This is a genomic window from Stenotrophomonas maltophilia, from assembly GCF_004920835.1.
Taxonomy (GTDB): Bacteria; Pseudomonadota; Gammaproteobacteria; order Xanthomonadales; family Xanthomonadaceae; genus Stenotrophomonas; species Stenotrophomonas maltophilia_AQ.
This window is the reverse complement of the sequence record NZ_QFHO01000015.1, coordinates 56,010-101,507: the sequence shown is the minus strand read 5'-3', so window position 1 is coordinate 101,507 and position 45,498 is coordinate 56,010. Positions and strand designations below refer to the sequence as shown.

Sequence of the window (45,498 nt, the reverse complement as noted above, 5' to 3'; positions counted from 1 at the left end):
GCGGATCAGGGAGAAACCGGCGCGGAGATCCTTGCTACAGAGCGATCGAGAAGACCTAGAGCCGAACGGTCGCCCGCGCCGGGCTCTCGGCACCTAAGGTGCCAGAGTCGCAAGAGATAAGAGCCGAGCCATGCTCGGCTTCGGCATTTGTAGAGTCGAGCCATGCTCGACTGCGGTGAAGCAGCCGAGCATGGGCTCGGCTCTACAACACGATGCGGCTCAGCCAGCCAGAATGCCCTGCCTGCGCATCCGCGGCGCCAGCGCCGCATGCATCACTGCCAAGTGCATCACCACGGCCAGTTCCGGCGCGTAGCGGTCATCGCCCGCCCGCCATTTGCGGGCCAGTTCAGCCGCATCAGCCGGCAACAGCGCCAGTAGTTGGGCGTCATCCAGCGCATCAGCCGCGACCTGCAGCTGCCGGGCCATCTGCCGCGACTGCCACACGTGCACACCAATACTGAGGCTGGCCAGCGACATCAGGACCATGGCCAGCCCGTGCTCAAACCACTGCGACAGCACCTCCGGCCCCCACAGCAGGGCAGCCAGCACCGCCAGCGCCGGCAGGCGCCAGCCCAGCCAATGGAACCGGCCCCGCTGCGACCAATGCACCACCACCGCGCTGGCCACCAACGCGGCAGCGGCGGTAGCCGGCAACTCAGTCAGCCAGGTGGCCGCCAGCAGCACCGCAAGCACCGCCCAGACCCAGCCGGGTGGCAGCGCACGCCGCTGGTAGTCGGCGCCGACCGGCCCGATCAGCTGCCGCAGGCTGCGTTGTTGGCTTGCATCGGTCACCCACCGTCTCCGTGTCTGTCCTGGCTTGGATGGTCGTTGCCAGTGTGTCGCAAATTCGTGCCCACGAAGTTAGCAATCCGCTATGACAGGCGCTCTACAACAAGTTGCGGATTGACAAGACGCGCGGGTGGCGGCCGTGCTTAGCCTGCTGACAGATCCTTGCTGAGGAACACCCTGCACGCACCGGGCGGATCGCACGGCACTTCACCGAATACGGTCCAGCCATGCTTCACATAGAAGTCCGGCGCCTGGAAGCTGATGGTGTACAGCACACCGGAGCGGCAACCCCGCCGCCGCGCCTCGTCTTCCGCAGCCTTCAGCACACGCGAGCCCAGCCCAGTGCCGCGATACGCCGGTGGTAGATGGAACAGATCGACAAACCACAGGCCCAGCGACGTTCGCCCTGTAAGGCCCCCTAACACCTTGCCGCTGGCCGGATCGGTAACCAGTACCGCCAGCGCGCGTCGATCGGCATACCCCGCAGCATCCAGATTGAACTGGTCCAGGCCACTGCCAATCAGGTCCAGCGCCTCGTTGCCGGGTTCATCCGTTACAGCGATTTCAAGCGGCATCGGCTCCGTCCATAGGCTGCATATCCAGGATTCTGATGCTATCAACCCTGCGCGAGCCTGGCGCAGCGCCCAACGCTATTTCGCCTTGGCGTCAGCACAGGCAGATGCCGCTGCATCCAAGAGCGGGCCGGCCTCCAGGCGTGGCGCAGGACCTGTTGCCGGGAACGCCACCGCGAGGGCCTTCGCTGCCCGGTCTGCATGCTGCTGGATGTACCAGGACGACTCCGGCGACAGCGTGTCACCGCGTACCTCCTGCTCGAACCGGTACTGGCCCCAATAGATCGCCAGCGGTTCCTCCAGCGCATTCAATGGGTTGCGCAGCGTCAGCGCAGCCGGGCACAACGTCACAAAGGCTTCGGCCAACGCCTTTCGTTGCGCCGGCGGCTGCCCGGCTGAAAGAAAGTGGCTGTACTCGTGCATCACGATCGGTGCCCAGTCTTCCTCGGCATCGAACGTCGAGAACAGAAAAATGTAACCGCCCCGCAGCTTGGCCTGGGTCTGCGTCGCATCCGGCCACCAGAGGAAACGCACCTGGAAGGTGGCTGGCGCATCCACCCTGAAGAACGCCTGCATCTGCGCCGCAAGCCCACCGACCGGGCGGGATGCCAGCTGCCGTGCGAGTTCGCGCTTCTTCGCGTTGAATGGCGCCTGCCCTGCCAGCAGCAGGCGGGCATGCGGGGCGAAGTGCGCGTAGTACCGCCACAGCAGCCTCTGGTCACGGCGGTCCTGGCCGATAATCGCGGCCCTGACGGCTGCATCGAACGATTCTGCCGCCAGGAAATGGCTGGCGAACGGATCGCCGTCGCGGGTATCTGCACCTGCGAACACCCGCTCGGCCGCCGCGGCCATTACCTCGTGATCACGCGCCAGGGGTGACGTGCGCTGGCGGAATGCGGCATAGGCAGCCAACAACGCGCGGTCCCGCTCGTCCAGGCCGAAGCGCCGCTGCCATTCATCCCGGTAGACCGAAGCGGTGTATCCCGGCAGCCAATCGGGCAGGTTGTCGAGCAGGTTGAACAGGTCCAGCGATGGGCTGTAAGCCACCTCCACCGTCGCCTGCGGGGATTCGGCCGCTACGACGGGCCATGCCTGCATTGCAAGAACGGCCGCGGCAAGCGCACCCGCCCATCCCAGTCGCATCTTGCCGGAGCTGACGGATACGACCATGGGAGGCCCGTGGAATGACGTCGGGAAATTCGAGCACGCCTCCCCGGGGATGGCAACGTGCCAAGCGGCGGGGGCGCGAGGAAATCCCCGCGCGTGACTGTTCAGGAAGATTGCCGTACCATTTGCCCCGTTAGGCAGGTTCCTGGGCGACATCTGGTCAACTTGGAACCTGAAAGCCTTGCAAGACTTGAAGAAACCGGGGGTGCATTGGTTTCGACGGGGGTTGTGAAGTCGCCTGGCGCATGCCGAGGGGGTAGCTTTCCTCGTAAATCCAGCTGCAAAACTCTAGTTGCCAACGACGACAACTACGCTCCGGTCGCTCTCGCAGCCTAAAAACTGCGGTGCGTGACCTTCTGCCGACTTAGGCGGAGCCTCGAAACTGCTTGTGTCCATGCTCGCAGCGTAGAGTCATTATCATGGAATCGCGCTGGGCGGCTGCCTGTCAGTCCGGCACTAGAACAAAACAGGCTGGTTCCCGGGTGCGCTTTGCACACCGTGCTGCTCGGGGATGAGATCCAACGGTGAGCTAAGCATGTAGTGCTGGGGATGGAGTGCCTTCGGACGGCGGTTCAATTCCGCCCACCTCCACCAACGAACGGTTCGTCACGAACCGGAGAAGCCCGGAAATTCCACCAACGTGGGTTTCCGGGCTTTTTATTGCCCGCTGTAGATCTGGACAATCCATGGAACTGTGGCCAGGTCGTGCGGTACGCCGTCGCCATACGATCGGCGCGATCACCTGGCCGGCGACCATGATTAGCTACTCATCGCCCCTCGCATTGTGGAATCACTTGACGCCTTCGAACAGATCCGGCAATGAACGGAATGCCATGTGCCAATCCTGCTGGCGGCGTATCGACCAACCTGCTTGCAGCTTGTCCTGACGCGCGCCGGTACTGCGGCCAACCAAGATGTGAACCAAACGTGAACCCAGCTAAGGTGGGAATGGGGGGAGGCCTCGCCTCAATCCGTTCTTACACAAGAGCCTTGCCAGCACAATCGGCATCGTAGCCACATGAATGACTGTCGGTGCGGCTTGGCTCATGCTCGACGCGCTGCGCGGGCTCACGAGGATGACTGTCTCAACAACTTGGAAATGGAGGCTGTATGCGTGATCTAAATGAACTTGAAGTTGCAGAAATTTCGGGCGGTGTTCGCATCCAGATTGGCCCAAGCAACGGCACCCACGTCACCGGAACGCTCAATGATTTTGGCAATGCTGCGTATATGTACGGAAGGATCGCACCATTCAGTGGAATTGGCGCTGCCGGCCTGATCTATCACTACATCATGGCTCGCTGATTCAGGCAGCATAAGTAGGGGTCTAGGCGCCATTTCGGGCCTAGACCTTTGGAGCAAGGAAACATGCTTCAAAGATTTGCCCATCGAAGACCCCGCCCTATTGCGGAGAACAAGATATTCGCCGCAGCGATTGCGACGGTAGCCGTTGGGGCGACCCAGGGGGTTCTGGATTCATTCAACGTATTCGGATCAAAGGCGGTGACTGAGCTCCTCGCATTTCTCGCTTGCGTCTGGCTATTTCCAAATGAACCCGGAAGGAGATGGAATTTCTGGCTTCTACCTGTGTTGGTTGGCGCCGGCCTCATTTGTGGAGCACTTTGGATTGCTTTTGCAGAGCTTCCCCCAGGACATGCCAGCAACCCCATACCATTGAATGAAGTTCCATTCAAATTCTATTTGCTCGGCATCGTAACCAGCTGCGTCGTCGCTCCACTTTTTGAGGAAAAGGTCGTGAGACATCTCTTTCTGGATGGAGCCTCTCACTACTTCGGAAAAGTCGCGGGTGCCATTATCGTTAGCGCGCTGTTCGCTGCGGTCCACGTCGATGCAGTTGTGTCTTCTTTCATCTACTCGGTGATTCTCTGCATTGGTGCGATAGTTTTTGGCCTGAACACTTTCCAGCGATCCATAATTCATGGAGTTATCAATCTTTCCATCATGCATTGGGCGCTTCTCCATCCTCTTCTCTAGGACCGTTACCAAACATCCCCTAGGCCCCCACATGTTCCAGCGTGGACTTACAACCCGCCCTTCCTCAAGACGCACATGATGGCCATTGGGCACGCGCCTGAGTTTCCCATTATTTTCATGTCAGCCTTGTGGCCTTTTTGGGAGCGTTAGATCATTGACGTCGTGATTCAATCCGAGGCAGCGGAATGCGGACTCGCTTGCCTGGCCATGATTGCATCGCATCATGGCAACAACATCGGACTCCGGGTGCTTCGTCGTCGCCATACACTTTCCCTCAAGGGTGCCACTCTCGCCCAGATCATGGAAATCGCGGGAAGCCTGGGCTTTCGTTGCCGTCCCCTGCGCTTGGACCTGGAGCACCTGAGCCAACTTCAGTTGCCATGCATAGCGCACTGGGACCTCAACCACTTTGTTGTAATCAGCAAAGTTCATCGCAACGGCGTCACCCTTCTGGATCCCGCTTATGGCAAGCGTAGGCTTTCCCTGGAGGAGGTCTCCCGCCACTTCACCGGCATTGCTCTGGAGTTGCATCCAACTGCCGAGTTCCAGGCAACCACTCGCCCGCCAGCAGTCTCGCTTGCACAACTGACAGGCAGGATCGAGGGGCTTTGGCGGTCTCTTGGGCTACTGCTGCTCTTGTCCGTTGCACTTCAGGTATTCGTCCTGATAGCACCGTTCTTCATGCAGTGGACCGTGGATCAAGCGCTCGTCGCCTATGACAGAGACTTGCTGACCGTGCTGGGCACGGGGTTCGCTCTGGCGCTTTTGCTGCAAGTATGTATTGGGCAGATTCGAGGCAGGGCGGTCATCTATCTATCAAACCGACTCAACCTGCAATGGACTGGCAACGTCTTCCGCCACCTCCTGCATTTGCCCTTGGACTATTTCGAGAAGCGCCATCTAGGTGATGTCACGTCACGGATGGGAAGCATCCAGGCCATTCAGAGAACACTGACAACCAGCTTCGTAGAGGCACTCATCGATGGCCTCATGGCAGTTGTGACCCTGGGAATGATGCTGCTCTACAGCTGGAAGCTGGCGCTGGTCACGCTGCTCGCGGTTGTTCTGTATGCAATTGCACGTGCCTGTGCATTCCCTCCCCTGCGGCGAGGCACAGAGAAGCAGCTGATCGCCGGGGCACGACAGGAGAGCCATCTTCTTGAGTCAATTCGGGGAGTGCAGTCGATAAAAGTCGCTGGCCGCGAATCAGTTCGCCAAGCAGGCTACTTCAACCTCATGAACGAGACTGTCAATCAAGACGTTTGGCTCTCGAAGTTTGGGCTGAGCTTCAGTGGTGCCAATCAGTTGCTGTTTGGCCTGGAACGCATTGCAGTGATCTGGCTCGGGGCACTACTGGCCATGGACAACGTGTTCTCCGTCGGCATGCTCATTGCGTACCTCGCCTATAAGGACCAGTTCTCGCAGCGCGTCGGAGCGTTGATCGACAAGTGGGTGGAGTTCCGCATGCTTCGCCTTCACGGCGAGCGACTCTCCGACATTGTTCTCACCGAGCCAGAGCGCGACACTTCCAACGGAAACGCCCTGTTGCCAGACGGACTCCGCATTGAGGTCGAGGGACTTGGCTTCCGCTACGCCCCTGGGGAGCCATGGGTGCTGAAGAACTGCAGCTTTGTGGTGGACGCCGGTGAGTCCGTTGCAATCATCGGCCCTTCAGGCTGCGGGAAGACTACGCTGGTCAAGATACTTCTTGGGCTCCTACAGCCGACCGAGGGTCAGGTCCGCATTGGCGGCGTGCCCTTATCAAGGATAAGCAAAAGCGACTACCGCCGCATGATCGGAGCGGTGATGCAGGATGACCAGCTTTTCGCAGGAAGTGTCAGCGACAACATTTCCTTCGAAGAAGATGACCATGATGAAGGAAAAGTGCTTGAGGCGGCGCGGTTGGCTGCTGTGCATGACGACATCGCGGCCATGCCCATGGGCTACAACAGCCTGATCAGCGATATGGGAACGACTCTCTCTGGAGGCCAGAAACAACGGGTGATCCTCGCTCGCGCCCTGTATCGCAAACCTCAATTGCTCTTCCTGGACGAGGCAACCAGCCACCTTGATGTGGAGCGCGAAAGACTGGTGAATGAGTCCGTAAAACAGCTTGCACTGACTCGGGTGATCATCGCCCATCGGCCGGAAACCATCGCCAGCGCCGACCGCGTGCTGCTCATGCAGGCGGGGGCGGTAGCGCACGTACTGACCCAGAACACATCCAGCTCCCTGGCGCCGGAACGAGGTGATGCAGCGGAGCTGACTGCATGAGCGGCCTCTTCCGCAAGGAGGCGATTGATGCCCAGCGGCGAAGCTGGCTGGGCGGGATATCCCTCGTACAGCCATTCCGGTTCTGGCTTCTGGCGGTATTCGCAGCGATAGCGGCCATAGGCATCGTCAGCTTCTTCTGGATCGGCGAGTATTCGCGCAGATCGCGGGTTCCTGGTGAGCTTGTACCCGACCTCGGGCTTTCCACGGTCGTCGCTCCATCCGCTGGAGTGGTCGCAAGACTGGACGTCGAAGAAGGCGATCATGTGCAACGCCAGGATGGACTGCTGACGATCAACGTGCCTCGGGTAACGTCCTCAGGTCAGGACGCCGTATCAACATTGCTCGACGCACAACGCTCCCGCATAGCCAGTGTGGGTGCGATGAGCGAATTTCAGGATAGACAGCTGGCAGCTCAACAGGATGGCGCCAAGACCCAGCGCTCTGCGATGTTGCGTGAGCTTTCGCAGATCGACGCGGAGATTCATACCCGTGGCGAGCAGGTGAGAATCGGGCGCGAGACCCTCGCCCGCTATCGGAGCGTCGAGGATGAGCGCTACGTAAGCCTGATTCAGATCAACCAACAAGAGCAATCGATGCTTGAGGCGGTCAATGCGCAACAAGCCCTTCAACGCCAAGCAACCTCGATTCGGCGGAACCTGGCCGAACTGGAGCAGCGGCTTGCAGAAATTCCCCATCAAAGGCTATCCGCCAAGGCAGTGTCTGAGCGTGATCTTGCCGCGTTGAATCAGGAGTTCATTCGGATGGAGGCTGACGGAGAGCTGCTCCTTCGAGCCCCGGTAACTGGGCTGGTGGCAAATCGACTCGTTGAGGCTGGCCAGGCGGTGCAGCCCGGCCAACCCATTCTCAGCCTGCTTCCCAAGGGGTCCGAGCTTCGAGCACAGCTGCTGGTGCCCAGTTCAGCCATAGGTTTCGTTAAATCAGGCGACCGGGTTCTGCTGCGCTACCAGGCCTATCCCCATCAGAAATTTGGAGCTCACGAAGGAACGGTTATCCGCATCTCTCGCAGCGCTTTGACGGGGAACCAGAAGGACGGCGACACGAAGCAGCCTCTATATCGAGTCTTGGTCTCGTTGGATCAGCAGGGAGTGCTGGCATACGGGAAAATGGAGCCGCTTCGCCCTGGCATGCAGCTCGAGGCAGATATCATGGGGGAGCGTCGCAAACTTTATGAATGGCTGCTGGAACCGCTCTATTCCGTGTCCGGAAGGCTGAAGGGCTAGTACGCGATGGCTCGATTGGAACCGCAGCAATAGAAGGTTCGTCACGAACCGAAGAAGCCCGGAAATTCCACCAACGTGGGTTTCCGGGCTTTTTTATTGCCCGCCTCGCCTCGCTGCGAAATTCACCACCCAGGCGCAGTCGCGACCCGATGCCGTCAAGCAATGTCGGCATTGCACATCTTCTCTCGCTTTCGACATCACTAAACCACTTCAGAAATTTCCCACCCTCTCCTTGGGGGGGATGTGCCCGCGAAGCCGTTCGTCCTTGGTCGCCATCAAGAGGAGACCACGGGTCACCTGCACCCTGCACCCTGCACCCTGCACCCTGCACCCTGCACACCGAAGCCGAGCCCGAGGGGCACGGCCTGTTCGACACATCTTCCACAAAGGAACTGTATCCATGCGTACGTCGCTTCGGGTTTCCCTTGCCAGTGCCATCACCCTGGTCCTGGCCAGCGCCCCCGCCTTCGCCCAACCCACCGAACGGGTATGGACGCGAGGCATGGCCAGCAACGAGCAGTACAGCAGTTTCATCGTCAAGTACCGGGACGGCAGCAGCAAGCGCGTCTCCGCCGACACCGCCCAGGACGCGCTGAAGAAGCGCCTCGGCGTCCAGCAGCGCAGCAAGCGTTCGATCGGCAGCGCACCGACTTCGGCTGCGTCCGTAACCCATCAACGCCGCATGGGCGGCGGCGCCGACGTGGTCACCACGGACAAGCCACTGGACCGTCCGGAGGCCGAGATCCTGATGCAGCGCATCGCCGACGATCCGGACGTCGAGTATGTGCAGCCGAACTACATGATGAGTGCATTCGCCACGCCGAACGACCCGCGCTATGGGGAGCAATGGCACTACAGCAACCCGACCAGTGGCGCTCGCCTGCCCGGCGCGTGGGATCGCTCCACCGGCCAGGGTGTGGTGGTTGCGGTGGTTGATTCAGGCTACCTCAACAACAACGACCTGCAAGCGAACCTGCTGCCGGGTTACGACATGATCTCGTCAACCCGTCCGTTCAGTGATTGGCAGTGCATCATCGGGGGAATGAATCCCGGCTGTGGTGGCTCCGACGATGGTGACGGACGCGACGCCGATGCATTCGATGCCTCAGGCATTGCACACGGCACCCACGTCGCCGGAACGGTCGCTGCGGTGACCAACAACCAGATCGGCGTGGCCGGCGTGGCCTACAACGCGAAAGTCGTACCGGTGCGCGTACTGGGAAACCAGGGCAATGGTGGTTCCGCTGACATCATCGACGGCATGCTCTGGAGTGCCGGTATCAACGTGCCCAATGTCCCCGCCAATGCCAACCCGGCCGAAGTCATCAATCTCAGCCTGGGCGGCCGCCGCGCCTGCTCGCCGGCCGAGCAGGATGCAATCGACGACATCACGGCCCAGGGTACGATCGTGGTGGTCGCCGCCGGCAACAGCAATCTTGATGTGTCCGAGTTCGCCCCCGCGAACTGCAAGGGTGTGATCGCGGTTGCTGCCAACGATCAGGGCGGTCGTCGTGCGTTCTACTCCAACTATGGCGCAGGCATCCACATCACCGCACCGGGTGGCGAGACCTGGTCGTGCCGTGCGTCGGTGGGCGAGTTCCTGCCGCTGGCCACGCCGCCGAGCCAGGCCAACTGCGCACCCACCCGCCAGCATCCGGCGCAGGGCATCCTGTCCACCGTGGGTAACAACGCCTTCGACTTCATGTCCGGCACCTCGATGGCGGCGCCCCACGTCGCTGGCATCGTCGCGCTGATGCAGGCGGTGGCGCCGGTGCCCAAGACCACCGACCAGGTCAAGGACATCCTGCGTCGAACCGCGCACCCGATCGCGGCGGCGAACTGCCCCGGCGGTTGCGGACCGGGCATTGTCGACGCCGCAGAAGCGGTGAAGGCCGCCAGCAACTGATGGCATGGCGCAGCGGCCTTCCGAGGCCGCTGCGCTGCTTGCCGGTGATCCGATCCGGTACGTTCGTCACGCCGGAATGGCGGCGCATGATCGAGACTCTGTGACCCTATCGGAACGTACCCTGCTCCGAGACGAACAGAAGGATCTGCAATGAAAACCGCACCCACCGTATTCGCCCTTGCCCTGGCTGCCCTTGTCGCAGGTCCGGCCGCCCATGCGGCCATCGCGCCACCCGGTACCGCCACGCTGGAAGCCCTGCTCGCCTGCAAGGCCGGCTCGAACTTCAGCGCGGCCGAGGCGATCGACGCGCTGCAGGCAGCCGGCCTGGCAAAGAAGCCGGGCGGTACGTTCGAGCCTGAGAGCTCGCCGGTTGCCCTGTTCGGCGGCACCATCAGCAGTGCCGATGTGAACGTGGCGGCGGGTGAGAAAAGCATCTTCGTGTACTTGAACGGTGTCGATTCGCAGCGCCTGGCCAAGTCATGGTCGGTAACCACGGTCAACGAGCACGCCAACACCGAAGCCCCCTCCTACGTGAAAGCCATCGACAAACGCCACACCCTGCACGTGATCGCCGGCGACGACTACGAAGGTTATTCGGCGGCGGTGAAGTGCCAGATCACTCCGTAACGGCGCAGGTCTACAGCCAGCGCCGCACGCGTTGGCGGAAGCCTGCATAGGCCTCGGGAAAGCGGGCCGACAGTGCCCGCTCTTCCGGCACGATCTGCAAGCGGGTGATGTAGATCACGAACAGCGGCACGGCCAGCAGCGCGGTCAGGTTCTGCAGGTACAGCATCGCACCGGCCAGGACGGTCGCCTGGCCCAGATACATCGGATTGCGCGTGTAGCGATACACCCCGTGCGTGACCAGCGTGCTCGACGCCGAGGGACGCAGCGGGTTCACCGTGGTACGCGCACGCTGGAAAGCCAGCTTCGGCAGCAGGTTCAGCACCAGGCCGATGGCCATCACCCCGCCCGCCAGCAGTGCCGGCATCGGCAATGACAACACTGTGCCCGGCCACAGGCGGCTGGCCAGGTAACCGGCAGCGGCACACAGCAGCATCACCAGCGGTGGTGGAACACGGGTTTCAAGCCACCGCATCGCAGTCCCTGCATCACCCCATTCACCCCAGTGTCACACGGAAATGCCTGAATCGCCCGGGCGGCGATGCTTGGGCCAGACAAACCGACCGCTCGGTATCTTCCGCTTTGACAGGTCTGTCGTTAGAGTGTCGCCACCGCGCAGGAGGATCGTATGGCAACCACGGGCTTGGGCTTCATCGGCCGCACGACCCTCATCATCACCGTGCTGCTCACCCTTGGTGGCTGCGCGACGCTGCGCCAGTTCGGGCCGTCGGTGCAGGTGGCCTCGGTCACGCCCGGCCAGTACATCGCACTCAAGCGCGGCGACATCCTCACCACCGGCAAGCTCAGCTCGGCAACGACGGAAACCCTGCGCGTGGCCGGCCTCGACGAAGGCGTCTGCGCCAAGCCTGGCCTGCCCTGCATCGAAGCGATGGAAGCCACCATCGTGGTGCGCGAGGAGGACAAGCGCTCGAGCCTTGCCGAGTTGTGGCTGCAGTACGCCATGACCCTGCCCGCACCGAAACGCGAGTACTCCGCCTCGGGCCGGGCCAAGACCACCATCACCGAACTGGACGCCGACTTCCAGCCGCGCCTGGATGCCTGGATGCAGGTCGCGCGGCAGGCTTACGGGTATCTGTTCTTCACCGAGCGCACCGCCAACCAGCGTGGCTTCGAAGATCGCCAGACCCAGGTGCGTGACTATTACAACCTGGCCGTGCAGGAAGCTTCGGTGCAGCTGTACAACGCCTATGCCACCGGCCGCGTGCACAACGAAGCCAGCCATTTCCAGCTCGGCCGCTGGACTTTCGTACTCGCCCCATCGGGCGAAGCTTCACCACTGGACACGCGTACCCCCACCGAGCTGGTGCCCGCTGCCTCGCTCTCGTTCACCGGCACGCTGCGCAGCGTGCACCGCCGCGATGGCTTCGGCGCGGAGCTGGTAGCTGTGATGAATGATCCAGCCAATGCCAGCGCCACGCCAACTACGGCCTCAACGGCCTCTACGGCGTCTACGACCGCGACGGCAGCGACGCAGCGCAGTTGGAGCGAGATGCCCTCGCCATCGATGACAGTGTTGCTGCGCTTCTCCGGAAAGAACCTGTGGGAAGTGCTGCACGACGACGAGCCGGAACTGGAGATTCACGATCCTTACCAGGTCACCGAAGTCACCCTGCACGGACAGGAAGTGCCGCTGGCCGCGAACTTCACCGCTGGCTACGCACTGTGGCTGGCGCGCTCCAACTTCAGCCACCAGTCGCTGCGCTCGCTGTTCGGTGGCAAGGGCGGCATCGATACGCCGCACCTGTACATGATGCAGCCGTACGATCCGAACCGTCGCGTGCTGCTGATGATCCACGGCCTGGCCAGCAGCCCGGAAGCCTGGGTCAACGTCGCCAACGAGCTGATGCGCGACGAAGAAATCCGCCAGGATTTCCAGATCTGGCAGTTCTACTACCCGACCAACATGCCGATCGCGATGAGCCACGATGCGATGCGTCATACGCTGGCCGAGGTCTTCCAGCACTTCGACCCCAGCGGCAAGGCGCAGGCCTCGCATGACATGGTGCTGGTCGGGCACAGCATGGGCGGCGTGATTGCGCGGCTGATGATCTCCTCTTCAGGCGACCACCTGGTCGATACCCTGCTGGCCACCGCACAGATGACGCCGGCGCAGCAGGAACTGCTGCGCACCAAGGGCGCGCCGGTGCTGACCTTCCTGCCGGAACCGGAAGTATCGCGCGTGGTGTTCATCGCCACGCCGCACCGCGGCACCGATGTGGCGAGCACCCGCCTGGGCCGCTGGATCGGCCGCCTGGTGCGCTTGCCGCTGACCGTACTGGAAGACGTGGCCACCATCGCCAACGACGGCAAGATCGATCGCAACGACGGCAAGCACGGCTACCAGATGAACAGCATCCAGAACCTGGACAAGGACGATCCCTTCGTACGCGCCGTGGCCGACCTGCCAATGGCGCCGAAGGTGCACTACCACTCGATCATCGCCCGCGCCAAGGCCGACGGCCCGCTGGAGAAGACTGACGATGGGCTGGTGCCGTACTGGAGCTCGCACCTGCCACATGCGGTTTCGGAAAGGGTGATCGTGTCCGGGCACAGCGTGCAGGAGGCAACCCCGGCAATCGTCGAACTGCGGCGGATCCTGCACGAGGACATGCAGGGGCATGACCGCCCGGGCAACTGATCCGCCCGTCCCTCTCCTCAGGAAGCCAAGGCGCGGCGCGAGAACGTACCCTGCAGCGCTGCTGGGATCGCGAAGCCCTCCATGCGCACCTCCGGGCGGTAATCCGCGCCGGGGGTGAATCGATATTCGCGTGCGAGCAGCGCGCACAGGAGTACCAGCTGCGCATTTCCCACCGCCGATCCCACGCAGGAACGCGATGGGAAGCCATAAGGCACATAGATGCCGGCCGTCCGCTTGCGACGCTCGGGCAACCAGCGGTCTGGATCGAACAACAGCGGATCGTCCCAGTACTTCGACGACCGGTGCTGGATGAACGAGCTCAGCTCGAACACCGTGCCTTCCTTGATGGCCTGCCCATCCACCTGCAGATCGCAGGCCGCCACGCGTCGATTGTTGAAGGGCGTGGAGTACAGACGCATCACTTCCTTCAGGAACCGCATCGTGCAGGGAATGCGGGCGATGGGCAATGCATGGATCTCCGCGTCCGACAGCGGCGCGAACTCCTCTTCAATGCGTTGCCGCCAATGCGGATGCATCTGCATGGCCAGCAGCAGGCAGGCAGCCATCATGCCCGGCACCCCGGAGATGGCAATCAACTGCACCGTAACCAGATAGGTCACCTTGTCCAGCCCGATGCGCTCACGCAGCGTCAGCAGTGACTGCGCGTAGTCCAGCGAAGAGCGCCCGCTACGGACGCGGCGCTTCAACTCTGCATGGATCGTCCGCGACTCGCCACGGCCGATGAGGAAATTGCGCAGCAGGTGGCGCCGGTGGATGACCTGCTCGACCTGGGTGGTGTAGCGCAGATGCAGGGCACGTTCGATGGCAGCGGTACCGCGTGTATCAAGCCCGTCGATCACCAGAGGAACGAGCGGATGCGCCATCACTTTCCACACCGCCGGCGTCGCATCCAATTCATGCCCGCACAGCGCATCCAGTGCCTGCCGCATGCGCGACTGCAGCGTCTTGAGGGTATCCACGCCAGTGAGCTCGGCACTGCAGGCGGCGATCAGGCTGCGTACTTCGGTCCAGCGCACGCGCTCGTGCCGGCGGAACAGATCGGCCAGCGATTCAACCACGAACAGGTGCTCGGAATTCTCCTTGTCAACCTTCCCGGCCAGCTCCGGGCAGAACACCCCGATGCCGCCGGTTTCCAGATGCAGTACCGGTCCTTCGCGCTCCACGCGCGCGGCCAACCGCTCGGCAGCAACGGTGCTGCCTTCATTCGACATCCCTTGCATGCAGTGCGCCTCCGGCAGGAAGGGACTCGAAAGACGAGTCCCTTCGTCTTGCTACCGCTCAAACGCGGGGTTGCCCCGCAGGATCAGAACTCGACCCAGAGCGGCCAGGTATTCCACACACTGCTCTTCTCGTTCGGATGGATATTCAGAGTGACGCGCAATGCTCGGGCGAATCTTTTCATTTTCATTCCTTTGCTTGCTGTGTGGTTATGCCGGGATTATCCCGGCACCGGCTAGATAGCACGACATAATGCTGCTGTCCAACCAGGCCATGTGCCGCGGTGCAACATCAGGACCGTGGCAGATTGGGGGAATTCCCTCATCGCACGTGCGCAGCGGCCCTTCTATGCTGGCCCCACTTTCCCCGCAGGAGGTCCGCATGAACACGCAAGAGCCCAGCCGCCAGCCCAGTCCCGATCCGGCCGAGCGTGACGCCTTCTTCCCTTCCCCGTACTCGCTGTCGCAGTTCACTTCGGCGAAGAGTGACCTGTCCGGCGCCGACTACCCGGATGCGCGCCGCGATGGCCGCTGGAAGGTGCTGATGATCGCCGCCGACGAGCGCTATCTGCCCACCGCCAACGGCCATCTTTTTTCCACCGGCAACCACCCTGTGGAAACCCTGCTGCCGATGTACCACCTGGACAAGGCCGGCTTCGAGATCGACGTGGCGACGCTGTCCGGCAATGCCACCAAGTTCGAATGGTGGGCATTCCCGCGCGAGGACAAGGAGATCGGCGGACTGTATGAGCGCTATGAAGAGCACTTCCGCCAGCCGCTGCAGCTGCACGACGTGGTGGCCGGCCTCGATGCCGATTCGGACTACGCAGCAGTGTTCATCCCCGGTGGCCATGGCGCGTTGATCGGCCTGCCGGAAAGCCGCGCGGTGAAGGCCACCCTGCAGTGGGCAATGGCCCAGCAACGCCACATCATCACCCTCTGCCACGGCCCTGCTGCATTGCTGGCTGCCGGCGTCGACGAAGCCGATGGCGGCTCACTGTTCCGTGGCTATCGCATCTGCGCTTTCCCCGATGCAATGGACCGGCAGACACCCGACATCGGCTACATGCCGGGGCAGCTGCAGTGGTTCTTCGGTGAACGGCTTGCGCAGCAGGGCGTGCAGATCGTCAACGAAGGCATCGACGGCAGCGTGCTGCAGGACCGCCTGCTGCTGACCGGCGACAGCCCACTTGCCGGCAACGCGCTGGGCAAGCTGGCCGCACGCACCCTGCTCGACACACTGGCCGGGCGCTGACCCCGATGGCCGAGCTGGTGCAGGCACTGCTTGGCCTTGAAAACGCCCACTCGCTGGCTGCGGTGGGCGCGTTACTGCGCGGCGTCGCCGCGCCACTTGGCTACGATCGTGTGCTGGTATTCGCCACCGGCACCGGGCTGGAGCGCGACGCGCAGCGCGTGTACTGGATAGAGGGCGACTGGCTCGGCGATGGCAACGATACCGACCTTGCCCGCTACCTGCACACCTGTCCGGTCAATCGCCACGTACTGGACAGCGATGCACCGTTCTTCTGGAGCAAGCGCCAGGGCGTGCGCGGCGAACGCTACCAGGTGGTAAAGCAGCCACGTGGTGAAGGCCTGCACGGTCTGCAGGTGCCGGTGTTCGGCACCACCGGCCTGGAGGGCGCGATCAGCTTTGCCGGTACGTCAATCGATGCGTCGGCCAGCGCGCGCCTGCAGCTGGAGGCTGCTGCAACTGCAGCATTCCGAGCCGCGCGCCAACTGGCCGAATCGCCTGCCGAGCTTTCGGGAAGCGCGCTGAGCAACCGCGAGCGCGAAGTGCTGCGCTGGGTTGCCGCCGGCCGCCGGCAGGCTGAGATCGCGGCTACGCTTGGGCTTTCCACGCGCACGGTGGAGAACCACCTGCGCCACGCGCGCCAACGCCTGGGTGTGGCGACCACCGCGCAGGCAGTGCGTGCCGCCAGCCGTCGCGGCGAGATCGAAGACTGATCGCAGCGAGGCACTTCCGGCGGTCTGGTTCGCGTGTTACACACGCCATGCGCATGTGCGCGATTGCAGAAAGCAAGGATGATGCTTATGAAACTGCAACTGGCCGCGATGGCCGCGTTGTTGGTGGCAACTGCAACCCTGGCTCCGGTGGCGGACGCCAACACAGGGGTCCCGAAAGAGAATGTTTCCTGTGTGCCAGTGAATGTGGACCGCAACCGCGTTCACCACCACTGCACGGAAACCTACACCGATGAATTCGGCAATGTCTACACAGCCGAGTACTGGATCGACGAGTACGGCAACCCCTACCTGCGCGACTGATCCGCGCGGGGACTGCGCCGGGCCGCGAGCCGGGCCGGCGCGTACGCAGCAGTCCTCGCGTAACAGAACTGCGGGCGCGGCGGCTGCACGACACAGCGCGAACGCGCGATTTCAGACACAAGGATGATGCCCATGAAACTGGACTTGGCCGCAATGGCCGCATTGGTTGTGGCAGTCGCTGGAATGATGTCTGCAGGTACCGCACGCGCGGGGGTTACCTCCCCGCCCGGCAGCGTGACCCGCTGCGAACCGTTTGAAGTGGAGCGTTACCGCATCCACCAGCACTGCATCGTGACCATGCCCGATGCCGGCGGCGATATCTTCCTCACTGAGTACTGGATCGACGAATACGGCAATCCGTACCTGATGTAAGCCCCCACCAACAAGGAGCGTGAGGATGAGACTGCAGAAAGGTTTGTCGGCATGTTCGTTTGCCGCCGTGCTTGCCGTGTCGATGCTGGCCCCGGTCGCCACCACGACGGCCGCCGAAGTCGTCGAGGTCCAGGAAGAATGCGTGCCCTTCCGCGTCGCTGGAAACGTGTTCCACCAACGCTGCACGACGTACGTGCTCTACGACGATGGCTCCCGCGAAGTGGCCGGGCATTACAACCGTGACGAAAACGGGATGATGTACGACCCCTGATCGCGCTCACGCGATCCGCCGGGCGGCGCTTTCATCGCCCGCCCGGCACCGGCCAGCCGCCCATCCCGGCATACCGCTGCCCCCGCGTTCCATGGCATGCTCCGTGAAACCGTTTTCATGGAATGGAGGGATTCCACGATGTTGTCGCGCTTCCATCGCCCTGCGCTGTGCGCACTGTTGGCGCTTGCTCTGCCTGCCGTTGCCTGGGCCGCTGCGCCGGCGCCACTGAAGGTGATGTCGTTCAATGTCCGCACCCCGGCTGATACCGAACCGGGCAAGCGCTGGCCGGACCGTCGCGATGCCATGGTCAAGGTCATCCTCGATGCACACCCGGCCGTGATCGGCACTCAGGAACTGGTGAAGGAGCAGGCCGACTACCTGTCCGAGCACCTGCCCGGTTACCGCTGGTTCGGCGAAGGCCGCCGCGGTGGAAGCGGTGACGAACACATGGGCGTGTTCTACGACAGCACGGTGCTGGCCATCGAGGAGTCCGGCAACTTCTGGCTGTCCGATACGCCCGACGTGCCCGGCAGCATCAGCTGGGGCAACCTGTATCCGCGCATGGTCACCTGGGCCCTGTTCCGGCGTCTGGATGATGGCCGTCGTTTCTACTTCATGGATACCCACCTGCCCTACCGCGACGAAGACGAACCACGCCGGGTGAAGGGTGCCGAACTGATCGGCAAGCGCCTGGCGTTGCTGCCGGCCGACCTGCCGGTGGTGCTGACCGGAGACTTCAACAGCGAACCGGGCGGCGACACCTACAAGGCGTTTACCCGCGTGCTGCAGGACACCCGTCCCCAGGTGAAGGCGCCGCAGGGCCCGCGCCTGACCTTCCACGACTTCACCGGCAAGGCCACCTCCCAGCTGGATTGGGTGCTGGTGCGTGGTTTCCATGCGCGCAGCTTCCTCACCGATGACCGGCGCGTCGATGGCGTGCTGCCGTCCGATCATTTCCCGCTGGTGGTCGAGCTGGACTGGCCGGCACACTGAAACCCATGCCGCAGCCGCGGCTACGGTGGCGGCTGCCGTGACAACAGGCGATACAACGCCTGATGCTGGTTGCGCGCCTGGCAGATGCGCGCGCCGATCGCCAGGAACACGGAGATGCCGATCAGGCCCAGCCCCAGCATCTGATCCGGCAGGCGCACGAAGCCGATCGCAGCCGCCATCGTAGCCAACACCATCAGCACTACGACCGCTACCGACAGCCCTGCGCCAGGCGGTCCCGGATCACCAAACAGCATGCGCTGGGTATCGCGTTTGTCATCGCTCATCGCCTTCCCTCCTTGAATCTGCCCCACTAGTTACACCGCGGGCCCCGGTTCTGGCAGAGTCAGAAACGTCATGACTGTGACAACGTCCACAGCACGCGACGCGCTACCCTTCCTCCATTCCCGAACTGTGGAGAAGGGCATGGCACACCAGAGCCGCCTGGCCGGATTCATCATCGACTGCGAGGGCATTCCCCCCGACGAAGGCGCACGCTTCTGGGCCGCCGCGCTTGGCCTGAAGGCGCAACCCGCCTATGCCGAAGGCGGCGCCGAGTACGCCGACCTGCAGGGCGCACCCGCGGGCCTGAACGTGGAAGTGCAACGTGTCGATCACCCTTCACGGGTGCACCTGGACATCGAGAGCGACGACATCGACGCCGAGGCCGACCGCCTGGAGAAGCTTGGCGCGCGCCGGATTGGCTTCGTCAAACGCTGGTGGGTCATGGAAGCGCCCACCGGGCATCGCTTCTGCATCGTGCACATGCGCGAGCGTGAGGTATCGGCCAATCACTGGCCCTGAAAGCAGAAGGGGACGGAAGCCACTGCGTCCGTCCCCTCCGGTTTACTGCACCTGCGCCACGCTGGGTTGCTGCGGCGATTGCCCCCAGCCGCCCAGCGCCTTGTACACACCCACTACGCTGACATTGACCTCGGCTTCGGCCGCGGCCAATGCATCATCAGCGGACAGCTGGGTGCGCTGTGCATCGAGCAGGGTCAGGAAGTCTTCCGAACCTTCGCGGTAGCGGATCTGCGCCAGCGACTCGGCGCGCCGTGCCGCCTGCGCCTGCTCGACCACGATGGCCAGGCGCGCCTGCTGCTTGGAATAGCGGGTCAGCGCGTTCTCGGTGTCTTCCAGTGCCAGCAGCACGGCCTGTTCGTACTGCGCGGCCACACCTTCGGCCTCGGCCTTGCTGGCACGCAGGCGTGCACGCACAGTGCCGAAGTCGAACGCCGCCCAGCTCAACGACGGGGTCAGCGACCAGGCCTTGTTGTTGCCGTTGACCAGACCGCTGGCGTCACCCCCAAGGAAACCGACGAAGCCGGACAGCGACAGCCGCGGGAACAGATCGGCAGTGGCCACGCCCACACGTGCGGTCGCCGCCGCCAGGCGACGCTCGGCCACGCGCACGTCGGCACGCTGGCGCAGCAGCTCGCGGGTATCACCCAGCGGCAACGCCTTGGCATAGGCCGGCACTTCGTGCGGTGCCAGCATCGCGGTCAGCGTCTCCGGACGCTGGCCCAGCAGCACCGCCAGTCGGTTGCGCGACTGCGTCTCGGCCACTTCCAGCAGCGGAATATCGGCCTCGATCGCCTTCAGCCGTGCACGGCTGCTCTGCACGTCCAGCTCGCTGCCGGCGCCCAGTTCCCAGCGCGCCTCGGTCAGCTTCTGCGTTTCGCGCAGATTGACGAGAGTGTGCTGGGCCACGGCGATGCGCTTCTGCGTGCCGCGCAGCTCGAAGTAGTTGCGTGCCACTTCGGCGGCGACCAGCACCTGCGCGTCGGCCAGGTTGGCCTGCTCGGCATCGAGGTCGGCACGCGCGGCTTCTGCAGCACGGCGCTTGCGGCCGAACAGATCCAGCTCCCAGCCCGCATCGAAGCCGAGCTGGTAGCTTTCACTGAACACCCGCTGCCCACCCAGCTGCGGATCGGGTTGCTTGCGGCGATCATAGCTGCCGCCTGCGGTGACATGCGGCGCCTGGTCGAAGCGACTCTCGACGAACACCGCACGGGCCTGGCTGACGCGGGCCACGGCCACACGCAGGTCCAGGTTGTCCGACAGTGCGCCATGCACCAGCTCTTCCAGCACCGGATCATCGAACTGCGCCCACCAGCTGGCGACTGGCGAGGTGGTGCTGAATACCGGCTGCTGCGCACCCTGCAGGACCACCGGTTCCTGCACCGGCGCCTTGTAGTTCGGGCCGACGCTGACACAGCCTGCCAGCACCAGGCTGGAGACGGCCATCGCCAACGTGCGGATCACCATGGCAGCACCTCACCCAGGTAAGTGAAGCTGCCGTTCGGACCTTCATGGCCGATCAGTGCCATCTGCACGCTGGAGCGCGCGCCTTCGCTGATCTCGATCTCGCCGTGGCCGCCGTTCATATCGGTTTTCACGTAACCCGGATGCACAGTGTTGACCTTGATCTGGGTGCTGCGCAGTTCATGGGCCAGCGCCAGCGTCCAGCTGTTCACCGCCGCCTTGGACGCGTTGTACGCCGGAATCTTGAAATCGTAGATGCCCGAAGTCGGATCAGCGTGCAGGGTCTGCGAACCGAGCATGCTGGATACGTTGACGATGCGCCCGGACTTGGCCTGCCTGACCAGCGGCAGGAAGGCCTGGGTCACCGCCACCAGCGCGTACACGTTGGTGTCGAAGGTGCGCTTCCAGGTATCCAGCGACTGTTCGGACGGCGCCTGCGCCGGGTTCTCGATCATGATGCCGGCGTTGTTGACCAGGATATCCAGGCGCCCGTGGCGTTGGCGTACCTGCTCGACCGCTTCGGCGATGCTGGCCGCGTCGGTCACGTCCAGCTGGATGGCCTCCACCGGCAGGCCCTCGGCCTGCAGCTTCAGTGCCTGCTCGACGGCGGTCTCGCGCTTGCGGCCGGCCAGCAGCGTGTGCACGCCGGCCTGGGCCAGCTGGCGCACGGTCTCGGCGCCGATGCCGCGGGTAGCGCCGGTGACCAGCGCGATCTTGTTCTGATGGGAGTTCATGGATTCATGCCTTGTGAGGGGAAAGCCGCCGCCGGCCAGTGACCGGAGGCGACGGGGTTCCATGTCAGTGATGGATGGTCGGCTCGCCGTGCTGCACCAGCTTGCCACCACCATTGCGGGTGACGAACTTGCGCAGGGCTACGTAGAACACCGGCGTCAGGAACAGGCCGAACAGGGTCACGCCCAGCATGCCGGCGAACACGGTGATACCGGTCACCGAGCGCACTTCGGCACCCGCACCATGCGACAGCACCAGCGGCACCGTGCCAGCGATGAACGCGATGGAGGTCATCACGATCGGGCGCAGACGCAGACGGCACGCTTCCAGTGCCGATTCAACGATGCCCTTGCCGCCCATCTCCAGCTCTCTGGCGAATTCGACGATCAGGATCGCGTTCTTGCACGCCAGGCCCATCAACACCACCAGGCCGACCTGCACGAACACGTTGTTGTCACCGCCGGTCAGCCACACGCCGAACAGCGCGGACAACAGGGTCATCGGCACGATCAGGATCACCGCCAGCGGCAGCGACCAGCTCTCGTACAGCGCGGCCAGCACCAGGAAGGCCAGCATGATCGCCACCGGGAACACGATGAAGGCAGCCTTGCCCTGGGTCGCCTGCTGGTAGCTCAGGTCGGTCCATTCGGTGGTCATGCCCACCGGCAGCACCTTGCCGGCGATCTCGGTCAGCTTGTTCATGGCCTCGGCCGAAGACAGCAGGCGCGGGTCGGCTTCACCGGCCAGGTCAGCCGCCGGGTACCCGTTGAAGCGCAGCACCGGGTCCGGGCCGAAGGTCTGCTTGATGGTGACCATCGAACCGATCGGCACCATCTCGCCACGGTCGTTGCGGGTACGCAGCTTGCCGATGTCTTCGACGCTCTCGCGGAACGGGCCGTCGGCCTGGGCGATCACCTGCCAGGTACGACCGAACTGGTTGAAGTCATTGACGTAGGCCGAACCGAGATAGGTCTGCAGCGTGTCGAACAGCTCGGTGAGCTGCACGCCCTGCGCCTTGGCCTTGACGCGATCCACTTCAGCATCCAGCTGCGGCACATTGGCCTGGTAGCTGCTGATCGGGAAGGCCATGCCCGGGGTCTGCGCGACGGTACCCTGCATCGCCTGCACGGCGTTCTGCAGCGCACCGTAGCCCAGGTTGCCACGGTCCTCGATGAACATCTGGTAGCCGTTGCCGTTGCCCAGGCCAAGGATCGGCGGCGGCATCATCGCGAACGCGAAGCCCTCCTGCAGGCCGGCGATCTTCTGGTTGATCTCGGCGTTGATCTGCGCGGCGGTACGGCCATGACGCTCGGCGAACGGCTTGAGCGGAATGAATGCCACACCGGTGTTCGGGGTGTTGGTGAACTGCAGTGCGTTCAGGCCCGGGAACGAAATGGTGTGGGCCACGCCATCGGTTTCCTGGGCGATCTTGGCAACCTTGCGCAGCATTTCATCGGTACGCGCGATCGACGAGCCTTCCGGCAGCTTCACGCCCGCGATCAGGTACAGCTTGTCCTGGGTCGGGATGAAGCCCGGCGGCACCAGCTTGAAGATCACGCCGGTACCGACCAGCAGGATCGCGTAGACCACGAACACCGCACCGCGACGGCCGAGGATCTTCGACACGCCACGCTCGTACTTCTCCGAGCTGGACTTGAAGAAGCGGTTGAACGGACGGAACACCCAGCCGAACAGGCGGTCGATGATCCGGGTCGGAGCGTCCTTGGCCGCGTCATGCGGCTTCAACAGGCGCGCGGCCAGGGCCGGCGACAGGGTCAGCGAATTGATCGCCGAGATCACCGTGGAAATGGCGATGGTGACCGCGAACTGCTTGTAGAACTGGCCGGTGACACCGGACAGGAACGCCATCGGCACGAACACGGCACACAACACCAGCGCGATCGCCACGATCGGGCCGGACACCTCACGCATGGCCTGGTGTGCCGCCGCAGTGGGCGACAGGCCTTCCTCGATGTTGCGCTCGACGTTCTCCACCACCACGATCGCATCGTCGACCACGATGCCGATCGCCAGCACCAGGCCGAACAGGCTCAGCGTGTTGATCGAGAAGCCCAGTAGGTACAGCGCGGCGAAGGTACCCACCACCGACACCGGCACCGCGATCAACGGGATGATCGAAGCACGCCAGGTCTGCAGGAACAGGATCACCACCAGCACCACCAGGGCGATGGCTTCCAGCAGCGTGGAGACCACGGCCTTGATCGAGTCGCGCACGAAGATGGTGGTGTCATACACCGCTTCGTACTTCACGTCGGCCGGCATGGTCTTCTGCATCTCGTCCATCGTCGAGATGACCTGGTCACGGATCTCCAGTGCATTGGCACCCGGCGACTGGAAGATACCGATACCCACCGCGTTCTTGCCGTCCAGCTGCGAGCGCAGGGTGTAGTCACCGGCGCCCAGTTCCAGGCGGGCCACGTCGGCCAGGCGAACGATCTCGCCATCCACACCGCTCTTGAGCACGATGTCGCCAAATTCCTTCTCGGACTTGAGGCGGCCCTGGGCATTGATCAGGGTCAGGAACTGGCTGTTCGGCAGCGGTTCGGCGCCCAGCTGGCCGGCCGAGACCTGCACGTTCTGCTCGCGCATGGCGCGCACCACGTCACTGGCGGTCAGGCCGCGCGAGGCGACCTTGTCCGGGTCCAGCCAGGCACGCATGGCGTAGTCGCCACCACCGAAGATCTGCGCGTCACCCACGCCCGGAATACGCGCCAGCGCATCCTTGACGTGCAGGCGGGCGTAGTTGCGCAGGTACAGGGTGTCGTACTTGCCTTGCGGCGAGGTCAGGTGCACCACCATCAGGAAGGTCGGCGACTGCTTCTGCGTGGTCACGCCCTGCCGGCGCACGTCCTCGGGCAGGCGCGCCTGCGCCTGCGCCACGCGGTTCTGCACCTTCACCGCGGCCGCGTCCGGGTCGGTGCCCGGGCGGAAGGTGACGGTCATCTGCAGCACGCCGTCGGAACCGGCAACCGACTTCAGGTACATCATGCCTTCGACGCCGTTGATTGCTTCTTCAAGCGGCGTGGCAACGGTCTCGGCAATCACCTTGGGGTTGGCGCCCGGATACACCGTGCGCACCACCACCGACGGCGGGACCACTTCCGGGTACTCGCTGATCGGCAGGATGGGAATCGTGATCAGGCCTGCGGCGAAGATCACGATCGACAGCACCGCCGCGAAGATCGGCCTGTCGATGAAGAAACGGGAAAAGTCCATGGAGGAATTCCTGGAAAAGGCGTTCGGCGGGCAACAGCCACCCTGCCCCTCGCCGATATGACGAAGGCAAGGAAGGCTGCCGCTGGCGCCGGCAGCTAAGCGGGGACGCGGTTCAGTGGTTCAGTGCAGCGGTGGCATCGCGACCCGGTGCCGGCGGCGCAGCCTGCGGCTGCATCGCCACGGCCTTGGCCTGCACCGGCATGCCTGGCATGAAGACCTTCTGCACGCCGTCGATGATCACCTTGTCGCCGGCGGCCAGGCCGTGTTCGACAATGCGCAGGCCGTCGGCGGTGCGGCCGAGCTGGATGTCACGGCGCTGGGCCTTGCCATCCTTGTCGACCACGTACACGTACTTGCGATCCTGGTCGGTCAGCACCGCCTTGTCGTCGATCAGCAGGGCCTGGAACTGGCCGCTGCCGAGCAGCTGCACGCGAGCGAACAGGCCCGGGGTGAACTGGCGGTCGGCATTGTCCAGCAGTGCACGGACACGGATGGTGCCGGTGCTGCGGGCCACCTGGTTGTCGAGGAAGTCGACCTTGCCCGAATGCGGGTAGCCCTCTTCGCCGGACAGGCCGACCTTCACCGGCAGATCGCTGTCACGCTCGCTCGGGCGTTCGCCCTTGCGTGCCATCTGTGCGTAGCGCAGGAAGGTGCTTTCGTCGGCATCGAAGTAGACGAACACGGTATCCAGCGACACCAGGGTGGTCAGCACGCTGGCGCTGTCGCCCGCAGTGACCAGGTTGCCAGCGGTGACCATCGCGCGGCCGGCACGGCCGTCGATCGGGGCCCGCACCTTGGTGAACTCCAGGTTGAGGCGGGCGGCATCCACCGCCGCCTGCGCCGCCTGCACTGCCGCACCGGACTGGTCGGCCGCAGCACGACGCTGCTCGGCCGTCTCGGTGGAAATGGCCTGCTGCTCGGACAGCCGCTTGGCACGCTCCGATTCGCTGCGGGCCAACGTCGCCTGGGTGCGGGCGCGGGCCAGTTCGGCAGCAGCGCGATCGTACTCGGCCTGGTAGCTGCGCGCGTCGATGGTGAAGAGCACTTCGCCCTTCTTCACTTCCTGGCCTTCGACGTAGTTGACCTTGTCGATGTAGCCGGACACGCGCGGGCGAAGTTCAACGCTCTGCACCGCCTCGACGCGGCCGCTGAACTCGTCCCACTGGCTGACCTGCTTGACCAGGACCGGCGCGGCACTGACCTGCGGCGGCGGCGGTGCGCCCGCTTCTTCGGCGTGGCCGCCGCTGCAGGCCGCAAGCACGGCTGCGGCGAGGATCGACACGCCGACCATCGCGATGCGATGGCCGAAACGATGTGGGGTGGTATTGGGGGAAGTCATGGCATGCATCCGTACGGAGGGGTGGTACAGCTAGATGAGAACGTGTTGCAAAAACGGGCGGCGCATCCTGCGACCTCAACCAAGGTCGAGGTCAAGCAACGCCGGCGGTATCGCGCCACAAAGGTGGAATTTCCAGGTGCAGCAGGCCACGCGGCAGCTCGGCATCACTGCTGTCACAACGGACGACGGCGCGGTTGTCGCGGCATCCATCCAGCAGCGAGACCACGCGACGGCCGACCAGCAGCGAGCTCGGCCACTCGATGCAGGCATTGGCCGCGTTGGCCGGGGTACACACCGGGCTGCAGACTTCCAGCATCTGCGCGCGCACGCCGATCGCCTGCGCTTCCTGGTGCACCACCTGCGCGTACATGCGCATCGCGGCAGCCGTGATCGAGCTTTCGCCGTAACCGGCCCACGGCTTGACGGCGGCCGGGCTGCCGATCATCACGTAGCGACGTGCGTGCACGTTGTCCTGCAGCAACGGCAGCAGGTGGCGCACCGCGTGCACGTGCGGCATCAGGTCAGCCTGCAGCGCGCCGAGCAGTTCATTGCCATTGCGATCGACCACGCGACCGCGCCGGTAGGGACCGCCCAAGGCCGCGATCACAGCGGCCAGCGGCCGTGGGCGCTGCGCGACCCGCTCGGCCAGCGCACGCGCCGAACCATCGTCGCTGAGCGAGCCGAGCAGCGTTTCCAGGCCTGGCTCATCGGCGAACTGCTCATGCAGCGCCGCCAGCCGACCCGGATCGCGGCCGACCACCAGCACCGGGCTGCCGGCTTCCAGCAATGCGCCAACCACGCCCTGCCCCACGGCACCGGTGCCGCCGAGAACCAGAACTTCGGGCGTCAGCATCCCATTCACGGGACATTTCCTCCCAAATCCGGGATAGTCCCAATTCGGCGCAGTCGGTCGCCCTTGTGGGGAACCAGGCGGATGGCACCGCCACGCTGCTGACGCATGGGCGCGGTAAACTCACGGAAGTCCTTGTGCACCAAGGAACTCGGGCGGACTTCAACGGTCATTGCCAGGTCCAGGGTGCTCTGGCCGGCGTTCCGGAGACGGGCAAGAATGTTGCGCAGGCTCATGGCGGACGGGCTCCAAATAACGAATGGCGCCACGATAGACCTCAAACCTTTACTTGATTAGTCCTGATTAAGGGGAATAATCATCCCGCTCCCGGTCCAATCGTTCTGTCACGATTGTCCCATCCCCGACGTCCAGGATCCCAGACCATGTCCCACGATCTCAACGAGACGCTGATCTTCGTCAAAGTGGTCGAGCAAGGCAGTTTCATTGCCGCTGCCAAATCGCTCGGCCTGCCCAAGACCACGGTCAGCCGCAAGGTGCAGGAACTGGAGACGCGCCTGGGTGCGCGCCTGCTGCACCGGACCACGCGCCGCCTTGGCCTTACCGAAGCCGGCTCGATCTACCACGAGCACTGCCAGCGCATCGCGCGCGAACTGGAAGAAGCCGAAAGCGCGGTCAGCCAGCTGCAGTCCGGCCCACGCGGTTGGCTGCGCTTCACCGTGCCCTATTCGATCGGCATCACCTGGATTGCGCCGCTGCTGGGCCAGTTCCATGCGCAGTATCCAGAGATCCGCCTCGACATGCATATGGGCAATGAGAAGCTGGACCTGATTGCCGGCGAAGCCGATCTGGCTCTGCGCGTGGGTGCCCTGCCCGATTCCAACCTGGTGGCACGCAAGCTCGGCAGCCTGCGCACGCAGGTGTTCGCCAGCCCGGCCTACATCGAACGCTATGGTGAGCCGCTGCATCCGGAAGAGCTGCAGTTCCATCGTATCCTGGCGATGCGCAAGCCGTACCACACCGGCAACTCGCCGCGCTTCACTTGGCAGCTGGGCGAGAATGGCGGCGAGTTGCGTGACTTCCCGGTCACCCCATTGATGACCGCCAACGACATGTCCGCGCTCAATGGTGCGCTGGTGTGTGGCGAAGGCCTGCTGTTGACCGGCGATGTGATGGCCAAGCCGTTCGTCGAATCAGGCATGGTGCGCCGCGTTCTGGCTGGCTGGACCGGACCGGAGGTGGACTTCAATGCCGTGTTCGCCGGCGGCCGCCTGGTCTCGCCGAAGGTACGTGCATTCGTCGACTTCCTGGTCGAGAAGCTCAACTTCGACGCCAATTACATGCTGGCGCAGTGCCCGGGCGCGAAGCTGGCGCAGCAGCAGAAGGAAAAGGAAGACGCTGCGTTGGAAATCAGCGGCAAGCGGATCCTGGAAAAGGTCGCGGCTTCGGCGGCGTAGTCCACAACGATGCCGCGCGCCAATTTCCTGGTAGATGCCGACCTTGGTCGGCGCCATTGGAACAGCCGCGACCGGGAACGCTATCGGCTTGCCGAGCAAGCTCGGCACCCACAAAAATGCCGCCTGCAAGGGCGGCATTTTCGTTCCGGCCGATGGCCGGACCGGCTCAAGCAATAACGCGTAGCGTTACTGCTTGAGCGGAATCACGCGGATTTCGACGCGGCGGTTCTTGGCGCGGCCGGCATCGGTGCTGTTGTCGGCAATCGGGTACGACTTGCCAGCGCCCAGGGTTTCGATGCGCACGCTCTGCACACCCTGGCCAACCAGATACTGCGCGACCGAGTCGGCACGTTCCTTGGACAGACGGTTGTTCACTGCGTCGCTGCCGATGCTGTCGGTGTGGCCAACCACTTCGATCATGGTCTGGTTGTAGTCACGCAGGGTACCTGCAACACCGTTGAGCGAGCCGTAGAACTGCGGCTTCAGGGTCGCCTTGCCGAAGTCGAAGGTGATGCCGTCCGGCAGGTTCAGCATGATGTTGTCGCCCTGGCGCTGCACATCGATGCCGGTGTTGGCGGTGCGCTCGCGCAGTGCGCGTTCCTGGCGGTCCTGGTACTGGCCGACGGCCGCGCCGCTGAGCGCGCCGATGCCGGCGCCGATCAGCGCGTGCTGACGACGCTCCGTGGCGCTGTCACCGGTCAGCAGGCCGGCGGCCACGCCGATGGCGGTACCGATCAGCGCGTTGCGGCCGGTGCGGTTCTGCTGCTCGGTCGGGTTGCCGTACTGGTCACTCTGCACATAGGAGCCGCCAGTGGCGCAGGCCGACAGGACGGCCGCACTCATCAGGGCCAGTGCGACGTTGCGGGTGGTGTTGCGGATCATGGGGTTCTCCTTGGTTTCCGGTCGGGCCGGCGGCTTGCGGGCGCAAAGAGAATAAACAGCCCAATGCGATGCCGGAATGATGATCCCGCACGCCGACAGGGCCGCGTTCAGCTAACTGACTGGATCGACCAAGGAGCGCTTTACCCTGCCCCCGACTGACGGTAGGCGGCCAACGCTGCATCCCGGCCCGCGGCCAGATCCACCAGCGGCGTGCGCGGATAGTCCGGGGCATGTGCGGCCAGCAGCAACGGATGCTGCCAGGGCGCGAAGCGCGCTTTCACCGGCAATGCTGCCAGCTCGGGCACCCAGCGGCTGATGTAGCGGGCCTGCGGATCGAACTTCTCGGCCTGGGTGACTGGATTGAATACCCGGAAGTACGGCGCTGCGTCGGCACCGGTGCCGGCCACCCATTGCCAGCCCATCGTGTTGTTGGCCAGGTCCGCGTCGACCAGGGTGTCCCAGAACCAGCGCGCACCGTGCAGCCAGTGCGCACGCAGATGCTTGCACAGGTAACTGGCAACGATCATGCGCACCCGGTTGTGCATGTAGCCGGTATGCCACAGCTCGCGCAGGCCCGCATCGACGATCGGGACGCCAGTGTTGCCGCGCTGCCAGTCGTGCAGCTGCGCGGCACTGGGCGTGGACCACGGGAAACGGTCAAAGCGCGGGTTGAGGTTGTCTGTGGGCGTCTTCGGGAAGTGGTGCAGCAGGTGATAGGCAAAATCACGCCAGCCCAGCTGGCGCAGGTAACCATCGATATCGGCGTCGGTGCCCGCACTGCGCAGCCCTTCCAGCGCGTGGGCGATGCGCCACGGTGCGATCTCGCCGAAATGCAGGTGCGGCGACATTCGCGAGGTGCCCACGCGATCCGGCAGGTCACGCTGCTCGCGGTAACCGCGCAACGCGCCGTCCTCGAACACGGACAACGCCTCCAGCGCACCGGCTTCGCCCGGCTGCCAGTGCTCCCAGAAGCCGGTGTCCCAGTCCAGCGTGGGCGCGAGCCGCAACTCCTCCAGCCCGAGGCTGTCGACCGAATGTGCCGTCAGCGCCTTCGGTGCGGCCTGCAGCGCGGGCAGGCACCAGTGGCTGAGCACGTTGCGCCAGTACGGCGTGAATACTTTGTACGGCTGGCCCTGCTGGGTGGCGATATCCCACGGCTCGAACAGCAGGCTGCCATTGCAGCTCTGTGCGTCGATGCCCTGCTCGCGCAGCGTGCGCTTGATGGTGGCGTCGCGTGGCTGGGTGGCGGGTTCATACTTGCGGTTCCAGTACACCGCTTCGGCGCCAGTCTGCTGGATCAACGCCTGCAAGGCCGGCAGGCTGTCACCGGCGCACAGCACCAGTGAGGAACCGCGCGCGCGCAGGTCGGCGTCCAATGCGCCCAGTGAACGGTGGCGCCACGCATCCGAGGCCGCACCGGGTACCCACTCGCCTTCCTCGTGCGGCGCGTGGATGTAGACCGGTACCACCTCGTGACCGGCGTCCAGCGCGGCCTGCAGGGCAGGATTGTCCTGCAGCCGCAGATCACGGCGGAACCATAGCAACGCTACCGACACATGCACCGCCTTCGTTATGGAAGGCGGTCATGATAGCCAGCCGCGGTGAAGGCATTGCAGGCGAAGCGCGTCTGCTAGGCTGCCGGGCCGCTGCCCGCTGGACCCTGCCATGAATGATCTGCACACCTCATTTGCCCGCTTCGGGCTGCTGCATGCCCAGCGCGAAGGTGACTGGCAGGGCCCATTCCCGTTACCCCCAGTGCTGGCGCGCTTCTACGCGCAGGTCGGACCGCTGGGCGATGAGATCAGTGCCAAGGTGGGTGCAGCCGGTATCACCATCCCTGGCCTTGATGTCTGGATACCGCCGCTGCAGCGCCTGTGGAGCCACCAGGCCGGCTATCGCTGGCACGGCATCAGTGGCGAGCCCATCGACGATTGGCCATCGAACTGGCTGGTGATTGCCGACCGCGGCGCCGATCCCTTCATCCTCGACCTGGACGACGGCCGCGTGCTGTTCAGTCATCACGGTGCTGGCCTGCTGGATGCCGGCGAGATTGTTGCCGACGTCCCCACTCTGATGGCGGCTCTGGCGGCGGCCGGCACCGTGTATCTGGAGGCCGGCGACGACCTCTACGACGATGATGACGATGGGGGCATCCGTGCCGTGCACGAGGAAGCCGCGGTGCAGGCGGTTGCGCAGGTGCTTGGCAACCGCCTGGATGCCGAGTGCCTGCTGGAAACACTGCGAGGCTGAATCCACGCATGGCGTGGATCTACCTCTCGAAACGCTGCATCGCCTCGCTGATCAGCACACGCGCTTCGGCGGCATCGCCCCAGCCGTTGAGCTGCACCGGATTGCGGCCTGTCGGCAGGTCCTTGTAGACCCGGAAGAACGCCTCGATGCGCTGCCGCTCGACTTCCGGCAGATCCTTCAGGTCGCGGATGTTGGCGTAGGTCGGGTCGACCTTGTCGGTGGGCACGCCGATGATCTTCTCGTCATGCTCGCCGCCGTCGATCATCTTCAGGTAGCCGATCGGCCGGAAGCGCACGATCACGCCCGGATGCAGTGGTTCACGGGTCAACACCAGCGCATCCAGGGGATCGTTGTCACCGGCCAGCGTGCGCGGCATCGAGCCGTAGTTGGCCGGATAGGCCACCGGCATCGACTGGAAGCGGTCCACATGCACCAGACCGTCTTCCTTGATCTCGTATTTGGTGAAGCTGCCAGCGGGGATCTCCACCGCCAGGTTCACCTCCAGCGGGGCCTGCTTCGGCTGCGCGACCAGGAACGGATGCAGCACCGCGTCGGCAGCAGCAACCGCACCGGCCAGAATCAGCAGTGCACCGCCGATGGCGGCCATCGGGACGATACGACGTGTCGTCATGGCGTTTCCTCTCACTCCCAACAACGGTCTGCGCGACCTTTGGCAGTCTGCGCACGGGGGCATTCACGCGAAGTGATGCGGCCCTCGCGCTGCTCCAGCCGCTGCTTGCCGCCCTTGGCATCACGACGCAGTTCAAACGCGTCGTACAGGCGACCGGTCACCGTGCGCGCCTCGTAACGCAGTTGCTGCGGATCGATGCGCAGCACCTGGAACAGCTGGGTGTCTTCGGCCACCGGATCCATCGTTCTGCGTGCTTCGCCGGAAAGGCGGTACTGCTTGGGCCCGGCCACGGTCACCACGTACTGAGGCGTGGCGCCCTGCCCTTCACCGCGACGGCCGTAGGTGTGATCGTGGCCCTGCAGCACCAGGTCCACGTTGTGGCGGCGCACCACCGGCAACAGCACATCACGCAGCGCGGCGTTCTCGCGGCCTTCGCGCGGCGAATAGAACGGCTGGTGCAGCAGCACGATGGTCCATGGCTGCGGATTGCCGGTCAGCACCTTGTCCAGCCACTGCGCCTGCGCCTTGGCCGTGCCAAGGTCGAGTGCCGAAGTACCATCAACCACGGCCACGCGCACGCCCTGTGCATCGAACCAGTAGCTGGTCTGCTGCGCGGCGGTGGCGCCATTGCCCGGCAGCGCGAACGTCACCGGCCAATGCTTGCCCAGCACGCGGCGTTCCTGCGGGGTGTCCTCGAATTCCTCGAAGTACTCGTGGTTGCCTATCGCCGGCGCCACCAGTGTTTCCTGCGCCAGCCAGCCGACGGCAGCGAACCACTCGCCCCACTCGCTGTCATCCATGTTGTCGCCGCCGCTGACCAGGTCACCGGCGAACAGGCTCATGCGTGCCTCCGGTGCGGCCTTCTGCGCGGCACGGATCACGCGGCTGACATGGCTGACGTTCTTGTTCTGGGTATCGCCGAAGTACAGCAGCGTCAACGGCTGGTCGGCGGCGGCCAGCGTACGCAGCTGGTTCCAGGCGCTCCAGCTGCCATTGCCCTGCACGCGGTAGACGTACTGGGTATCCGGCTGCAGGCCGCTGATGTCCGCGCGATGATGATGCGACAGCCCGTTCTCGGTCTGCAGTGCGCGGGTCGTCGCACGCACCTGGCGGATCCCCTGGATGGCCGGTGAGTCACCGGCCACGGCAATCTCCAGCAGCGGCGCCTGCACGCTGCCATCAGTACGCCAGGCCACGGCAAAGCCATGGCCGGGATCGGCCGCGGGCGATGCCACGATGCGATCCGGCACCGTGGATGCTGCGTAGTAGCGGCTGCCTGCCGGCAGCTGGGTGTTCGGCTCGGCCGCCGCAGACGCCAGCGACGGCAATACCAGCAGCAGGCCAAGCACCAGCGAACGCATCACGCACTGGCCGCTCATGCGCCACACTCCAGCGGCAGCGCGAGCTGCTTGGCGATGCTCTCCCAGTCGAAGGCCACCACGCCCTGGTCGTCATGCACCGCATACAGCGCACCGTGCGGGAAGCGTGGGCTGGCCGGCTGCATCAACCAGATGCCATCGGTGTTGGCCACCGTATTGCCCTGGAACGCACCCACCGGCTTCAGCGTATGCCGGTCGAACAGATGGAACACGCTGCGCTGTTTGCCCTGTTCGGTGGTGATCCACCAGCCGTCCTTGCCACAGGTGCGCAGGGTCACGCCTTCAGCCTGCGCCTTGAACACATCGCGGCCGAAGGTGGTGCCGGTGAAACGCCCGGCCAGGGTGTAGACCTTGAACTCGCTGGCGTAGCTTTCATCCTCTTCAGCGATCAACAGGCGATCGTTCTCCGGATCGCCCCAGATCGATTCCACCACACGCAGTGCGCCAGCCTCGCTGGTATCCCCGATGTCCGCCACGCGCTTCGCTTCGACCCTGGCACCGTCGCGGGTCACGTGGTACTGGCGCACGCGTTTGTCCAGCTCGGCCAGCGGCGGCAGGATGTCACGGCCCTGCGCATCCTCGCCGTTGTCCCAGGAGTCGGTGACGTAGACGCTGTAGCCATCGGCACGGCGGTCGACCCACAACCCGTACGGCTTGCGCAGATCCTCGGCAGCGAATGTTGCCAGCGGGGTGAAGTCCGGCAGGCTCAGCACCTGCACGCGATGATTGTCGCGCTCCACGATCCACAGCAGGTCGTCGGTCACTGCAATGCCGTTTGGGCGATCGAACTGCCCTGGCCCGGTGCCGCTGCTGCCAACGTCACGCAGGTGCTGGCCGGTGCTGCCATCGTAGACCACCAGCTTGTCGGTGGCCTTGGCGGTGGCAATCAGCCACAGCTTGCCATCCGGCGCACGCCACGCCGCCGGCGAATCGATGTTGTCGGCCGGGGTCAGTGGAGTGACAAATGCCTCGGCGATGGTCGCCACCGCCCGCTGTGCCGCGGGCTTCGCTGCTGGGGCGGCCACGGCCGGATCATTGCCGGTGGCAGGCGTGCAGCCTGCCAGCAGAGCAGCCGCCAATGCCGCGGCAAGGACCGGGATGCGGCGCCCCATCACAGCGCCACCTTCAGGCCCAGCGCATAGGTACGGCCGTACTCTTCCATCTGCAGGGTGCGCGAGCGCGTCCCCTGGTACAGCTCCAGCGGCTTGTCCAGCAGGTTCTGCGCCTCGAAGTACATGCTCACACGCGGGGTGAACTTGTAGTCCAGCGAGAAATCGAGCTGGGTGTTGGGTGCAACGTAGATATCGAATGCGCGGCCCTTGCCGATGCTGTCCAGGTACTCGCTGCGGTACACCGCCGCCAGCCGCGTACTGACACCATACTTTTCATAGCCGATGTGGGCGCTGTAGACATGCTTGGAGGCGCGCGGCAGGGTGAAATCCTCCCCGGCGCGGTCCTTGATGCCGGCATCGAACCTGGTATCCAGCCAGGTACCGCTGGCGCCGACCAGCAGGCCGTCCAGGCCGGCTGGCAGGAAAGCCAGCTGCTGCTGCCAGTTGAATTCCGCACCGCGCACGGTGGCCTTGCGGCCATTGATCGGCTGGGTCACGTCGAAGCCGCCATAAGCGGGATCATTGGTCCGCACCGTTTGCACGATGTAGCCATCGATCGACTTGTGGAACAGGCCAAGTGAAACGATACCGGTGCTGCCGATGTACTTCTCCACCGACAGGTCGATGTTCTTCGACTCGTACGGATCCAGTTCCGGATTACCCAGGCGCACTTCCTCGTCGCCGCGGCTGTAGCCCACGCGTGGCGAGACATCGCCGAAGGAAGGACGCGATACGGTCTTGTTGGCCGAGGCGCGCAGTACCCAGTCATCGGCCGCGTCGTAGCGCAGGTGCAGGCCCGGCAGCACGTTGGTGTAGCTGCTGTTGGCCACGCGCGGGGTAACCGTGAAGCTGCGCCCGTTGGCGGCCACGTCCACCTGGTTGCCGGTTGCCTTGAACTGGGTGTTTTCCACGCGCACACCGCCGATGATGCGCAGTGCACCCACGTCCCAGGTGCCCATGGCATAGCTGGCGAAGATGTCTTCGCTGGCCACGTAGTCCTCTTCCAGCGATGTCATCGCGTTGCCACCGACATCCTGCGGGCGAGCGCTGTACTGGCCACCATTGGCCGCCCAGAAGGCACGCATCGCGGCCGAATCCATGCCGTCACCCAGGTTGCCGTGGCGGTGTTCCGGCGAGGAGGTTGTCCAGCTCGACAGCGCCACCTTCGGGCCGACGCGCAGCTCGCGCTCGTCCACATTCACGTCGCGGTCGCGCCAGCGGCCCAGCAGGCCGAACTTGATGCTGCTGCTGTCGCCGTCGAAGCGCACGTTGACCTGCGCGCTGTGTTCCTTGTCGTTGACCTGCTTGGGCGAGAGCACGAAGCGGTCGAACGCGTAGTTGCCATTGTCCAGCCACTGCGGGTTGTCGAAGCTGTAGCTGGGCAGGCGGCTGCGCTGGTCCAGGGTGCCATTGAAGGCCTTGCCATCAAGCTTGAAACGGGCCTCCATCTCGTCGTTCACCCGCTCTTCGGTGCGGGTGTAGCCGATCCGGTAATCGACCACGGCGTTGGTCAGCTTGTTCTCGCCACCGAGACTTGCCGCGAAGGTGTTTTCCTTCTTGGTGCGGTAGCGCATGCGCTTGTCGATGGAATCCTTCGGCATGCCATCCAGCCGATACTGGTCGGTGCCGGTCTTGACCATCTTCGCGTCGTCGAAGTTGAAGATCACGCGCTGGCGGGTCTCCGCATCGTCGAACTGGGTGTACAGCGTGCGCAGGTAGTATTTGCTGTCTTCATTCGGGCGCCAGTCGAGGTTGAGGTTGGCACCGATGCGCTTGCGCTCGATCTCGTACTTGCGATGCTGCAGGTTGATCGCGGTGACATCGCCGGGGACGGCGTTGTCCTCGCCGTCATACTCCACTTCGGTGTTGTCCGACTCGAACTTGCGCTTCTGGTAGTTCACGCCAAGCGCCACACCGAAGGTGTCGTTGAACACTTCGCTGTAGTTGAAGGCGGCCTTGGGACTGGTCTCGCCGGACAGCTGCTGGTGGCTGCCTTCGATCTTGCCACGCAGGCTGCGACCGTCGCGGTCGAAGGCCGAGGCCGACTCCACAAGCACGGCGCCGCCGATGGCATCACCCGGCATGTCCGGGGTCGGCGACTTCACTACGCGCAGGCGCTCGGTGGAATCGGATGGAATCACATCCAGCGGTGCGGCACGACTGGAATCTTCCGGCGTACCGACGGCAATGCCGTCCACGCTGACGCTGTTGAGGTTGGCGTCCAGGCCGCGGATGACCACGAAGCGCCCTTCGCCCTGGTCGCGGGTCACGCTGATGCCCGGCAGGCGCTGCAGCGATTCGGCGACATTCTTGTCCGGGTACTGGCCCAGTGCATCGGAGGACACGGCATCTTCGATCGCATCACTGCTGCGCTTCAGGTCAACGGCGCGGATCTGTGATTCGAGCTGGGCGCGCACTTCGATGCGGTCCAGATCGACCGCCTCAGCGGCCACGGCGCCGGTGGCGGCAACCGCCTGCTGCCCGGCCGCCTGCAGCGGAGCTGCGGCCCCCATCGCCAGGGTCAGGGTGATGGCAACGGCCAACGGAGTCTTGATATGCACTGGGAATCCCCATTCCTGTTAAGAATGGGTCTGCACGGTATGTCCGCAAGGTTGCATGGCCGTGACATGCGCCTGCACATTTCATGTAAGGCTGCTCCGGGCCAGGTTTGGGTTCGGCCCGCCGATCCGGCAAAATGGCGTCCTCTCTCCTTTTCCCCCTTCCCGACCATGAAGATCGTCGAAGTGCGCCACCCGCTGGTGCAGCACAAGATCGGCCTGATGCGCAACGCCGCGCTCAGCACCAAGGATTTCCGCGAACTGGCCAACGAGCTGGGCACGCTGCTGGCCTACGAGGCCACCGCCGACCTCGAGACCGAGCCGCACACCCTCCCCGGCTGGGCCGGCCCGGTCACCGTACAGCGCATTGCCGGGGCCAAGATCACCGTGGTGCCGATCCTGCGCGCCGGCCTGGGCATGCTCAGCGGCGTGCTGTCGCTGATCCCGGCCGCCCGCGTCAGCGTGGTCGGACTGCAGCGCGATGAGGAAACCCTGCAGCCGGTGCCCTACTTCGAGCGCCTGACCGGTCGCCTGGAAGAACGCGATGCGCTGATCCTGGATCCGATGCTGGCTACCGGCGGCACCCTGATCGCCACCATCGACATGCTCAAGCGTGCCGGTGCCCGCCGCATCAAGGGCATCTTCCTGGTCGCGGCGCCGGAAGGCATCGAGGCGGTCAAGGCCGTGCACCCGGACGTGGAGATCTACACCGCGGCCATCGATGCCCAGCTCAACGACAAGGGCTACATCCTGCCCGGCCTGGGCGATGCCGGTGATCGCATCTTCGGTACCCGCGTCGGCTGAATGCCAGCGGGGTCAGAGCCCTTTCGTGCCGAAAGGGTTCTGACCTAAACAGCGCGGCGCGTCGCGGCCGCGTTGCGATTCTTCACGTGCTCTTGGCGCCGGGAAGCGAATGCTCCGCGCACCCGCCACCCTTGGAGCTCTCGATGAAAGCCTCTTTCCTGCTGGCCGCCGTCCTGCTGGTCGGCCTCCCCTTGGCTGCCAATGCCACCACTCCGCAGCAGCAACGCATGGCCGACTGCTCGGCCAAGAACAAGGGGCTCAAGGGCGACGCCTACAAGACCGCGCAGAGCTCCTGCCTCAGCGGCCACGCTACCGACAGCAAGGCCGCGACCACACCGCAGGAACGCATGCGCAAGTGCAACGCCGATGCGGGCACGAAGAAGCTGGCCGGTGATGCACGCAAGACCTTCATGAGCAGCTGCCTGAAGGCGTCGTAGCGGCTGACTCCTGCTGTAGAGCCGAAGGCAGCGGCAGGAGCCGCTGCCAACGTCGCTCGCGACGACCCGCAGGGTGTCGGTCAGGACGACCGGCATAGCTCATGCTCGGCTCTACATTTACCCGAGGGCGCGCGCCTTCAGCTCGCCCTGCTCGTGCAGGGTCACGAAACGACCCTTGTCATCGCGGCCCAGCTGCGCCAGCGCCACCTGCGGGTCGTGGGTGAAGAACAGATGCACATTGCGCGCCAGCTTGTCTTCGAGGAACTGCCGTTTCTCGTCGATCAGCAACTCGGCATTGCGGTCGTAGCCCATGGTGATCGGCACGTGCACCCACGAGCGGCCCGGGATCAGATCGGCACAGAACACTACGCCGCCCTTCGGTGATTCATCGGCACGCGCGTGGCCGACAATTTCCGCCAGCATCAGCCCCGGCGTGTGGCCATCGCTGTAGCTGAAACGCACAGTGCGCCCCAACGCCTTCGAATATTCGCCGTCCACCACTTCCAGACGGCCACTGGCCTGCAGCAGGCCCGGCAGTTCCGGAATGAAGCTGGCACGGTCGCGCGGGTGCGGCTGCAGTGCACGCTGCCAGTGCTGCGCACCGACCACGTAGGTCGCGTTGGGGAACAGCAGCTCCGGCTCACGCCCTTCGCTCCAGGCCGCGAGCAGGCCCCCGGCGTGATCGAAGTGCAGGTGACTGAGCACCACCACGTCGATATCCTCGTGCTCGAAACCGGCTTCGCGCAGCGAATCGATCAGCACGTGCTGGCTTTCCTGCACGCCGTAGCGTTCGCGCATGCGTGGATCGAAGAAGGCACCAATACCGGTTTCAAACAGCACCGTCTTGCCTTCCAGAGGGCTGGCAAGCAGCGCACGGCAGGCCAGCTCGATGCGATTGAGCTCGTCCGGTGCCGCCCATTTTTCCCACAACGCGCGCGGCGCGTTACCAAACATCGCACCGCCATCAAGGCGCTGCGAGTTTCCACGAATCGACCAGAGTTTCATGCGCCAATTATCGGCGTCGGCTCGTTAAATAATCGCTAGATTCGAAACGGAAAACCCCGCCGGTTGGCGGGGTCTCCAGGCCCTCCGTACGCCGGGCATGGCCCGGCGCTGCCGGAGCATCAATGCGCCGGTACAACCTGGGCACTGCCCACCGGGTTGCGCGGGTCGCTGCCACCGAACAGTTTGTTCGCTTTGCGGTCCCATTCCACGGTCTGCAGGTTGCCCCAGACGTGGCTGGAACCGCGGCCGCCGGCGGCGACATTGCCTGGCAGGTCGATCTTGTGGCCCATCGCCTGCAGCTGCTTCACCGTGCCGGCGTCGAACGCATCGTTCTCGGCTTCGATCAGGTCCGGCAGCCACTGGTGGTGGTAGCGCGGCAGCGCGGCGACCTGCTGCGCGTCCAGGCCGGCGTCGTAGCCGAGGATGCCCAGCAGCACCATGGTGATGATGCGGCTGCCGCCCGGCGTGCCCAGTACCACCACCTTGTCGGCATTCTCCATGAAGGTCGGCGTCATCGAGCTGAGCATGCGCTTGCCCGGCTTCGGCGCATTGGCCTCATAGCCCATCACGCCGAACGCGTTGGGCGTACCCGGCTTGAGCGCGAAGTCGTCCATCTCGTTGTTCAGCAGCACGCCGGTGCCCTTCGGAATCAGGCCCGAGCCGTACAGCAGGTTGACGGTCTGGGTGGCGCCTACCCGGTTGCCGTCGCGGTCGATGATCGAGAAATGGGTGGTCTCGTCGTCCTCCAGCGGGGTCGGGTTGCCCGACAGCAGGTCGCTGGGCGTGGCCTTCTCCGGATGGATGGTGGCGCGCAGGCCCTGCGCGTAATCCTTGCTGGTCAGCACCTTCTGCGGGATCTGCACGAAGTCCGGATCGCCGAGGAAGAAGGTGCGGTCACGGTAGGCACGGCGCATCGCTTCCACCACCAGGTGGGTGCGGTGGGCCTCATCCATCGACTTCAGGTCCCAGCCTTCCAGGATCTGCAGCATCGACGCGAGCGCGATGCCGCCGGAAGACGGCGGCGACGCCGTGGTGATCTTCCAGTCGCGGTAGTTGAAGACGATCGGCTCGCGCAGCTTCACGCGGTAGCCCGACAGCTCCTCGGCGGTCCACTTGCCACCGGCCTGTTTCACGCCGGCCAGCAGCAGCTTGCCGGTCTGGCCCTTGTAGAAGCCATCGAAGCCGTCAGCGGCGAGGCGTTCCAGGGTCTGCGCCAGCTCCGGCTGCTGGAACAGGTCGCCGGTGGCGATCGGCTTGCCGTTGCGCAGGTAAACCTCGCGCGTGCCGGGGTAGCGTTCCATCACTTCACGGCGCGAGGCATAGCCCTTGGCCATGCGGTCGTACACCGGGAAGCCTTCGCGGGCGATGCGGATCGCCGGTTGCAGCGAGGCCGACAGCGGCAGCTTGCCGTGCTTGGCCGAGAGCTCGACCAGCGCCGCCGGCAGGCCGGGGATGCCAGCCGACCACGGCCCGTTGACCGAGCGGTCACGGTCGAGGTCGCCCTTCTTGTCCAGGTAGGCCTGCGGGGTCGCAGCGGCCGGCGCGGTCTCGCGCGCGTCCAGCATCACATCCTTGCCGGTGGCCGCATCATGCAGCAGGAAGAAGCCGCCGCCGCCCAGGCCCGAGCTGATCGGCTCGACCACCGCCAGCGTGGACGACACCGCCACTGCGGCGTCGAAGGCGTTGCCGCCCTGCGCCAGGATGTCGATGCCGGCCTGGGTGGCCAGTCGGTGGCCACTGGCGATGGCCGCACCATCGGGGCGCTCGGCCCGGACCGGGCTGTCGGCCCAGGCGATCGGGCTCAGCAGCAGGCCAAGCAGCAACAAGGGGCGGACGATCAGCGTCTTCATTCGGATGGGGGCTCCGCGTAGAGTTCGGGGTGATCGTGCTGCAGCTGGCGCAGCTTGGCCAGCAGCTGGTCTTCCGTTTCCACGATCTCCGGGTCCGGGTCGATGCACTCGACCGGGCAGACGACCACGCACTGTGGCTCGTCGAAATGACCCACGCATTCGGTGCAGCGCGCAGGGTCGATCACGTAGATGGTTTCACCCATCGCAATGGCCTGGTTCGGGCAGGCCGGCTCGCATACGTCGCAGTTGACGCAGAGCTCGTTGATTTTCAGCGACACGGCGATACTCCTCGCCCGCGCCCTGGGACAAAGGACCGGCCAACGCGGGCGCGCGGGCCGGTCAGGTCATCAGCAGCGCCCTTGCAGGACGCCGCCCGGGCCATGCCGGAGCATGGCCGCCATGGCTCGGTATTACTTGGCTTCGACGAAAATGTACTCGGCACCGGTCGGCTGGATGGCAGCCTGCACGCGGGCATTGTCGGCCGACTGGCCGATGAAGACGACGCGCACGCCCTTCATCGAATCCGGCGACACGTCCTTGAAGACAGCCTGGATCATGTCAGCCATCTTGCCCGAGGCCGACGAACCGAAGGCCAGCATGTTGCCCGGCTGCACGCCACGGGCCACGGCCTGGGTCGCGCTTTCGGTCTGGCGCTCGTACTTGGCCTGGAAGTCCGGATCCGATTCCGGGGAGAGGTAGTACAGGAACGGGCTGTTGGTGATGTTGCCCATGTTCTGGATCGCCACTTCCTGCAGGTACTTCTTCCAGCCTGCATCGTCGTCCTTGGCCGGAGCGACCAGGGCCTGCTTGGCCTCGTCGACCGGAGCGGCCTCTTCCTTCTTGCAGGCGGTGAAGGCCAGGGCCAACGAAGCGATCAGCATCGCGCGCATGGTGGTGTTCATGGGTTTCCTCCCGGAATGGTGCGTGGTGTTGTACGTAAAGGGGGTGCGGGTACAGCGGGGCCTTACGACTGCGCCGACTTCGCTTCGCGGACCTTGCGCAGGGCTTCCAGCACCGCGGCCGGCACGAAACCGGACACGTCGCCGCCCAGGCGCGCGATCTCGCGGACCAGCGATGACGAAATGAAGCTGTGCTGCTCGGCCGGGGTCAGGAACAGGGTCTCGACCTCCGGAATCAGGTGGCGGTTCATGCTCGCCATCTGGAATTCGTACTCGAAGTCGGACACCGCGCGCAGCCCGCGCAGCAGCACACCGCCCTGCACCGAACGTACAAAATGGGCCAGTAGCGTATCGAAGCCGATGACCTCGACGTTGCTATGGTGGCCCAGGGCGCCACGCGCCAGCTGCACGCGCTGTTCCAGCGGCAGGGCCGGCCCCTTCGAGGGGCTCTGCGCCACGCCCACCACGACCTTTTCAAACAGCGGCGCGGCCCGGCTCACCAGGTCGATATGACCATTGGTGATGGGGTCGAACGTGCCGGGATAGACGGCGATGCGGCGGTTGGCCACGGTCATGGGCGGTAGCAGATGTTCAGATGAGGTCAAAGTGTAGCAGTGGCGCGGCGGTACAGGGCAAAGCGCACCTCGCGGGTACTGCCCTCGCGGTGCAGCAGCCATTCCGGCGGCAGCGCCGGCATGTGGCCGGCCGGCGACTCCAGGTACAGCCAGGCATCGGTGGTCAGGTGCCGGGGCAGCTGGGCCAGTACGTCCTGCCACAGGCCATCGGCGAATGGCGGGTCGATGAAGACCAGGTCGGCCTGCTGTGCCGGCGCGGCCTGCAGCCAGCGCAGCGCATCGGCCTGGGCGACCGTGACGCTGTCGCCTGCCTGCAGTTTGGCCACGGCAGCGGACAGATTGCGCGCCAGTTGCGCATCGCGCTCGACCAGGGTGGCGTGCGCGGCACCGCGCGAGACGGCTTCCAGCCCCAGCGCGCCGCTGCCGGCGAACAGGTCCAGCACGCGTGCCCCGCCCAGCTTGGGCATCAGCCAGTTGAACAGGGTCTCACGCACGCGGTCGCTGCTGGGCCGCAGGCCCGGCAGGGTCGGCACCGGCAGGCGGGTATTGCGCCAGCGACCGCCGATGATGCGGACCTGGCCGTCATTGCCGCCACGGCCGCTCACTGGCGCCCCCGGCGGGAGGTATTCGAGAATTTCAGCATGGAGGGGATTGTAGTCGTCCGGGCGGCGCCTGGAACCCGCAGAGGCCGAAGCAACGGCCGAAGCAACAGCCAGAGCAACGACAAAAGCTGGTTTCCTGTGGGTAGGCGGGGTGGGTCAGGCTGTGGGGGAAGCCGTAAACCCGTCCATGGGGGCTTGGCCGCGGCATCCATGCCGCGGACACCCCCACAACCTGACCCACCCCGCCTTCGACAGTTTTCTGCGATCTGTCGGAACATCTCTTGGGGTCAGATCCGTTTTCCTGCGGAAAACGGATCTGACCCCATTTGATGTATCGATATCTGACAGATGTGTCGACCAAGGTCGACACCTACTAACAGCCGCGTGAACCTGTCAGAGGCGGGGCACTGTGGGTTCGCGGGGTGTGAGCCGCATGGATGCGGCGACCAAGGCTACATGGACGTACTTGCGCCGTCCCCGCGAACCCACAGTGCCCCGCCATCCCACGGAATGCCGCTCTGGCTCTGGCTCTGGCTCTGGCTTTGGCAGTTGCAGTTGCAGTTGCAGTTGCACTGAGCGGGTGCCGGGCGCAGCCCGGCCGACCAACCCCTTGATTTCGGGACAATCAGCCATACCCCTTGGCGAGGCCGCACGCGCTGGCGCGGCATTGCACACGGAGCCTTATCGATGACCGAGACCACCCAGACCGAAACCCTTGGCTTCCAGACCGAAGTCAAGCAGCTGCTGCAGCTGATGATCCACTCGCTGTACTCCAACAAGGAGATCTTCCTGCGAGAGCTGGTCTCCAACGCCGCCGACGCCGCCGACAAGCTGCGCTTCGAGGCCCTGACCCAGCCCGCCCTGCTGGAAGGCGACAGCGAACTGCGCGTGCGCGTCAGCTTCGACCCCGCCGCCCACACCATCACCATCGAAGACAACGGCATCGGCATGAGCCGCGCCGAAGCCATTGCCCACCTCGGCACCATCGCCAAGTCCGGCACCGGCGATTTCCTGCGCCAGCTGTCCGGCGACCAGAAGAAGGATTCGCAGCTGATCGGCCAGTTCGGCGTCGGCTTCTACAGCGCCTTCATTGTCGCCGACGAAGTCGAAGTGACCTCGCGCCGCGCCGGCCTGGCTGCAGGCGAAGGTGTGCGCTGGACCTCCCGCGGTGAAGGCGATTTCGACGTTGCCACCGTCGACAAGGCCGAGCGCGGCACCCGCATCGTGCTGCACCTGAAGGACGGCGAGCACGATTTCGCAGACGGTTGGCGCCTGCGCAGCATCCTCAAGAAGTACTCGGACCATATCGGCCTGCCAATCCAGATGCCGAAGGAAGACAGCGAAGAAGGCGCGGCCGTCGAGTGGGAGACCGTCAACCGCGCCAGCGCGCTGTGGACCCGTCCGCGTACTGAAATCAGCGACGCCGAGTACACCGAGTTCTACAAGCACGTGGCGCACGACCACAGCGACCCGCTGGCGTGGAGCCACAACAAGGTCGAAGGCAAGCTCGAGTACACCTCGCTGCTGTACGTGCCGGGCCGCGCGCCGTTCGACCTGTATCACCGCGATGCACCCAAGGGCCTGAAGCTGTATGTGCAGCGCGTGTTCGTGATGGACCAGGCCGAGCAGTTCCTGCCGCTGTACCTGCGCTTCATCAAGGGCGTGGTTGATTCCAATGATCTGTCGCTGAACGTTTCGCGCGAGATCCTGCAGTCCGGCCCGGTCATCGATTCGATGAAGGCCGCGCTGACCAAGCGCTCGCTGGACATGCTGGACAAGCTGGCCGCCGACAAGCCGGAGCAGTACGCCACGTTCTGGAAGGAATTCGGCCAGGTGCTGAAGGAAGGCCCGGCCGAGGACTACAACAACCGCGAGAAGGTGGCCGGCCTGCTGCGCTTCGCCTCCACCCGTGGCGACGGCGATGCGCAGAGCGTGTCGCTGGCCGATTATATTGGCCGAATGGCCGAAGGCCAGGACAAGATCTATTACCTGACCGGCGAGAGCTATAGCCAGGTGCGCAACAGCCCGCACCTGGAAGTGTTCCGCAAGAAGGGCGTGGAAGTGCTGCTGCTGACCGACCGCATCGACGAGTGGCTGATGGGCTACCTGACCGATTTCGACGGCAAGGGCTTCGTCGACATCGCGCGTGGTGACCTCGACCTGGGTGCGCTGGAAAGCGAAGCCGACAAGCAGGAGCAGGAAGCGGCAGCAAAGGACAAGCAGGGCCTCGTCGAGCGCCTGAAGACGGTGCTGGGCGATGACGTGGCCGAAGTGCGCGTCTCGCACCGCCTG

Annotated in this window: 43 protein-coding genes and 1 other RNA gene (1 of these 44 cut by a window edge); 20 read left to right on the top strand and 24 right to left on the bottom strand. The window is 64.5% G+C overall.

Annotation, left to right across the window (positions count from 1 at the left end; all coding sequences use genetic code 11):
- Positions 1-219: 219 nt before the first annotated feature.
- The 3 genes from DI041_RS12465 to DI041_RS12455 all read right to left on the bottom strand — a co-directional run bounded on the left by DI041_RS12465 (position 220) and on the right by DI041_RS12455 (position 2,684).
- Positions 220-792, bottom strand: a complete 573-nt coding sequence (locus tag DI041_RS12465) for a hypothetical protein (protein ID WP_046983369.1) — start codon at positions 790-792, stop codon at positions 220-222.
- Positions 793-932: 140 nt separating this feature from the next.
- Positions 933-1,364: a GNAT family N-acetyltransferase gene (locus DI041_RS12460; RefSeq protein ID WP_136638798.1), complete on the bottom strand. Its 432-nt coding sequence runs from the start codon at positions 1,362-1,364 to the stop codon at positions 933-935.
- Positions 1,365-1,439: 75 nt separating this feature from the next.
- Positions 1,440-2,684 (bottom strand): hypothetical protein, encoded by a 1,245-nt coding sequence (locus DI041_RS12455; RefSeq protein WP_248298465.1) that lies wholly within the window; start codon positions 2,682-2,684, stop codon positions 1,440-1,442.
- A 45-nt stretch (positions 2,685-2,729) separates the two neighbouring features.
- On the opposite strand from DI041_RS12455, the gene ssrA reads away from it, so the two are divergent.
- The 7 genes from ssrA to DI041_RS12420 all read left to right on the top strand — a co-directional run bounded on the left by ssrA (position 2,730) and on the right by DI041_RS12420 (position 10,571).
- Positions 2,730-3,122, top strand: a transfer-messenger RNA (tmRNA) gene (ssrA, locus tag DI041_RS12450).
- 516 nt (positions 3,123-3,638) lie between these two features.
- Positions 3,639-3,833, top strand: coding sequence for a hypothetical protein (locus tag DI041_RS12445; protein ID WP_012510745.1), 195 nt, complete (start codon positions 3,639-3,641; stop codon positions 3,831-3,833).
- Between the two features lie 63 nt (positions 3,834-3,896).
- Entirely contained in the window at positions 3,897-4,523 is a 627-nt protein-coding gene (locus tag DI041_RS12440; protein ID WP_136638799.1) for a CPBP family intramembrane glutamic endopeptidase, read from the top strand.
- A 153-nt stretch (positions 4,524-4,676) separates the two neighbouring features.
- Positions 4,677-6,797 (top strand): peptidase domain-containing ABC transporter, encoded by a 2,121-nt coding sequence (locus tag DI041_RS12435; protein ID WP_248298470.1) that lies wholly within the window; start codon positions 4,677-4,679, stop codon positions 6,795-6,797.
- Positions 6,794-8,038 carry an HlyD family secretion protein gene (locus DI041_RS12430; protein ID WP_136638801.1) on the top strand — a complete coding sequence of 415 codons (1,245 nt, stop codon included), beginning with the start codon at positions 6,794-6,796 and terminating at the stop codon, positions 8,036-8,038. Before DI041_RS12435 ends, DI041_RS12430 begins: the two co-directional genes overlap by 4 nt.
- Positions 8,039-8,438: 400 nt before the next feature.
- A complete protein-coding gene (locus DI041_RS12425) occupies positions 8,439-9,944 on the top strand; it encodes a S8 family serine peptidase (RefSeq protein ID WP_248298466.1) in 1,506 nt (501 codons plus the stop codon).
- A 150-nt stretch (positions 9,945-10,094) separates the two neighbouring features.
- A complete protein-coding gene (locus DI041_RS12420) occupies positions 10,095-10,571 on the top strand; it encodes a hypothetical protein (protein WP_046983373.1) in 477 nt (158 codons plus the stop codon).
- Positions 10,572-10,581: 10 nt separating this feature from the next.
- Here the strand turns inward: DI041_RS12420 and DI041_RS12415 are convergent, their stop codons facing one another.
- Positions 10,582-11,043, bottom strand: coding sequence for a methyltransferase family protein (locus DI041_RS12415; protein ID WP_136638802.1), 462 nt, complete (start codon positions 11,041-11,043; stop codon positions 10,582-10,584).
- Between the two features lie 153 nt (positions 11,044-11,196).
- Here DI041_RS12415 and DI041_RS12410 point away from each other — a divergent pair, with 153 nt between their 5' ends.
- On the top strand, positions 11,197-13,227 hold the full coding sequence (locus DI041_RS12410) for an esterase/lipase family protein (protein ID WP_136638803.1): 2,031 nt from the start codon (positions 11,197-11,199) through the stop codon (positions 13,225-13,227).
- A 17-nt stretch (positions 13,228-13,244) separates the two neighbouring features.
- Here DI041_RS12410 and DI041_RS12405 read toward each other — a convergent pair whose 3' ends face one another.
- Positions 13,245-14,468, bottom strand: a complete 1,224-nt coding sequence (locus tag DI041_RS12405) for a cytochrome P450 (RefSeq protein WP_248298467.1) — start codon at positions 14,466-14,468, stop codon at positions 13,245-13,247.
- Between the two features lie 379 nt (positions 14,469-14,847).
- Between DI041_RS12405 and hchA the strand changes: the two genes are divergently transcribed.
- The 6 genes from hchA to DI041_RS12375 all read left to right on the top strand — a co-directional run bounded on the left by hchA (position 14,848) and on the right by DI041_RS12375 (position 18,387).
- Positions 14,848-15,720 (top strand): glyoxalase III HchA, encoded by an 873-nt coding sequence (gene hchA, locus DI041_RS12400; protein ID WP_136638804.1) that lies wholly within the window; start codon positions 14,848-14,850, stop codon positions 15,718-15,720.
- Between the two features lie 5 nt (positions 15,721-15,725).
- Positions 15,726-16,430, top strand: coding sequence for a PA1136 family autoinducer-binding transcriptional regulator (locus DI041_RS12395; protein WP_046983378.1), 705 nt, complete (start codon positions 15,726-15,728; stop codon positions 16,428-16,430).
- Positions 16,431-16,517: 87 nt separating this feature from the next.
- Positions 16,518-16,751 (top strand): hypothetical protein, encoded by a 234-nt coding sequence (locus DI041_RS12390; RefSeq protein WP_136638805.1) that lies wholly within the window; start codon positions 16,518-16,520, stop codon positions 16,749-16,751.
- A 132-nt stretch (positions 16,752-16,883) separates the two neighbouring features.
- Complete coding sequence (locus DI041_RS12385; RefSeq protein WP_248298468.1) at positions 16,884-17,123, top strand: hypothetical protein; 240 nt, start codon at positions 16,884-16,886, stop codon at positions 17,121-17,123.
- A gap of 25 nt (positions 17,124-17,148) precedes the next feature.
- The gene (locus tag DI041_RS12380) at positions 17,149-17,394 is read left to right on the top strand and encodes a hypothetical protein (RefSeq protein ID WP_136638806.1); all 246 of its coding nucleotides are present in this window, start codon (positions 17,149-17,151) and stop codon (positions 17,392-17,394) included.
- 138 nt (positions 17,395-17,532) lie between these two features.
- Positions 17,533-18,387 carry an endonuclease/exonuclease/phosphatase family protein gene (locus DI041_RS12375; protein WP_046983381.1) on the top strand — a complete coding sequence of 285 codons (855 nt, stop codon included), beginning with the start codon at positions 17,533-17,535 and terminating at the stop codon, positions 18,385-18,387.
- 20 nt (positions 18,388-18,407) lie between these two features.
- Here DI041_RS12375 and DI041_RS12370 read toward each other — a convergent pair whose 3' ends face one another.
- On the bottom strand, positions 18,408-18,671 hold the full coding sequence (locus DI041_RS12370) for a hypothetical protein (RefSeq protein WP_046983382.1): 264 nt from the start codon (positions 18,669-18,671) through the stop codon (positions 18,408-18,410).
- Between the two features lie 139 nt (positions 18,672-18,810).
- Here DI041_RS12370 and DI041_RS12365 point away from each other — a divergent pair, with 139 nt between their 5' ends.
- On the top strand, positions 18,811-19,188 hold the full coding sequence (locus tag DI041_RS12365) for a VOC family protein (RefSeq protein ID WP_136638807.1): 378 nt from the start codon (positions 18,811-18,813) through the stop codon (positions 19,186-19,188).
- 42 nt (positions 19,189-19,230) lie between these two features.
- Here DI041_RS12365 and DI041_RS12360 read toward each other — a convergent pair whose 3' ends face one another.
- The 6 genes from DI041_RS12360 to DI041_RS12335 form a co-directional block, all read right to left on the bottom strand.
- Positions 19,231-20,652: an efflux transporter outer membrane subunit gene (locus DI041_RS12360; protein WP_004153207.1), complete on the bottom strand. Its 1,422-nt coding sequence runs from the start codon at positions 20,650-20,652 to the stop codon at positions 19,231-19,233.
- Entirely contained in the window at positions 20,646-21,383 is a 738-nt protein-coding gene (locus DI041_RS12355) for an SDR family oxidoreductase (RefSeq protein WP_012510730.1), read from the bottom strand. The genes DI041_RS12360 and DI041_RS12355 overlap by 7 nt, the downstream gene beginning before the upstream one ends.
- A 64-nt stretch (positions 21,384-21,447) precedes the next feature.
- Entirely contained in the window at positions 21,448-24,618 is a 3,171-nt protein-coding gene (locus tag DI041_RS12350) for an efflux RND transporter permease subunit (RefSeq protein ID WP_012510729.1), read from the bottom strand.
- Positions 24,619-24,730: 112 nt separating this feature from the next.
- Positions 24,731-25,957 (bottom strand): efflux RND transporter periplasmic adaptor subunit, encoded by a 1,227-nt coding sequence (locus DI041_RS12345; RefSeq protein WP_046983395.1) that lies wholly within the window; start codon positions 25,955-25,957, stop codon positions 24,731-24,733.
- Between the two features lie 91 nt (positions 25,958-26,048).
- Positions 26,049-26,819 (bottom strand): SDR family NAD(P)-dependent oxidoreductase, encoded by a 771-nt coding sequence (locus DI041_RS12340; RefSeq protein WP_136638808.1) that lies wholly within the window; start codon positions 26,817-26,819, stop codon positions 26,049-26,051.
- Positions 26,816-27,043: a hypothetical protein gene (locus DI041_RS12335; protein WP_012510726.1), complete on the bottom strand. Its 228-nt coding sequence runs from the start codon at positions 27,041-27,043 to the stop codon at positions 26,816-26,818. Before DI041_RS12335 ends, DI041_RS12340 begins: the two co-directional genes overlap by 4 nt.
- Positions 27,044-27,190: 147 nt before the next feature.
- On the opposite strand from DI041_RS12335, the gene DI041_RS12330 reads away from it, so the two are divergent.
- The gene (locus DI041_RS12330) at positions 27,191-28,222 is read left to right on the top strand and encodes a LysR family transcriptional regulator (protein ID WP_046983384.1); all 1,032 of its coding nucleotides are present in this window, start codon (positions 27,191-27,193) and stop codon (positions 28,220-28,222) included.
- A gap of 186 nt (positions 28,223-28,408) precedes the next feature.
- Here the strand turns inward: DI041_RS12330 and DI041_RS12325 are convergent, their stop codons facing one another.
- Complete coding sequence (locus DI041_RS12325) at positions 28,409-29,104, bottom strand: YiaD family glycine zipper/OmpA-like lipoprotein (RefSeq protein WP_012510724.1); 696 nt, start codon at positions 29,102-29,104, stop codon at positions 28,409-28,411.
- 140 nt (positions 29,105-29,244) lie between these two features.
- Positions 29,245-30,660 (bottom strand): cryptochrome/photolyase family protein, encoded by a 1,416-nt coding sequence (locus tag DI041_RS12320; RefSeq protein WP_136638809.1) that lies wholly within the window; start codon positions 30,658-30,660, stop codon positions 29,245-29,247.
- A gap of 109 nt (positions 30,661-30,769) precedes the next feature.
- Here DI041_RS12320 and DI041_RS12315 point away from each other — a divergent pair, with 109 nt between their 5' ends.
- Positions 30,770-31,354 carry an SMI1/KNR4 family protein gene (locus DI041_RS12315; protein ID WP_136638810.1) on the top strand — a complete coding sequence of 195 codons (585 nt, stop codon included), beginning with the start codon at positions 30,770-30,772 and terminating at the stop codon, positions 31,352-31,354.
- Between the two features lie 19 nt (positions 31,355-31,373).
- Here the strand turns inward: DI041_RS12315 and DI041_RS12310 are convergent, their stop codons facing one another.
- The 4 genes from DI041_RS12310 to DI041_RS12295 are packed head-to-tail and all read right to left on the bottom strand — an operon-like array spanning position 31,374 to position 36,989.
- Positions 31,374-31,985: an inorganic diphosphatase gene (locus DI041_RS12310; protein WP_046983387.1), complete on the bottom strand. Its 612-nt coding sequence runs from the start codon at positions 31,983-31,985 to the stop codon at positions 31,374-31,376.
- 11 nt (positions 31,986-31,996) lie between these two features.
- The gene (locus DI041_RS12305; protein WP_248298471.1) at positions 31,997-33,346 is read right to left on the bottom strand and encodes a purple acid phosphatase family protein; all 1,350 of its coding nucleotides are present in this window, start codon (positions 33,344-33,346) and stop codon (positions 31,997-31,999) included.
- A gap of 14 nt (positions 33,347-33,360) precedes the next feature.
- Positions 33,361-34,476, bottom strand: coding sequence for an NHL repeat-containing protein (locus DI041_RS12300; protein WP_046983389.1), 1,116 nt, complete (start codon positions 34,474-34,476; stop codon positions 33,361-33,363).
- Positions 34,476-36,989: a TonB-dependent receptor gene (locus DI041_RS12295; protein ID WP_430543759.1), complete on the bottom strand. Its 2,514-nt coding sequence runs from the start codon at positions 36,987-36,989 to the stop codon at positions 34,476-34,478. The genes DI041_RS12300 and DI041_RS12295 overlap by 1 nt, the downstream gene beginning before the upstream one ends.
- Positions 36,990-37,205: 216 nt before the next feature.
- Here DI041_RS12295 and upp point away from each other — a divergent pair, with 216 nt between their 5' ends.
- Both upp and DI041_RS12285 read left to right on the top strand, forming a co-directional pair.
- Positions 37,206-37,838 (top strand): uracil phosphoribosyltransferase, encoded by a 633-nt coding sequence (upp, locus tag DI041_RS12290; protein WP_004153184.1) that lies wholly within the window; start codon positions 37,206-37,208, stop codon positions 37,836-37,838.
- 143 nt (positions 37,839-37,981) lie between these two features.
- Positions 37,982-38,275 carry a PsiF family protein gene (locus tag DI041_RS12285; RefSeq protein ID WP_004153183.1) on the top strand — a complete coding sequence of 98 codons (294 nt, stop codon included), beginning with the start codon at positions 37,982-37,984 and terminating at the stop codon, positions 38,273-38,275.
- A gap of 117 nt (positions 38,276-38,392) precedes the next feature.
- On the opposite strand, the gene DI041_RS12280 is transcribed toward DI041_RS12285, so the two are convergent.
- From DI041_RS12280 to rsmD, 6 genes are all read right to left on the bottom strand, one after another.
- Complete coding sequence (locus tag DI041_RS12280; protein ID WP_004153182.1) at positions 38,393-39,280, bottom strand: MBL fold metallo-hydrolase; 888 nt, start codon at positions 39,278-39,280, stop codon at positions 38,393-38,395.
- Positions 39,281-39,399: 119 nt separating this feature from the next.
- Positions 39,400-41,130: a gamma-glutamyltransferase gene (gene ggt / locus DI041_RS12275; RefSeq protein WP_136638813.1), complete on the bottom strand. Its 1,731-nt coding sequence runs from the start codon at positions 41,128-41,130 to the stop codon at positions 39,400-39,402.
- A complete protein-coding gene (locus DI041_RS12270; RefSeq protein WP_004153175.1) occupies positions 41,127-41,408 on the bottom strand; it encodes a YfhL family 4Fe-4S dicluster ferredoxin in 282 nt (93 codons plus the stop codon). The genes ggt and DI041_RS12270 overlap by 4 nt, the downstream gene beginning before the upstream one ends.
- Positions 41,409-41,540: 132 nt before the next feature.
- A complete protein-coding gene (locus DI041_RS12265) occupies positions 41,541-42,032 on the bottom strand; it encodes a hypothetical protein (protein WP_005409092.1) in 492 nt (163 codons plus the stop codon).
- Positions 42,033-42,094: 62 nt separating this feature from the next.
- Positions 42,095-42,604: a pantetheine-phosphate adenylyltransferase gene (gene coaD, locus DI041_RS12260; protein WP_008267036.1), complete on the bottom strand. Its 510-nt coding sequence runs from the start codon at positions 42,602-42,604 to the stop codon at positions 42,095-42,097.
- A 26-nt stretch (positions 42,605-42,630) separates the two neighbouring features.
- Positions 42,631-43,209, bottom strand: coding sequence for a 16S rRNA (guanine(966)-N(2))-methyltransferase RsmD (gene rsmD, locus DI041_RS12255; RefSeq protein WP_046983393.1), 579 nt, complete (start codon positions 43,207-43,209; stop codon positions 42,631-42,633).
- A 684-nt stretch (positions 43,210-43,893) separates the two neighbouring features.
- On the opposite strand from rsmD, the gene htpG reads away from it, so the two are divergent.
- Positions 43,894-45,498, top strand: the 5' portion of a protein-coding gene (gene htpG / locus DI041_RS12245) for a molecular chaperone HtpG (protein WP_136638814.1). The gene runs 288 nt beyond the window's last position; only the first 1,605 of its 1,893 coding nucleotides appear in the window; the start codon lies at positions 43,894-43,896; its stop codon lies off the right edge, out of view.

Excerpts from the sequence above, each read along its gene's own strand:
- coaD (WP_008267036.1), bottom strand. The coding sequence starts at position 42,604 with ATGACCGTGGCCAACCGCCGCATCGCCGTCTATCCCGGCACGTTCGAC.
- upp (WP_004153184.1), top strand. The coding sequence starts at position 37,206 with ATGAAGATCGTCGAAGTGCGCCACCCGCTGGTGCAGCACAAGATCGGC.
- ggt (WP_136638813.1), bottom strand. The coding sequence starts at position 41,130 with ATGAAGACGCTGATCGTCCGCCCCTTGTTGCTGCTTGGCCTGCTGCTG.
- DI041_RS12405 (WP_248298467.1), bottom strand. The coding sequence starts at position 14,468 with ATGCAAGGGATGTCGAATGAAGGCAGCACCGTTGCTGCCGAGCGGTTG.
- DI041_RS12430 (WP_136638801.1), top strand. The coding sequence starts at position 6,794 with ATGAGCGGCCTCTTCCGCAAGGAGGCGATTGATGCCCAGCGGCGAAGC.
- DI041_RS12300 (WP_046983389.1), bottom strand. The coding sequence starts at position 34,476 with ATGGGGCGCCGCATCCCGGTCCTTGCCGCGGCATTGGCGGCTGCTCTG.
- DI041_RS12325 (WP_012510724.1), bottom strand. The coding sequence starts at position 29,104 with ATGATCCGCAACACCACCCGCAACGTCGCACTGGCCCTGATGAGTGCG.
- DI041_RS12420 (WP_046983373.1), top strand. The coding sequence starts at position 10,095 with ATGAAAACCGCACCCACCGTATTCGCCCTTGCCCTGGCTGCCCTTGTC.
- DI041_RS12295 (WP_430543759.1), bottom strand. The coding sequence starts at position 36,989 with ATGGGGGCCGCAGCTCCGCTGCAGGCGGCCGGGCAGCAGGCGGTTGCC.
- DI041_RS12315 (WP_136638810.1), top strand. The coding sequence starts at position 30,770 with ATGAATGATCTGCACACCTCATTTGCCCGCTTCGGGCTGCTGCATGCC.
- DI041_RS12265 (WP_005409092.1), bottom strand. The coding sequence starts at position 42,032 with ATGAACACCACCATGCGCGCGATGCTGATCGCTTCGTTGGCCCTGGCC.
- DI041_RS12305 (WP_248298471.1), bottom strand. The coding sequence starts at position 33,346 with ATGCGTTCGCTGGTGCTTGGCCTGCTGCTGGTATTGCCGTCGCTGGCG.
- DI041_RS12335 (WP_012510726.1), bottom strand. The coding sequence starts at position 27,043 with ATGAGCCTGCGCAACATTCTTGCCCGTCTCCGGAACGCCGGCCAGAGC.
- DI041_RS12285 (WP_004153183.1), top strand. The coding sequence starts at position 37,982 with ATGAAAGCCTCTTTCCTGCTGGCCGCCGTCCTGCTGGTCGGCCTCCCC.
- DI041_RS12345 (WP_046983395.1), bottom strand. The coding sequence starts at position 25,957 with ATGACTTCCCCCAATACCACCCCACATCGTTTCGGCCATCGCATCGCG.
- DI041_RS12455 (WP_248298465.1), bottom strand. The coding sequence starts at position 2,684 with ATGTCGCCCAGGAACCTGCCTAACGGGGCAAATGGTACGGCAATCTTC.
- hchA (WP_136638804.1), top strand. The coding sequence starts at position 14,848 with ATGAACACGCAAGAGCCCAGCCGCCAGCCCAGTCCCGATCCGGCCGAG.
- DI041_RS12440 (WP_136638799.1), top strand. The coding sequence starts at position 3,897 with ATGCTTCAAAGATTTGCCCATCGAAGACCCCGCCCTATTGCGGAGAAC.
- DI041_RS12375 (WP_046983381.1), top strand. The coding sequence starts at position 17,533 with ATGTTGTCGCGCTTCCATCGCCCTGCGCTGTGCGCACTGTTGGCGCTT.
- DI041_RS12280 (WP_004153182.1), bottom strand. The coding sequence starts at position 39,280 with ATGAAACTCTGGTCGATTCGTGGAAACTCGCAGCGCCTTGATGGCGGT.
- DI041_RS12330 (WP_046983384.1), top strand. The coding sequence starts at position 27,191 with ATGTCCCACGATCTCAACGAGACGCTGATCTTCGTCAAAGTGGTCGAG.
- DI041_RS12310 (WP_046983387.1), bottom strand. The coding sequence starts at position 31,985 with ATGACGACACGTCGTATCGTCCCGATGGCCGCCATCGGCGGTGCACTG.
- DI041_RS12410 (WP_136638803.1), top strand. The coding sequence starts at position 11,197 with ATGGCAACCACGGGCTTGGGCTTCATCGGCCGCACGACCCTCATCATC.
- DI041_RS12425 (WP_248298466.1), top strand. The coding sequence starts at position 8,439 with ATGCGTACGTCGCTTCGGGTTTCCCTTGCCAGTGCCATCACCCTGGTC.
- DI041_RS12380 (WP_136638806.1), top strand. The coding sequence starts at position 17,149 with ATGAGACTGCAGAAAGGTTTGTCGGCATGTTCGTTTGCCGCCGTGCTT.
- DI041_RS12385 (WP_248298468.1), top strand. The coding sequence starts at position 16,884 with ATGAAACTGGACTTGGCCGCAATGGCCGCATTGGTTGTGGCAGTCGCT.
- DI041_RS12415 (WP_136638802.1), bottom strand. The coding sequence starts at position 11,043 with ATGCGGTGGCTTGAAACCCGTGTTCCACCACCGCTGGTGATGCTGCTG.
- DI041_RS12460 (WP_136638798.1), bottom strand. The coding sequence starts at position 1,364 with ATGCCGCTTGAAATCGCTGTAACGGATGAACCCGGCAACGAGGCGCTG.
- DI041_RS12390 (WP_136638805.1), top strand. The coding sequence starts at position 16,518 with ATGAAACTGCAACTGGCCGCGATGGCCGCGTTGTTGGTGGCAACTGCA.
- DI041_RS12355 (WP_012510730.1), bottom strand. The coding sequence starts at position 21,383 with ATGAACTCCCATCAGAACAAGATCGCGCTGGTCACCGGCGCTACCCGC.
- DI041_RS12350 (WP_012510729.1), bottom strand. The coding sequence starts at position 24,618 with ATGGACTTTTCCCGTTTCTTCATCGACAGGCCGATCTTCGCGGCGGTG.
- DI041_RS12365 (WP_136638807.1), top strand. The coding sequence starts at position 18,811 with ATGGCACACCAGAGCCGCCTGGCCGGATTCATCATCGACTGCGAGGGC.
- DI041_RS12445 (WP_012510745.1), top strand. The coding sequence starts at position 3,639 with ATGCGTGATCTAAATGAACTTGAAGTTGCAGAAATTTCGGGCGGTGTT.
- DI041_RS12370 (WP_046983382.1), bottom strand. The coding sequence starts at position 18,671 with ATGAGCGATGACAAACGCGATACCCAGCGCATGCTGTTTGGTGATCCG.
- DI041_RS12395 (WP_046983378.1), top strand. The coding sequence starts at position 15,726 with ATGGCCGAGCTGGTGCAGGCACTGCTTGGCCTTGAAAACGCCCACTCG.
- DI041_RS12360 (WP_004153207.1), bottom strand. The coding sequence starts at position 20,652 with ATGGTGATCCGCACGTTGGCGATGGCCGTCTCCAGCCTGGTGCTGGCA.